Genomic DNA, 56,655 nt, shown 5'->3' with positions numbered 1-56,655 from the left:
CTTCGCTTCCACCCCAGCCAGCAAGCTGGCCGGGGACCCCGCTGCGCTCAGAATGACCGCTTCGACGACGGTGATTTAGCGCATAAGCAGTCGATGCAGCCTAGCGTGGGCGGCGTGACTTCGCAGACAGGTGGTCGTGGACGCCTGCTGTAGATTCGCGGACGATAAGCTCGGGCTCGAAGCTGACCTCTTCCTGGTAAGGAGCTTCGGGCGACTGGATGCGTTTGACGAGGAGCTGCGCGGCGGTAGAACCCATGTTGTAGAGCGGTTGGCGGACCGTGGTGAGGCGCGGGTTCAAGTACTCGGAGACGATGATGTCGTCGAAGCCGATGACGGAGATGTCGCGCGGGCAGTTGAGGCCGGCGTCTTCGATGGCGCGGATGGCGCCGATGGCGGCGGTGTCGTTGAAGCTGAAGATCGCGGTGAAGTCGTGGGTGCGGCTGAGCAGCTCGCGCACGGGCGGATAGCCGAGGTCGGGCGACCAGGAGTTTTTCTCAAGGTGGATGCAGAGTTCGGGGCGCACGGTGATGCCTAGCTCGCGCGCGATCGAGACGATGGCCTGCCAGCGGACTTCAGAGTCGGAGACGAAGTGAGTGCCCTTCATGAAGGCGATGCGGCGATGGCCGAGATCGTAGAGATGACGGAGCGCGATGCGGGCGGCACGGTTGTGGTCGAGTACGACGTTGGTGACGCCGGGAAGCTTACTGTGCGACGAGATGCCGACGACGGGCAGGGAGGTCTTGTGATTGAGCTCGGTGTTGATGGCGAGGAAGCCGTCAACGGCACGGTTGGTGAGCAGCTTGGGATACTCCTCCATCAGGTCGGGACGGCCGAGATGGCTGACGGTGAAGTAGAGGAAGCCTTCCTGGAGCAGATGCTGCTCGACGCCGAGCATGACCTTGGTGAAGTAGCCTTCGCTGACCTCGGGCACGATGATGCCGACGGTGTTGGTGAGCCGCGTGCGCAACATGCGCGCGTGCAGGTTGGGCCGGTAGTCGAGCTTTTTTGCGGCGGCGATGACGCGCTGACGCGTGGCCTGCGATATGGACTTCGCCACGGGAGAGTTGTTGAGTACGATGGAGACGGTTGCTGGGGAGAGGTCAAGGTACTCGGCGAGAATTTTGAGCGTTATCGGCTTGCCGGCTTCGGGCAGGTTCTTTTTCTTTCCAGTCATCGTTCCCCGTTGTTTCGTCCGCGGATATATTGCAACAGTTGTACACCTTTTGGAGAGGATACGGGAATTGGAGCGAGGTTGGCGATGGGGGCGGAAATGATTTCTCTGCGGGACTACAGGGAAGACGACCTGGAGGAGATGACCAGGGTGGACGACCTGTGTTTTGCAGCCGACTTCCGGTTCGATCAGGTGTCGATGAGTGCGTTTGCAGAGGCCCGTAATGCCGAGGCTGTAGTAGCGGAGACGGCTGAAAAAGAGATGGCTGGGTTTGTGATTGCTCACCTAGGGCAGAGGGATGGTGTTCGAAGAGGGTATCTGGTCACTCTGGATGTGTTGCCGCAGTACAGGCGCGGTGGGCTTGGGGCAAGACTGATTGGGGAGATGGAGCAGAGGATGTTGGCTCGGGGCGCGCAGTGGATGGACCTGCATGTGTTCACCGGGAACGATGGAGCGGTGAGGTTCTACGAGCAGCTGGGGTATGAGCGGGTGGGTAGGGAAGAACGGTTCTATGGGGATGTGGGGCTGGATGCGTTTGTGTATCGCAAGAAGCTCAGTGTGAGCCAATGAGCTTCTTGCGAGGGTGAACTACTTTTTGCCGAAGACGTCGCCCATGCGGCGGATTTGTGCGCCTACGCCGCGGAGCTTTTCTTCGAAGTGCTCGTAGCCGCGGTCGAGGTGGTAGACGCGGTCGAGGATGGTTTCGCCGTCGGCTACGAGCGCGGCGAGGACGAGTGACGCCGATGCGCGGAGATCGGAGCACATCACTGCTGCTGATTGGAGTGGGCTCTTGCCACGCACGGTTGCAGTGCGGCCGTTGATGGTGATGTTCGCTCCCATGCGGGCCAGCTCCTGCACGTGCATGAAGCGGTTCTCGAAGATGTTTTCGGTGATGATACTGGTGCCTTCGGCTTGCGTGGCGAGCGCCATGTACTGTGCCTGCATGTCGGTGGGGAATCCGGGGTACTCCTCAGTGGAGACGTCGGCGGCTTTGAGATCGCCACCGCTGCGGACGCGGATGTGGTCTTTGCCAACATCGATGCGGACGCCGCATTGCTCGAGCTTGTGGATGAGCGCGCCGAGGTGAGCGGGTTCGCAGGAGTCGACGTTGAGGTCGCCGCCGGTGATGGCCCCGGCGATGAGGAAGGTGCCGGCCTCGATGCGGTCGGGGTTGATGCGGTGACGCGCGCCGTGGAGCTTGCTGACGCCCTGGATGCGGATGGTGCTGGTGCCTGCGCCCTCGATTTTTGCGCCCATGGCGTTGAGTAGCGCGGCGAGGTCGGTGACTTCAGGTTCGCGGGCGCAGTTCTCGAAGATGGATTCACCTTCGGCGAGCGTGGCGGCCATGAGGAGGTCTTCGGTGCCGGTGACGGTGATTTTGTCGAAGAGGATGCGTGCGCCTTTCAGGCGGGCTTCACCGTTGTTAGGGCTGCGGGCTTCGAGGTAGCCGTGCTCCTGGGTGATGGTGGCGCCCATCGCTTCGAGGCCCTTGATGTGCAGGTCGATGGGGCGTCCGCCGATAGCGCAGCCTCCGGGCATGGCGACGCGAGCGATGCCGGTGCGCGCGATGAGCGGGCCGAGCACGAGCGAGCTGGCGCGCATGGTTTTGACGATCTCGTATTTGGCGACAGGGTCGGAGAGGACGGCGCACTTGATGTGCGTGCGGTGCTGGGCGCGGCCGTAGCCGAGCTCGACTTCGGCGCCCATGCTGGTGAGCAGCTTGCGCTCGGTCTCGATGTCGCGGACCTGGGGGATGTTTTCGAGGATGACCTCGTCTTCGGTGAGGATGGCGGCGGCCATGCAGGGGAGGGCGGAGTTTTTGGCTCCGGAGACTTTGATGGTGCCGAGAAGCGGGTTGCCGCCGCGTACAACAAACTTGTCCATGGGTTGATATTACGAGGTGCGGGCGTGGAAATGGGTAGCGGCTATGGTTCGTTCCGGCTCGGGCTATTTAGCCGGGTTACTTCTCCGGGCCGCCGTAGATGCCGAGGACGTTTCCGCCGGGGTCGCGGAAGTGGGCGGTGATCTCGCCGGGGTCGCCGCCGACGGGTTGAGTGATTTCGCCGCCGTTGGCGAGGATGCGGGTGATGGTGTCGGGGACGCTGTCGACCATGATGTAGATGAGCAGGCCCGGTGCGGGGGAGGGCGGACGCTTGAGGGTGAAGGTGCCGCTGACTTCGCCGACGCCGTCATCGAATGCAGTGCTGCCGTCGTTGCGTGTGCGGAGGTTCCAGCCGAAGGCGCGCTGATAGAAGGCGGCGGAACGGGCGATGTCGGTGGTGGGGATTTCGATGTAGCAGATCTTGCCGTTGTTGAAGGTGGGCATGTGCGCTCCGGCGAGAGAATGCTGGTTGCTTCAGCATACCTCTCGCCAGAATGTGTGGGTTAGTTTGTGGACGGGGGAGTTGTCGGAGCTTCGGCGCCAGATGCGGGCGGCTCGTCGGATGGCGCGGGTTTGCGGCGGTGCATCTGGCGCATCTGCTGGAGCTGGTCGGGCGTGAGGATGGTGGAGAGCTGCTGCTGGGTTTGTTTGCGGACCTCGCGGATCTTCTCCTGGGCGACGAGCGGCGAGATGGTGGTGTCGGACTGGATTTGGGCGATCTGCTGGTCGCGGCTGGTGAAGGCGGACTCGACTTTCGAGGTCTGGTCGGAGGTGAGGTTCAACTGACGGCTGAGACGCATGGCCTGACGGTGCGGGTTGGGTGCGCGGCGATGGGCCTGCGGCTGGGGTTGTGCCTGTGCCTGGGAATCGGGTGCGGGTGTTGCGTCCTGCGCGATGGCGAAGGTACCGGTGAGCGCGAGTGCAAGTGTTGCGGCGAGAAGGGTGCGGTTCATGGAATCTCCTTTGTGCGGCCCCGGTTGCCGCTGCAGGAGTTAACACGTTGCAGGATGAATGTTGCGGTGGAAGGGCGAGGCTGTTCGGTTGCTGGATGCCAGGATGTTTATTTGTTTGATAAAAATATTGTCGAGATCTGCGAGAGCTTGGTCTTTTTCTGTGCCAGATTCTTGTTGTTTATTGAAGTGAGTCAAGCATTCGTTGGTTGTATCGATTTAGTTGGAGTGCCGTAAAAAATATGCACAAGTTTGAACTTCCTGTGCTATTTTGGCTTTGCGAATTTAAACCTACAGAGGTGCTTTGTGAGGGAACGGCAGCAGGGCTTTGTGTTTTTTTGTGCGGTGATATTGGTCGTTGCGTTTGGGTGTGAAACGGTTTTTGCTGCGCAGACGAAAGCGATGCAGATTGAAGTGGGGCCTTCGGTGACGGTTTTGCTTGGTGCTGATGAGCCTGGGGCGGTGCGGCTAGCGGTTGAGGATGTGGTTGCGGACTTTGGCAAGGTCATGGGTGCGAAGCCGAAGATTGTGGAGCGCGCGGAAGATGCCGGGCCGGTGACGCTGGTGGTGGGCGAGAGGGAGAAGCTGCCTGCGGATTTGCAGCCTGCGGGATTGAGCGGTGCGGAGTCGTTCTCGATTGCGGTGAAGCAGGCGGAGCTGGGCGGGCGTGAGCGGCGGGCGATCGTGCTTTCGGGCGCGGACATGCGCGGGACGATCTATGCGGTGTATCAGTTTTCGCAGGAGTTTCTGGGTGTGGACCCGATGTATTACTGGACCGATCATGAACCTGCGCGGAGGGCGCGTGTGGAGGTTTCGGCTTCGCTTGACGAGGTGTTTCCTGCGCCGGTGTTCAAGTATCGCGGGTTCTTTTTGAACGATGAGGATTTGCTAACGGGGTGGGCTCCGGGCGAGAAGAAGGACAAGACGGGCATCTCTCTGGCGGTGTGGAACAAGGTGTATGAGACGATTCTGCGGCTGAAGGGCAATATGGTGGTGCCGGGGACGTGGATCTTTCCCGATGACCCGCAGGTAAAGCTGGCGGGTGAGCGTGGGCTGATTCTGAATCAGCATCATGCGATTCCGCTGGGGTTGAATGTGGCGCGGTGGCCGAAGGATGTTCCGTATAACTACTCGACGCATCCGGAGATTCTGGAGCGGGCGTGGAAGAATGCGGTGGCGGAGTATGACCCGCATCAGGAGATTCTGTGGTCGGTGGGGCTGAGGGGGTTGTCGGATGTGAGCTATGCGTCGATGGATCCGAGCGTGAGGGGGAATGATGCGGCGTTGGGACGGCTGATCAGCAAGGCGATTGCGGACCAGATGGGAATTGTGCGCGCGGCGCATCCGAATGCGCAGTTTGTGACGGACCTGTGGCAGGAGGGCGCGCGGCTGATGCATGAGGGATATTTGAAGGTGCCGCCAGAGGTGACGCTGGTGTGGGCCGATGCGGGGTACGGCTACATGCTCGATGGTGGGCAGGTGGCGGCGGGGCAGGGTGCTTACTATCACGTGGCGATGATGAATGGGCGGGCGAACCAGTTGAGCGAGATGGTGCCGCCGGAGCGGATTTACTCGGAGATGGGGCGGTACATCAAGGGCGGGGCGACGGGATATTTTCTGGTGAACACGAGCGACATTCGTCCGGTGACGATGACGACGCGGGCGGTGATGGACATTGCGTGGCGCGGCGAAGCGATGAAGGGTGAGGCGGACGCCGATGCGTATCGGCGCACGTGGGCTGCGGAGGAGTTTGGCGCGAAGGCTGCTCCGGCTGTGGCTGCGATGTACAAGAACTACTTTCAGGCCCCGGCGCAGTATGGTACGCCGCCGCTGGAGTATGGAGACAATCTTTACCACACCGAGGCGCGGCGGATGATGCTGGCCTACATGATCGACTTTCCGCTCTACAGCATTGCCGGGCAGGCACCGAAGTGGGAGGTGCCGCGGGCCGCTGGCTTCGGGCCGCATGGGGCGACTGCGGCGGAGTGGTTGAAGACAGAGACAGCTCGCGAGATTCAGCAGTGTGGCGACGCGCAGCCGAGATGGGATGCGGTGTGGCAGAAGGCTCTGGCTGCGGAGACTTTGGTTGAGCCTTCGCGTCGCGAATTTTATCAGGGCGCGGTGCTGACGATGATTCAGATCAATCGCGAGAGCAACCGGATGCTGGTGGAGGTGTCGCGGGCGATTGAAGACGCGAGCAAGGGCGACATGGCTGCGGCGAAGAAGGACCAGGCCGCGGCCGAGAGCGCATTGGCTGTGGTTCGCGAGGCGCAGGCGAAGGCCGAGTATGGCAAGTGGAAGAACTGGTACAGGGGAGATGGACTGACGGGCGTGTACTTCACCCAGCAGGTGTCGGATGCGTTCGGCAGGTATTTGGACGATCCGCAGGTGCATCTGCCTGCGCCGGTTTTCTCAAGCGAGTGGGACGCGTACTACCACATCATGCACTATGAGGGAGACCGGTCGGCGGATGTGAAGTGAGGCAGTTGCGACACAGGATTGGTCATCGAGCGTGGTATGCTGCCGCATTGTGAAGCCTATGGGGACGACGAACCACTTCACGCGGTTTGCGGTTGTGATTGGATTGGTCGTCTGTCTTTGTCCAAGCCATGTCACGGCTCAGGTGAGAGCGGTCACGAGCGCACGCATTGGTAAGGATGGGTTGATACACATCCTGCGCAGCGATGGCACGGAGTTTGTTGCGCCGCGTGAGGTGAGCCCGATTCAACTATCAGACAAGATGGACATGCAGGTTTCGGTACGGGAGCCGGTTATCGCAAAGGATGGCCGTACCGTTGGATGGCTCGCTGAGTTTCCGAATTGCTGCACTTCCTACCCGATCCCGCTTGTGCTGGTTCTCTACAGAGATGGCACGATACTGCGTCGTATCGTGCCCAAAACCGGGTTGCCGTTGTGGAGATGGGCGTTTCTTGAGGATGGGAATGAGGTGGAGTATTACGCGGATACCGTACATAGCAACCTTAATCCAACATGCGAACTCCGAGACGTCATGAGCGGGGAGCTGCTGGATGAATGGCATCGCGGCAAAAGCAAAACTCTGCCCGGGTGGGCAGAGCCATTTGCAAAGGACGTAGGTGATCTGGAAGGGCCATCCAATTGAATAACCCTACAGTTCGAGGCGCGAATCTTCGATGGCGAGGCGGACGTTGCCGTCGGATTTGGAGAGGCGGCGGACGGCTTCCATCTTGTCGACGTTGGCTTTGAGCATGACCACGGCGATGGGGATGGATTTGCCCGCGGCTTTGATGGTGCGGATGGCGGTCTCGCGGTCGATGTTGCAGACCTTCATCAGGACGCGGATGCCGCGCTCGACCAGCTTGGAGTTCTTCATGTGCACGTTGACCATGAGGTTGTCGTACACATAGCCCAGGCGGGTCATGGCGCCGGTGGTGATCATGTTGAGGATCATCTTCTGCGCGGAGGCAGACTTCATGCGCGTAGAGCCGGAGATGACCTCGGGGCCGACCTCAGCGACGATGGTGGTGTCGGAGACTTCGGCGAGAGCGGTGTTGTAGTTGCAGGTGACGGCTGCGGTTTTGGCGCCGCGGGCGCGCGCGTATTCGACTGCGCCGACGACGTAGGGCGTGCGGCCGCTGGCTGAGACGCCGATGACGATATCTTTGCGCGTGGGACGGCGGCGGGCGATGTCACGCTGGCCGATCTCGGGTGAGTCTTCGTTGACGTCGGATGCGGAGGCGAGAGCTTTGGGTCCTCCAGCCATGATGTACTGCACCTGAGCGGGCTGGGTGGAGTAGGTGGGTGGGCACTCGGAGGCGTCGAGTGCGGCGATGCGGCCCGAGGAGCCTGCGCCGACGTAGATGAGGCGGCCTCCGTCGCGGAGGGCGCGGGCGACGGTATCGATGACGACGGCGATCTCGGGCAGGGCCTTTTTGACGGCTGCGGCGACTTTGGCGTCTTCGTGGCTGATGATGCGGGCAATCTCGAGTGCGGACTTGGTGTCCAGGCCCTCCGAGGCTGCGTTGACGGTCTCGGTGGTGAGATTAATCAGGTCCGCCGGGCCTCGGTTTTCATTCTTAGTGATGGGCGACGGTTCGAGCATGGTAATGGTGGCCATAAAAGTTCTGCTTTGCGTCTTTTTATGCGGCCGTGTTCCGCCGCTAAGACGATTCTAGTCCTATCTGCGCCGGGAAGCGATATTAAAGCTTGTCATTCGATGGTTTGGAGTGCACGCAAAAGGGCATTTTTTCATGGCCGAACTGGGTGTGCTGTGGTAAGGCACTGAATCGCGCTGCGCGGTTGGCCAGAACAAAAGCATGGCTGCAACTTGCCTACTCCCTGTAAGATGCCGCGTATGAAAAAGAGTTATCCCGGTGTGGTGATGGGCGCGCTTGCGGTTGTGCTGGCGAGCGGGGGTCTTTGGGCGCAGCAGGTGACGGGCACGGATGAGGCATTGCAGACGCAGGTGGCTGCGATCGCTGCGCAGCACCATGGCAAGGTGGCGATGTTTGCCGAGCAGTTGAATACGGGCAAGACGGTGGGGCTCGATGCGGACCGGCCGGTGCAGACGGCTTCGGTGATTAAGCTGACGATTCTGTTTGAGGCGATGGAAGAGGTGCGAGCGGGCAAGGCCAGGTGGGACGAGCCGATTGTGTTGAAGCCGGGCGATGCGGTGACGGGGTCGGGTGTGTTGATGTTTATGGATGCGCCGATGACGCTGACGCTGAAGGACGCGCTGACCCTGATGGTGATTATGAGCGACAACACGGCGACGAACCTGATGATTGATCGCTTTGGCATCGATGCGGTGAATCAGCGTATTGCATGGATGGGGTTGAAGGACACGCATTTGTACAAAAAGATCATGAAGCCGGCGACGGAGCCGCTGCCGGCTGACTACCCGAAGTTTGGACTGGGTAAGACGACTCCGCGGGAGATGGCGAAGGTGATGGAGCGAATTGGCCGCTGCGAGCTTGCTGGGCCGGGTGAGCCTGCGTTGCCGGGGGATGCAGCGATTTGCAGCGTCGCACTGCATATGCTGCGGAACCAGTTTTATCGCGACACGATTCCGCGCTATCTGGAGACGCTGGATTCGACCGAGGAGGGTTCGGGAATTGCCAGCAAGACGGGCAGCCTGAATGCGGTGCGGAACGATGTGGCGATTGTGGCGGGTAAGTCTGGGCCGATGATTTTGTCGATTTTTACCTACGACAATCAGGACCACGGCTGGTCGGTGGATAATGAAGGTGAGGTAACGATTGCCAAACTGGCGAAGGCGATTGTGGAGCGGTGGTCGCCAACGGGGATCGATGGCAAGACGCTGGTGCCCGGGTTGGGGCTTGCTCCTGTAGCCGAAGGCTCGCAGGCAGCGTCTAAGTAGATGGAGGACTGGGAAATATCGTGGACGAACAGGCTGCGAGGCAAGATGGGCCGGAGGTAACACGCAACGGAATGCGTTCTTGGGTGCGGGACCTGGTGATTTCCGTGGCGGTGTCGGCGTTCATCATTGTGTTTCTGTACCAGCCGGTGCGGGTGGAAGGCACGAGCATGCTGCCTCAGTTGAGGGACCAGGACAGGCTGTTTATTAACAAGATGGCGTATGAGGTGGGGAATATCCATCGCGGCGACGTGGTGGTGTTTTTGTATCCGGAGGACCACTCGAAGAGCTACATCAAGCGCGTGATTGCGTTGCCGGGTGATGATCTGCGGATCGATCATGGGCAGGTGTATGTCAACGGCAAGAAATTGGCGGAGAAGTATGTGCCGTTGCGGTTTGAAGACGATCGCTCGCTGCCTGAGGAAGTGATTCCTCCGCATGAGTATTTTGTGATGGGCGACCATCGCTCGATCTCGAGCGATAGCCGCGACTTTGGCCCGGTGGAACAGGACCTGATCTACGGCAAGGCTGCGTTTGTCTATTGGCCGATGGACCAGGCTGGGGTGGTGCATTAGTTTTTATCGAGCATAGTAGCCGGTACGGGCGCGGACAATGAGTCCGGGCTGCGTCGTGTGGATGACTACCTTGCGGTAGGTGCCGTCACGCTCGTGGTTGGTGGATTGATAGGCGATCTCGTAGAGTGAGCGCAAGTCGTCGGCTATCTGGGCGAAGGCCTGGCTGAGATTGCTCTGCGCATCGAAGGCGTGGCCTCCGGTTTGTTCGGTGAGGTGGTTGAGCGCGCGGACGCCGTAGCGGTCACGGGCGTTCATCTGGCCGTGAGTGAGTTCGGTGTAGCGGATGGCGTAGATGAGCACGTCATTGTTCTGCGCGGCTTCGATGGCGTCGAGCAGGTCGTGTTCGCTGGAGTTCTCCTCGCCGTCGCTGAAGACGACGATGACTTTGCGCCGCTGGTGGATGTTGCTGAACTTTTCGGTTACAGAGTAGAAGACGGCGTCGTAGAGCGCGGTGCCGAGGTCGCGGTCTTCCTTCGGGCCGATTTGTGGAAAGTTGCGCTCGCCTTTGTTGAAGCGGTGGATGCCGGAGGTGATCTTCTCGGGCGATGAGGTGGAGTCGCTGACCATGCGGAGATAGTTGCCGAAGCAGATGGCGAAGGCCTGGTCGTTGGGCTCGAGGATCTGATGGAGGAAGGCTTCGATGTCTTTCTCGTGGGCCTTGACGAACTTGTCCTGGCTGCCGCTTGAGTCGATGACGAGGCCGATGCTCAGGGGGAGATCGGTGTCGCGGAAGAAGAAGCGGATGGTCTGGGGGACGCCGTCTTCGGTGATGGTGAAGTCGTTTTGGGTGAGGCCGTGGACGAGTTGGCCGTTGGTGTCGCGGACGCTGAAGGTGGTGTCGATGAGGCGGGTGTCGACGTGGATGGTGGGGAAGTTCTGCGCGTGAAGTGCGGGGCAGAGGATTGCGAACGATGCGGCTGCTAGAAGCAGGCGCGAGAAGATTGTGCGCACGGCGGCTCCTGGGTGCTTCCCATGATACGGAGTTGCGAGCTGCGTGGTTCGATGCAGATGAAGCTGGCTACTCGTGGCTACGTATGATCGACGACAACCGTGCGACTTCTTGACAATAACCGGGTTTGTACCCCGGTGGTTGACATTCTTTCTCCAGGTATAGGCGCTGTGTAGAATCGGCTGGTCACGCCCGTGACGAAGGATCGTCATTCCAGAACCAAATTCAAGGAGATCATTGATGAAACTCAATCGAATTGTGCTAAGCGGAATTGCAGGTGCGACCCTAATTGCCAGTGGAGTAATGATTGCGCAGCAGCGTCCTGAGGAGAATGTGAGCGGTCGTCGGCATCCGAATATTGCGGCGGCGCAGCGGTTAACGGAACAGGCGTATCAGAAGATCACGGCTGCTCAGCAGGCCAATGAGTGGGATATGGATGGTCATGCTGCCAAGGCCAAAGACCTGCTTGACCAGGCAAACCGTGAATTGAGAGCGGCGGCGACGGACGCGAACCGGAACCATAAGTAGCTTAGCGAAGTCTATCGGCAAAGGAAATGGCCCTTGCAGGCTGGTGTCTGCAAGGGCCTTTGTGTTTTTGGCCGGAGGCTAGGCGCAGCCGTTTTGGATGATGTCGTTGAAGGATTTGGGATCGAGGCTGGCTCCGCCGACGAGTGCGCCGTCGATGTCTTCGAGCGCGCACAAGGCTGCGGCGTTGTCGGGCTTGACGGAGCCGCCGTAGAGGATGCGGGTGCTGGCGGCGAGTTCGGAGCCGAGGGCCTTGGCGACTTCGGCGCGGATGAACTTGTGCGCGTCGGCTGCCATCTCGGGCGTGGCGGTGAGGCCGGTGCCGATGGCCCAGACGGGCTCATACGCGATGACGAGCGGCTTTGCGGCTGCGCGGTCGATGCCTTCGAGCGCGATTCTGATCTGGAGTTCGAGGACTTCGTTGGTCTTGCCCGACTCGCGCTCTTCGCGGTGCTCGCCGACGCAGACGATGGGGACGAGGCCGTGGGCGAGGGCTGCCTTGAGCTTCAGGTTGACGGTGGTGTCGGTCTCGTTGAAATACTGGCGGCGCTCGGAGTGGCCGAGGATGACGTGCGTGGCTGCGATGGCTTTGAGCATCACGGGCGAAGTCTCGCCGGTGTAGGCGCCGTTGTCGTGGTAGTCCATGGTCTGGGCTCCGACGTGGACGTGTGTGCCCTTCGCGGCGGCGATGACGGTGCCGAGCGAGGTCATCGAGGGGCAGAGGACGATCTCGGCGCTCTTGTGACCGGCGACGAGAGGGAAGAAGGCTTCGGTAAAGGCCGTTGCCTCCGCAGGGGTCTTGAACATCTTCCAGTTAGCGGCGAATAGTTTTTTGCGCATTGTGTTTTCGATTCCTTTGTTCGTTCGTGGCGATTCGAGCGAAATGCGGGGGTTCTTCGCTTCGCTCAGAATGACCAGTGCTTATTGCTATTTATCTGTGAGTGCAGCTACGCCCGGGAGGATTTTGCCTTCGAGGTATTCGAGCGAGGCTCCGCCGCCGGTGGAGATGTGCGTGATGCGATCGGAGACTCCGGACTGCTTGATCGCTGCGACTGAGTCTCCACCGCCGATGATCGTGATGGCGTCGCCGTTGCGTGCGACACAGTGGGCGATGGCGTGGGTGCCCTTGGCGAAGGCCGGCATCTCGAAGACGCCCATGGGGCCGTTCCAGATGACGGTGCGGGCCTCGGAGATTTCTTCTTCAAAGAGCTTGATGGACTTGGGGCCGATGTCGAGCGCCATCATCTCGGCGTGGAACGGGCCTTCGCCTTCGTGAAGCTGCGTCTTCGCGTCGTGCGCGAACTTGTCGGCGAGAACGTGGTCGATGGGCAGCAGGAAGCGCACGCCTTTGGCCTTCGCCTTTTCGAGTGCGGCTTTGGCAATGTCGATCTTGTCGAGTTCGACGAGCGACTTGCCGGTGGTCTGGCCCTGCGCGTTCAGGAAGGTGTAGGCCATGCCGCCGCCGATGATGATGGCGTCGGCGATGTCGAGCAGGTTGTCGATGACCTGGATCTTGTCGGAGACTTTGGCGCCGCCGATGATGGCGACGAAGGGCTTATCGGGCTCGCTGAGCGCCTTGCCGAGATAGTTCAGCTCTTTTTCCATGAGCAGGCCAGCGGCCGAGACCTTGACAAAGTGCGTGATGCCTTCGGTGGAGGCGTGGGCGCGGTGGGCGCTGCCGAAGGCGTCGTTGATGTAGATGTCGCAGAGCGAGGCGAGTTTTTTGGCGAAGGCCGGGTCGTTTGCCTCTTCTTCGGGGTGGAAGCGGAGGTTTTCGAGCAGCAGCGGCTGGCCGGACTCGAGGTTGGCGGCCATCTCGGTGGCGATTTCGCCGACGCAGTTGGGCGAGAAGGCCACGTTTTCGTCTTCGCCCATGACGTGATCGAGCAGCTTGCGCAGGCGATCGACGATGGGGCGGAGGCTCATGGTCGGCACGGGCTTGCCCTTGGGGCGGCCGAGGTGCGAACAGAGGATGACCTTCGCCTTGCGGCGCAGGGCGTACTCGATGGTCGGGATGGTCTCGCGGATGCGGGTGTCGTCGGTGATGGTCAGGCCGTCTTTGGTGAGCGGCACGTTGAAGTCGACGCGGATGAGCACGCGCTTGTCGGTGAGGTCGAGATCACGAATAGACAGCTTCGGCATTCTGATTCCTTGGATTTGTTTTATAGAGCCATGATAGCGGGTCTGGGCGTGGTTTGACAGATTTCGTGGTGCGTTGCCGCAACGGAAACTATTCGGGGATGTAGGCGTCGGCCTCGATCTCGACGTGCCATTTGGGGCTGAGCAGCGGAGCCACGACCATGGTGCAGGCGGGGCGGATGGCGCCGAAGACTTCGCCGTGGGCGCGGCCAATCTCTTCCCAGTTTTGGGCGCTGGCGAGGAAGATGCGGGTGCGGTAGACGTGCTCGATGCGGGCGCCGGCCTTTTCGAGCGCGGCCTGGATAATGGCGATGGAGACGCGGGTCTGCTCGGCGGGTGAGGCGTCGTCGGCGCCGACCGGACCGGAGCCCGAGACGTGGACGTGGTTGCCGATACGGACGGCGCGAGAGAAACCGATGATCGGCTCGTAGGGAGAGGTGCCTGGGATGTTGGTGCGGGTCATGGGTTGATTGTAAAGGCTGCAGTGCGTAGCGAATATTCGTGGAAGTTCGCGCCAGCAAGTCAGGTATCATCTGCTTACTTCTGGGGGTGTGCGGATGTGCTTTTCAGCGACAGCAAACTTTGTGGGGAGCGGGGTGCTTGGTGCGGTGGGGGTCGTCACCTTGACTAAGGTGAAGCACAAGCGCGAACTGCTATTCGCGTCGCTGCCTACGTTGTTTGCTGTACATCAGTTTATGGAGGGATTTGTGTGGCTTGGGCTGGATGGGATTCTTTCACCTGCCGTGACGCACAACATGGGCGCGGCATTTGTGCTGTATGCGCAGGGGCTCTTGCCGTTTGTGATTCCGTTGGCTGTGCTGCTGTTTGAGCCTAACGCGAAGAGCCGTAAGCGAATGCTGCCGTTTCTTGCAATCGGAACGGCAACGACACTTTATATGCTCTGGGCACTGATCGCGTATCCGCTTCACATTTTCGTGAGAGGCAACAGCATCGTTTACATCAATGATGGAACGAACAATACAGTGCTTGGGGTGTTGTATGTGATTGCCACGTGCGGTTCGTTGTTCTTCTCGAAGGTGCGGGATATGGTGATTTTTGGCGCGGCGAATCTGACAATTCTGTTGGTGGTAATGGCGGTGAAGCGGTATGCATTCACTTCAGTGTGGTGTGCGTATGCGGCAGCGGCGAGCGTGATTATCCTGGTCTACTTCTGGAAGAGCCAGCTTACAAGGCCGTTCAAGTATGCAGAAGCAATTTGGGGATGAGTCGGTGAAGGGCTCTATGCTTCGGCATTGAGCGAGGAAGCCTACCCGGCTGGACCAAGCTTTGTTAGGGCAGAGAATCTTAAATGAGGAAGCGAAGAACCTTGTCGCAGGTACAAATGCGGGATTCTTCGCTTCGCTCAGGATGGCAGGCGCTTTTGGATATGCGCCTGGATTGATTACAGGCCCTTCTTCACGAGGAAGAGGATCAGGTCGCGGACACGGTTGGAGTAGCCCCACTCGTTGTCGTACCAGCTGATGACCTTGCCGGTGTTGCCGATGACCTTGGTCAGCTTCGAGTCGAAGATGGAGCTGAGCGGGTTGCCCTTGAAGTCTGACGAGACGAGCTCTTCATCGGTATAACCGAGGATGCCCTTGAGCGCGCCTTCGGAGGCTGCCTTGACCGCGGCGTTGACGCTCTTCACGTCGATGGGCTTCTCGGTGGTGAAGGTGAGGTCGACGACGGAGACGTTCGGAGTCGGGACGCGGATGGCGAAGCCGTCGAGCTTGCCGTCCATCTCGGGGATGACGAGCTTGAGGGCTTTGGCGGCGCCGGTGCTCGAAGGAATCATCGAGAGAGCGGCGGCGCGGGCGCGGCGCAGGTCCTTGTGCGGCGTGTCGAGGATGACCTGATCGTTGGTGTAGCTGTGGATCGTGGTCATGATGCCGTTGGCGATACCGAAGGTATCGTTCAGCACCTTGACGACCGGTGCGAGGCAGTTCGTCGTGCAGCTCGCGTTGGAGATGACATTGTGCTTCGCGGCATCGTACTTGGAGTCGTTGACGCCGAGGACTACCGTGATGTCCTCGTTGGTGGCCGGAGCGGAGATGATGACCTTCTTGACGGTTGAGCCGAGGTGCGCCTTGGCCTTCGTCGCGTCAGTGAAGAAGCCGGTCGATTCGACAACGATCTGTGCGCCAACCGAGGCCCAGTCGAGCTTGGCCGGATCGCGCTCGGCGAAGACTTTGACCTTCTTGCCGTTGACGGAGATGAAGTCGTCGCCGTGCTGGATGTCTTCTTTGAGGTTGCCAAGGATGGAATCGTACTTGAGCAGGTGGGCCAGGGTGGCCGGGGTGGTCAGGTCGTTGACGGCCACGAACTCGATGTCGGGGTTACCCAGTGCGCTGCGGAAGACGTTGCGTCCGATACGGCCAAAGCCGTTGATGCCTACCTTAACTGCCATGTTTTAGCGTGCTCCTATGATGGTGGTGCGCCTGTGCGCGTTAACAAAGATGTCTGATCGTGCGTTTCTTCCAGAAATAGAGCGCGGCAGAATCAGACGCACCCCATTAAAAAAGAATGCTACAACCATCGTCTACAAGAATCAAACGCTCGACTGGAGGTTGACGGGACGGGTGCGGGTAATTTGCGGGCGGCTTCCGCCGTGTGTTACAAGCGAAACATGCGCGAGCTGCGCGATTGGATAAGCGAAAAAATGAGAAGACGCCCGAGACGTGGCCCGAATAATTCGGAGTCCACTGGGAAGAGTGGACAGGAACTGCCGGCCAACCAGCCTGCTCCGCTGAGACCGGCCTACCCGGATGAATTGCCCTCGAAGGCGGCAGCATCTGAGGCTGAGCCAGATACTGTTCAGCCTGTTGAGACGGCTGTTGAGCAGCATGGTCAGCACGAGCATCATGATGCCGTGGAAACGCCTGTCTCTGAGCCAAAGATTGAGATTGAGACTCAGCCGGAGTCGTTGGCTACGCCGCCAGTTGAACCGGTGGCTGCGAAATCGCCGAAGGGCTATGTGGTTCTGGCGATTGGGCTTCCTGGATCGGGCAAGACGACCTGGTACAAGCGGCGCGGGGTAACCCCGTTGTCGAGTGACCTGCTTCGGACGCTGCTGTTCGATGACATCTCGGAGCAGCGATATCAAGGCCTGGTATTTTCCACGCTACGGAGTCTGCTGCGGGCGAGGCTGATTGCCAAGATGCCGTGGAACTATGTCGATGCCACGAATCTTTCGCCGCACGAGCGGAGGCAGTGGATCAAGATGGCCAAGAGTTTTGGCTATGAGGTCCATGCTGTGTTCTTCGACGTGCCTTTGGCGGTTTGCCTCGAGCGGAATGCGAAGCGCGAGCGGCAGGTTTCAGACGAAGTGATGCATCGTATGGCTGAACGGCTTAAGCCGCCAACCTTCAAGGAAGGGTTTCAGAAAATTACTGTTGTCCGCGTGAAGGGGCAGCCTGGAAGTTTGCCGGTTGCAACCACGGGGGAAGCGGCTGGAGCAGTAGAGCAAAGTTAGCGATTTCCACAGGAAACCCAGAGTAGAGAAGATGCCCACGGTTGGCGTTGAGTTCGCGAAGGTGAGCTACACGTTGCCCGATGGGCATGTTCTTTTGCGCGATATTTTGTTGCGGCTGGAGGCTGGGACGACGACCGCCATTCTGGGGAGAAGCGGGTCGGGGAAGACGACTCTACTTCGGATGGTGAACGGGTTGGCGCGGCCAACTTTTGGTGAAGTTTCGGTTGCAGATAAAGCTGTAAATTACTCTGAAATAAATGCGATTCGTCGAGATATTGGTTATGTAATTCAGGATGTGGGGCTGTTTCCGCATATGACGGTGGAGCGGAATGCAGGGCTCGCGATGGAGGTTGCAGGACGCTCGAAGGAGGAGATTGCGGCGCGGGTGCGTGAGGTGTTGGGGCTTGTCGGATTGGATTATGACGAGTTCAGGAAGCGATATCCGTGGCAGCTCTCGGGTGGGCAGAGGCAGCGAGTGGGGGTAGCGCGGGCGCTGGCGATGGATCCGGAGGTTCTGCTGATGGACGAGCCGTTCGGTGCGCTCGACCCGCTGACTCGGGCGGAGATGCAGACGATGCTCAAGGGGCTGCTGGAGCGCGTGCATAAGACGGTGCTTCTGGTGACGCATGATCTGGATGAGGCGCTGTTTCTTGCCTCGCGCGTGGTGTTTCTTGAAACTGGCGTGATCGTGGCGGACCTGTCTGTTGGGGATGTTCTGGGTTCTGATAATCCTCATGTAAAAGATTATGTTTCTGCTGTACATCGTGTGGTGTCAGCATGATGCATTTTCTATCGGAGCATGGGTGGGAGATTGCACGGCTGACGTTTGAGCATCTCTGGCTGACTGTGTTTGCGATGCTGATTGCTGTGGGGATTGGATTGCCGGTTGGGGTTTTGCTGACTCGGCGGAAGCGATGGGCTGGACCTGTGATTGGTCTTGCGAATGTCATTCAGACGATTCCTAGTCTGGCGCTGTTTGGACTGTTGTTGCCGGTTCCGTTTCTCGGAGAGAATGCGGCGCGGCTGGCGATTCTTGCTTTGACTGGATATGCGTTGCTGCCCATTCTGCGGAATACGTATGCGGGGATTGAAGGGATTGATGCTTCGCTCATTGATGTTTCGTGTGCGATTGGAATGAGTAATATGCAGCTGCTATTTAAGGTTGAACTTCCACTTGCGTCGAGTGTGATCCTGGCTGGAATCAGGACGGCGACTGTGACTTGCGTGGGGGTGGCGACGATTGCGGCGGCGATTGGTGCGGGAGGGTTGGGTGAGTTGATCTTTCGTGGGGTGGCGAGTGTGGATAATGGGCTGGTTCTGGCTGGAGCGATTCCGGCGGCTCTGCTGGCGCTGTTGGCGGATGCGGGATTGGGATGGGTGGAGCGGCGGCTTCGGGTGAGGCGCGCGTGAGGTACTCCCCCTGCCCGTACTTAAGTACCAAAGTCTTCAGAGGAAAGGCTTTAATGAGGGGGGTACCTGGGTACTTCTGCTGCCGGGACGAGACTCGACACGGCCAGAGGGGTGCTTCTGCAGGACAGATTTGTCAAGTGCGGCGAGCTGGTTTTGGGAGGGCTGTGTGGGCTTTTGCGATGGGGGCTTTGCTGATGGTGGGGTGTGCTCCGCCGCGGGCTTCGCGGATGGTGATTGGGGCGAAGAATTTTACGGAGCAGGTGGTGCTGGGGGAGTTGCTGGCGCAGGAGATTGAGGCGACGACGGGTGAGAAGGTGGACCGGCGGTTTTACCTGGCGGGGAGCTATATCTGTCATCAGGCGCTGGTGAGCGGGAGGATCGATGGGTATGTGGAGTACACGGGTACGGCGCTGACGGCGATCTTGAAGCAGCCGCTGCCTCCGGTGGGCGAGCGTGACGAAGCTACGGTCTGGCGGCAGGTGAGGGATTTGTATGCGTCGCGGTATGGGGTGCGGGTCGGACGGGGGCTTGGGTTCGAGGACACGTTTGCGATGGTGGTCCGGGGGGATGATGCGCGGCGGCTGGGGTTGAAGACGATCTCGGATGCGGTAAAGGTTGCGCCCGACTGGCGGCTGGGGGTGGGGTATGAGTTTGAGGAGCGGCCGGATGGGTTGCGTGGTTTGGAGGCTGCGTATGGGCTGCATTTTAAGGAGGCTCCCCGGGTGATGGATCTGGGGCTGTTGTATCGGGCGCTGGAGGTGGGGCAGGTGGATATGGTTGCGGGCAACTCGACGGATTCGCCGATTCGGACGCTGGGGCTGGTGGTGCTGGAGGATGACCGGCACTACTTTCCTCCGTATGAGGCGGTACCGCTGGTAAGGGAGGATTCGATTCGGCGGCATCCGGGGATTGGGGTGGCGATGGAGCGGCTGGCGGGGAAGGTGTCGGCTGAAGATGTGCGCGAGATGAACTACGCTGTGGATACGGAGCATCGGGATGTTGGGGATGTGGTGCGGGAGTTTCGGCAGAGGAAGGGGCTTTGAGGTTTGGAGTATGTCTCCCTGCCCTTCGCACAAAAACCGTGAAGAATGGAGTGCCCGCAGGGCGGCCATTACCAATGAGACAAGTCAGTCTGTAGGGGGCCTGTCAACTGTTGTCTTGCACCTGACACGTTCAAAGTAATACCCCAAGGAGAAGTACGGGACAAAAGCAAGTGCAATATACGGTAATGGGCGCTTTTCATAGCGGATTACCATGTACAACATCCAAAAAGTGCCGAGAGGAGAAACGGCAAAGACTAAGGCCAGGATCAAAAGGGGCAATGGGTGGGGAGGGGGTGTCGCGGTACTGGTAACAATCCAAAACGCCAATCCAGCCACCACTAAGCCGAGAACTGCCCACAAACTCATCTTCTTCACTATTGCACTCCGTAGACCTCTTACTTTGTACTCTATCTGAGCCAGGCACCCGAGCGTTTGTGGCAGCAGAGAACAGCAGATTCCTCCGCTGCGCTACGGAATGGAAATGCAAAAACGGATAGGCAACGATAAAAGCAGGTCCTCCGCCTTCGGCGAAGGATGACAATTGAGAGTGAGAGGATTTGGGACATGGTTGAGCCGTGGTTGCGTGGGACGCTGACAGAGGTGGATGCGGTGAGGCGGCAGGTGCTTCATGCGCTCGAACTCGCGGGTGAGGATGTGGAGAAGTGGTGTGCTGGGTTGAGCGACGCGGAGGTGAATGCACGGCCGTTTGAGATTGCTTCGGTGGCGTTTCATCTGCGGCATATTGTGCGGAGCCTGGATCGGCTGCTGACGTATGCCGAGGGGAATCAGTTGAGCGATGCGCAGTTGGCGAGCTTGCGTAGTGAGCTGGATGGTGGGGCTTCGGCTGCAGCAGTGTTGACGGAGTTTCGTAAGGGGCTGGCGGCGGCGATGCGGCGGGTGAGGGCGATTTCTCCTGGGAGCTATGAGACTCCGCGTGGAGTGGGGCGCAAGATGTTGCCGACGACTGTGGGCGGGTTGATGGTTCATTGTGCCGACCACACGCAGCGGCATGTTGGGCAGGCGGTGACTACGGTGAAGGTGGTGAAGGGAGTGCAGGTGTAAGGTTTTTGCAGATTAAAAAGAGAAAAGCAGATTCCTCCGCTGCGCTGCGGAATGGAAATGCCAAAGCCGGCAGGTTGGGCTGTGTTCATTCCCACCCATCGCATAAAACGCGATGGATGGGGCACCCGAGCATTTTTGGCATGGATGAGAGGAAAACATGAAGGCTTTGTTGCTGTCGGAGTACAAGCGTTTGGATGTGGCGGATGTGCCGGCGCCGGTTGTGGGGCCGAAAGATGTGCTCGTTCGTGTGGCGGCGTGTGGGATATGCGGGAGCGATGTGCATGGGTACGACGGATCTTCGGGGCGACGGATTCCTCCGATTGTGATGGGGCATGAGGCTGCAGGTGTGGTCGCGGGCGTGGGTGCAGAGGTGCGTGGGTTTCGCGTGGGCGACAGGGTGACGTTTGATTCGACGGTGTTTTGTGGAGAGTGTGAGTTTTGTCGGCGGGGTGAGGCGAATCTTTGCAACGACCGGCAGGTGATTGGCGTGTCGTGTGGGGAGTATCGGCGGGCGGGGGCGTTTGCGGAGTTTGTGACGGTGCCGGAGCGGGTGGTGTATCGGCTGCCGGATGGGCTGGGGTTTGCCGAGGCGGCGATGCTGGAGGCGGTGTCGGTGGCGCTTCATGCGGTGCGGGTGTCGGAGCTGAAGGGTGGCGAGACAGCGCTGGTGATTGGCGCGGGGATGATTGGGCTGCTGGTGTTGCAGGCGGCGCGGGCTGCGGGTTGTTCGCGCGTGTTGATTGCGGATGTGGATGAGACGCGGCTGAAGCTGGCGAAGGATTTGGGCGCGGATGCGACTCTGCTTGCTTCGGGTGAGGCTTTGGTGGCTGAGGTGATGAGGCTGACATCGGGGCGTGGTGTGGATGTGGCGCTGGAGGCGGTTGGGCGGGATGAGACGGTGACGGCGGCGATTGAGTGTGTGCGCAAGGGTGGGACGGTGACGCTGGTGGGCAATATTGCGCCGAAGGTGACGCTGCCGCTGCAGCGGGTGGTGACGCGGCAGATACGGTTGCAGGGGTCGTGTGCGTCGGCGGGGGAGTATGGCGAGGCGATGCGGTTGATGTCGGCGGGGAAGATTAAGGTGGGGCCGCTGATTACGGCGGTTGCTCCGTTGCGTGATGGGCCGGAGTGGTTTGCGCGGCTTTATGCGCGGGAGCCGAATTTGATGAAGGTGGTACTGGACCCGCGGGAGGGTTAGGGTCTCAGTTGTTCTTTGTCGGGAATCAGCCGGGGAGTACACTTCTCCCACTCCCCTACAGAAGCCTCCAGGAGACCTCATGAATCGTCGCCGTTTTGTGCAGTCTGCAGGAATCGCCGCGGCTTTTCCGTTCGTGTTAGAGCAACCTGCCGCACAAGCCGAGTCGTCTACAGCCACGTCCGCCAAAGAGGGGCGTGTGCTTCCGGCCGGTCAGGATATCTTCGGCGCAACGCGCTCGCTGGGATTCAGCCATATCGCTTTCAAGGTCTCAAGCAAAGAGACCAACGGCAATCTTTTTGTCTTTCAGCACACCGACATGACCCCCGGCGGACCTCACCTGCACTTGCACTTCGCGCAGGAGGAATGGTTCCACGTCGAAGAAGGCGAGGTCCTGTTTCAGATAGGCGAAAAGCAGATGACGTTGAAGTCGGGCGACACCGTTCTGGTGCCGCGCAACACGCCACACACCTTCAGCGCTATGCCAGGGCGGCTGGCCAAAATGACTATCGCATTCTCTCCTGCCGGAAACATGGAGCAGTTCTTCATTGACAGAGCGCGCCCGAATCCAATCAACCGCGACGCAGGGTTCTACGGCGGGAAAGTGCTGGGGCCGCCACTTAAAACGACGTGATCGTGTGAAAAAGCGCGATGCCGAAACGGATGGGCGAGAAAGATGACAATAACGAATGTGGATCGTGTTGGGATGGTTGGATGGCGAGTGAGAGATTGTTTGATCTGACGGGGCAGGTGGCTTTGGTGACTGGCGCGAGCCGGGGGCTGGGGCAGTACTTTGCGCGGGCTTTGGCGACCGCTGGGGCGAATTTGATTTTGACGAGTCGGCGGCGTGAGGATACGGCTGCGTTTGCCGCGGAGATGGAGGCGCTGGGGCGCAGGGTGGTGACGCTCGATCTGGATGTGCGCGATCAGGCGAGCATCGAGCGGATGGTTGCTGCGGCGGAGGCGGCGTGTGGGCAGATTCATATTCTGGTGAACAATGCCGGGTGCAATGTGCGCAAGCCTGCGCTGGATGTGACGTGGGATGACTGGAATCTGGTGCTCGATACGAATCTGCGGGGGAGTTTTTTTGTTGCTCAGGCGATGGCGCGCGGGATGGTGAAGCATGGGTATGGGCGCATCATCAATATCGGGTCGGTGACGAGCGTTGCCGGGTATGCGGGGCTTGGTCCGTATGGCGCGAGCAGGGGCGGGATTAAGCAGTTGACGATGAGCCTAGCGGATGATTGGGGTAGGTATGGGATTACGGTGAATTGTCTGGCTCCGGGGTGGTTCAAGACGGCGCAGAATCAGGTGATGTATGAGGATCCGGAGTGGGTGGAGTATCTGGTGGATCGGATTCCGATGAAGAGGCCTGGGGAGCCGCGCGATCTGGATGGGGCTGTGGTGTTTCTGGCTTCGGAGGAGAGCAGGTATGTGACCGGGCAGACGCTGCTGGTGGATGGCGGGATTTCGACCGGGGCTACGCGGGCTACGGTGCGGAAGAAGACTTGATGGGCATGGGTTCGATTTTGCCGAGCAGGAAGATGTATCCGGCGATGCCGATGAGCAGGTAGATGCCGGGGACGCTGAAGGCTCGGGCGAAGGATTGGTGGCCGGCTACGAGATAGCCGGTGATGATGGGGGCGGCGATGCCGGAGAGCTGGTTGGAGAAGTTGATGATGCCTCCGACTGCTCCGACGCTGTTGCGTGGTGAGATGAGCGTGAGGATCGACCAACCGACGGGTGCGGCTGCGGAGAGGCCGCCGATGGAGAGGCTGATCCAGAAGAGGGCGTCTGCTGCGGTTTTTGCGTGCGCTGCGCCGACGATGCCGAGGCCGCAGGCGGTGCCGCCGATGAGGACGATCTTGCGGACGAGATTGCCGTTCGAGCCGCGCCGGACGAGGGCGTCGACGAGCAGGCCGCCGATGAAGAGGTCGGTGAAGGTGGCGAAGAGCCAGGGGATTCCGGTGTAGAGGAACGAGTGGAGCAGGTCGATGTGCAGGGCTTCGGAGAGATAGCTGGGTAGCCAGGTGAGCAGCAGGTAGAAGACGTAGTTGTAAGCGCCGAAGCCGAGCGCCATGCCGATGACCTTCGGTTGACGGAGCAGGGTGGAGAGCGGCTCGCATTGTTCGTGGGAGAGCTCGGCGTCTTCGTGATGGATATATTGCCGCTCGGTGGCGGTGAGGCCGGGGTCTTCGGTGGGGTCGCGGTAGATGCGCCAGAAGAGCAGGAAGTAGAGGAAGCTGATGACGCCGGTGGCGGCGAAGCTCATGCGCCAGCCAATGCGGAGGAGAAGGATTCCGATGAGCGGGACGCCGATGGCGGAGGCGAACTTGGCGGCGGAGTCGAAGAGCGATGTGGCGAAGCTGCGTTCGTTGGGCGGGAACCAGTAACCGATGGCTTTGGCGTTGGCGGGGAAGGTGGGAGATTCGCCGATGCCGAGTGCGAAGCGCGCGCCGAAGAGGCCTCCGAGCGTGGGTGTGAGGGCGGCGGCGAAGGAGGCCATGCTCCAGAGGAAGGTGCTGACGCGGCCGACGCGGCGGATGCCGAAGCGGTCGAGCACGACGCCGATGGGGAGTTGGCAGGCGGCGTAGGTCCAGTTGTATGCGCCGGAGAGATAGCCGAAGGTGATGGCGGAGATGCCGAAGGTGGTGTGCAGCGCGGCTTGCGAGACGGAGAGATTGACGCGGTCGAAGTAGTTGACGAGGACGCCGAGGCCGAGCAGCCAGGCGATGCGCCAGCGGCGGCGGGGGATGTGGTTTTCGGTCAGCGCCGCGGTTGCCATCAGAGAAGTGCCCGTCTCATGGTGTGGGTCGATGAACTTACACTAGCTCTTTTTGCGAGCTGTGTCTTCTATTTGTGCTTGCCGAATAAACCACCGAGTGCGTTGGAGAGCGGGCTGTTTGTTGTGGAGGGTTTGGTGAGGCTTTGAATTGCGTTGCCTGCTCCATTGCGCAGGAGGTTGTTCATATTGGGCGAGAAGGTGGGATTGGAGGTGGTGCCGCCGATGGCTACCGGGACGCCATTTTTTAGAGCGTTGCCTGCGACTCCGCCGATTCCACCGACATTTGCTGCGCCGAGGAGTTGTCCTGCTATGCCTCCGCCTGATGCTGGCTGGCTGCTGCCGGAGAAGAGTGTGGGTTTGACTACGATGTTGTAGTTGAGTGCGCCGGTGGCGCTGACGGTTCCGGCTCCGCTAGCAGTGCCGAGCGAGGGGACGTCGAGGGTGAGGTTGTCGGTGCGGATGTTGCCGCCTTCGACGTGAATGTTGGTGCTGAAGGAACGGATGGAGGTGGCTGAGCCGGATTTGGCTCCGGTGAGTTTGGTGATGGGGCCGAGTTTGGAGTTGAGGTCGAAGCCGGCGAGGCTGGTGTTGTCGACGCGGACGGGGCCGTTGAGGAAGGGAGCTGCGGTGGAACCGGTGACGGCGAGGGTTGTGGTGAGGGTTCCGCCCTGGAGATGAGAGCCGCTGGGTAGATGGACTCCGACGGAGGGCAGGAAGGCCTGGAGTTCGTCGATGGGCATGGACTGGCCGTTGATTTGAATGTTGAGTGCGGTGGTGGAGCCGCTGGTTTGATACGTGCCAGCGATGTTGACGACGGCTTTGCCGATGGTGATGGTGCCTTTCTGAATCTGGCCGGTGAGCGCTCGAACGTTTTGCGCGACGGTGAGCTGTACGTTGACCGGCTTAGGCGATGGCGATCCGTTTTTGGCGAGTTGCAGGTTCTGCGCGGTTGCGGTGACATCGGCGTTGAGGATCTGGCCGTTGGAGTTGGCTTTGAGGTCGACATCGGCGAGGCCGCTGATGCCGGTGTCGGGTGGTACGACTCCGCTGGAGGCGAGGTCGATGTGTTTGAGCGTGCCCTGGACGGTGAAGGGTGTGACTGAAGCGTCACGCGGGTCGACGGGACCGGCGTTGCCGTTGAGCGAGATGTTGCCATCGCCGGGAACGTGCGCGGAGGCGGTGAAGGGGAAAGATTTGTCGAAGGCGAAGTTTGTGACCTTGAGATTGAGCTGGTCGTAGGTGTGGGGCGGGATGGCAGGTGCGCCTGGAGAAGACTGCGTGTCCACGGTCATCTTGCCGTTGGTGATAGCGATGTGGCCGACGGTGAGGTTGGGGATGAGCGAGCTGGATTGCTGATTGGCGCTGGTGCTTTGTTGTGCTCCGCCGATGGTGGAGTAGTTCCAGGTGCCGTTGGCGGCGCGGATGAGAGTGATGCCAGGCGAGTCGAGGTCGAAGCCTTCGATGTGAAGCTGATGGTGGAAGACAAGCGGGATAACATCGACGTTGATCTTGAGGCTTGAGGCGTGGAGGAATGGCTGCGAGCTGAAGGCTGGGTCGTCGGCGATGGTGGCGTCCTGCGCTTCGAGGCTGCCTGAGAGGATGGACAGGTTGAGCTTGCCGAGAGTGACTTTGCGGCCGAGTGAGTTGGTGAGAGCCGTTTCGATGCGGGCGCGGAAGCTGTCGGCGTTGAGGAAGAGCGGGACCGAGAGGATGGCGAGGATGATGAGGACGATAATGCTTCCGATGGCGATGAGGATGGGGCGGCGAGGGAGTGCCATTCGAGACGCCTTTCATTCGGATTGACGGTATCTCATCTGATGTGCGCGATGGAGATAGAAGTTTACCCCCGTGCGATGACTTATGGATGAAGAGGGGTTGTTTGAAGGGCTAGCGTTGTAGACTGGGGCGTTTGATGAGGGAGGTTTGGATGCGCCTGGAAATTTTATGGAGTGGTGTGGCCGCGGTTGGGCTGGTTTGTGGCGTGGCTGTGGGACAGACTGGCGTGACGAAGGATTCGAGCGTGATTGCCGCGGATGGGACGGCGCATGTGACGCGCGTTGTGCCGGTGCCGGAGACGATCAGCGCGGAGGCGCAGCGGTTTATTGGGCGGCAGGAGTCGGATGAGTTGAAGAAGCCGACCGTCGCGCAGCAGCGTGCAGGGACCGATGCGTGGCAGGCGGCGGCGGGGAAGGCGTTTGAGGCGATGTATCCGGTGCATGTGGGAGCGGACACGATTGCTGGCGTGCCGGTGCGGGTGGTGACTCCGCTGACGATGCCGGAGGCGAACCGTGGGCGGGTGCTGATTAATCTGCATGGCGGCGGATTTGTGGTGGATTCGGGATCGCTGACCGAGAGTGTGCCGATTGCGAACCTGACGCAGACGAAGGTGATCTCGGTGCTGTACAGGATGGCTCCGGAGCATCCTTTTCCGGCTGACGTGGATGACGCGGTTGCGGTGTACAAGGAAGTGCTGAAGACATACAAGCCGGAGCGGATTGCGATCTATGGGACATCGGCGGGCGCGATTTTGACGGGCGAGGTTGCGGTGAAGCTGAAGCAGCTTGGGTTGCCGCTGCCGGGGGCGCTGGGGATTTTTTCAGGGATGGGTGACTTCAGCCGGGTCGGAGATTCGCAGGCATTGTTCGCTCTGAATGGGCTCTCGGGGCATCTTGATCCGCCGGCAAAGCCACCGATTCTGCCGGAGTATGTCGGAACGACCGACGCGCGCGATCCGGTGTTATCGCCGGTGTTTGCGGATGTGCATGGGTTTCCGCCGACGTTGTTTATTACCAGCGAGCGGGACCTGCTGCTGAGCGGGACGACGATTCTGCATCGCAAGTTTTTAGCGGATGGCGTGGATGCGCGACTGGTGGTGTTCGAGGCGTTGCCTCATGCGTTCTGGAATAATCCTGAGCTGCCGGAGTCGAAGGATGCGGTGAGGATGATGGCAAACTTCTTTGATCGGGAGCTGGGGAAGTGAGAGCGCTGTAGGAATATTTATCCGACGAGGTGGCCCATCTTTTCGCGCTTGGTCTTGAGGTAGCGCTCGTTGGTTGGCTCGGTGGGGACCTCGGCGGAGATGCGCTCGGTGACTTTGATTCCGGCCTGTTCGAGGGCTTCGACTTTGGCGGGGTTGTTGGTGATGAGGCGGACGCTGGTCACGCCTAGCTGCCTGAGGATGGCGGCGGGCAGCTCGAACTCGCGGCAGTCGGCTTTGTAGCCGAGCTCGAGATTGGCTTCGATGGTGTCGAGGCCCTGGTCTTGTAGTTCGTAGGCGCGGAGCTTAGCCATGAGGCCGATGCCGCGGCCCTCCTGCTGCTCGTAGAGGAGGATGCCGGTGCCTGCTTCGGCGATGGTCGAGAGGGCAAGCTCAAGCTGCTGGCGGCAGTCGCAGCGCAGGGAGTGGAAGACGTCGCCGGTGAGACATTGGGAGTGGATGCGGACGATCGGCGGGGCGGAATGGATTTCGCCCATGACGAGCGCAACGGCGTCTTCGGTGCGTGTCGGCGTGGATGGCGCGGAGTCGTTGCAGGGGGAGGAGTTGTCGAATATGCCCTGGAAGCCGAGGATGCGGAAGTGTCCCCAGCGGGTGGGGAAGTCGGCGTCGGCGACCTTTTTTACGCTCGTAAAGGGCATGGCCTGATTATACGTTTCGGCTGACATGGACATTGGATTCGCGGGCGGTGCGGTTTGATGCAACCGCCGTGGCGCGGCGATTTTTCCGATGGCGGATGTTTGCTATTCTCGCGGTACGTTCTACGAAGAGGCTGGAGAAGATGCTGCTGGAGTTGCGCGCGGAAAACTATGCGGTGATCGACCGGGCTTCGGCTGCGTTTGGCGCGGGGCTGAACCTGCTGACAGGCGAGACGGGCGCGGGGAAGTCGATCCTGATCGATGCGCTGGTGCTGCTGCTGGGTGGGAAGGCTTCGGCTGACGTGGTGCGGCATGGCGAAGAGAAGGCTGTGGTGGGATGCGTCTTCGAGATGACGCCGGGCGCGGCGGCGATTTTGGAAGAGAACGGCATCGACGCTGAGGGTGATGAGGTGCTGCTGCGGCGGGAGATTCTGGCGAACGGCAAGGGTCGCGTGTTTGTGAATAATCAGCCTGCGACGGTGGGGGTTTTGCGGCAGCTTGCGCCTGAGCTGGCGCTGGTGCACTCGCAGGGCGAGACGATGACTTCGTTTGACCAGGCGCAGCAACGGCTGTTGCTGGACCGGTTTGGCGGGATTGCGACTGAGGGCGTGGCTGCGACGTTTGTTGCGTGGAAGGCTACGCGGGCGAAGCTGGAAGAACTGCTCTCGGATGAGCAGGACCGGTTGCGCATGGCTGACTTGTGGAGGTTTCAGAGCAAGGAGATTGAGCAGGCCGGGTTGAGCGCTGAGGATGAGGATGCGCAGCTTGAGGCGGAGAAGCGCGTGTTGAGCAACTCTGAGCGGCTGTATACGGCGGCGATGAGTGCGCATGAGGTTTTGTATGAGTCGGAGAACTCGGCTGAGAGCGCGCTGGGGGCTGCTCTGAAGCATGTGGAGGAGTTGGCGAAGTTTGATGCGCGGTTTGTGGGGCCGGCGCAGCAACTGGCTTCGGCGAAGGCGGCGGTGGAGGATGTCGACGCCGAGGTGCGGGAGTTTGCTGAGAACATCAACGCTGCTCCGGGGCGTTTGGAGGAGATTGAGGATCGTTTGGCCGCGCTCGATCGGCTGAAGCGGAAATATGGGCAGACACTGGCTGAGGTGATTGCGTTTGGTGCGGAGGCTTCGCGCAGGCTGGCTGAGGTGGAGAACCGCGATGCGCTGATCGAGGAGTTGAGGGCGAAGGAGAAGAAGGAGGCTGCGGCATATGAGGCTGCGGCAGGGCAGTTGTCTGGCGTGCGTGCAGAGGCGGCGAGGCGGCTGGAGAAGTTAGCGGTTGGGCAGATCAATGATTTGGCGATGAGTACGCGGTTCAGCGTGAAGGTCGCTCCGCTGAAGACGCAGGAGCACTGGACTTCGAACGGGTGGGATGACGTGGAGTGCTTGATTGCGACGAATGCGGGTGAGCCATTGAAGCCTCTGCATGAGATTGCTTCGGGTGGTGAGATGTCGCGTGTGATGCTGGCGCTGAAGGTGACGGTTGAGGAGGCTGTGTCTGGTTCTTCGGGTGGCAAGAAGAAGACGGTTTTGCCGCGCACGCTGGTCTTTGACGAGATTGATATTGGTATTGGCGGGCGTGCGGCGGAGGCGGTGGGACGCAAGCTGAAAACGCTGGCGCGGGGGCAGCAAGTGTTGTGTATTACGCACCTGCCGCAGATTGCGGCGTTTGGTGACCAACACTTTTTGATTGAGAAGACGGAAAAGAAAGGGCGGACGCAGACGGGGATTCGCTTGATGGATGATGCGGAGCGGACCGAGGAGATTGCTCGGATGTTGAGCGGGGCGAAGCTCACCGAGACGAGTCTGAAGCATGCGGAGCATCTGCTGGCGAGCAGCCGGTAGAGGCACATTCGCCTTGACTGGGACGATGAAACTGGGACGATAATTTGAGCCAATCAAAACCTCCAGGGCAGATCGCTGTGCTGTCCACTTTGCCTGTGGCATCCGATGATGGAAGCGTGATTACCGCGTGGGAGGAAGTCGGATGACTGAGAATACAGGGACGAAAAAGTGCGCGATGGAAGGTTGTCTTTGTCAGGTGAAGGACGGAGAGAAATATTGTTCAAGCTATTGTGAGAATGCAAAAGGCTCGACGACGCTGGAATGCGACTGTGGGCATCCGGCTTGTGCGAGGCAGAAGCTTTGAGTTGCAGCCGCTTCTGCGATGCAGCTAAGTAAAAGAAGTTGCAAATCTGGCGCGATTTGAGTGCATTTCGCGGTGTCGTCGAAGGTGCACGAAATGCACTGAGAGGGGTTCAATTTTGCGCTATTTGTTTGCCGAAATTGGTATACTCAGAGGGTGACTACGACCATCCTTGACCATGCTGCTGTTGCGGAAGACGGCAACGCGACCAAGACCAAACGTGTACTTCTCCTGAAGCCCCGTGGCTTCTGTGCGGGTGTAGTGCGGGCCATCGACGTGGTGCGGATTGCACTGGAGACGTTTGGCGCACCGATCTATGTTCGCAAGGAGATCGTTCATAACAGCTATGTTGTGAACGACTTGGCCAAGAAGGGCGCAATCTTCGTCAATGAACTGGACGAGGTGCCTGAGGGCGCACGAGTGATCTATTCGGCGCACGGGGTTTCGCCTGCGGTGCGTGAGCGCGCCAAGGAGCGGGGGTTGAAGGTGATCGATGCGACCTGTCCGCTGGTGACGAAGGTTCATGTTGAGGCAATCAAGTTTGCCAAGCAGGGCTATTCGCTGGTGCTGGTGGGACATCGCGACCACGAGGAAGTGGAAGGTACGCAAGGGGAAGCGCCAGAGGTGACGCAGGTGGTTTCGACTGTGGCCGAGGTGGAGGCGCTGGTGGTACCTGACCCGAACAAGGTCGCCTATCTGACGCAGACGACGCTCTCGCTCGACGAGGCGCGGTACATGATTGAGGCGCTGAAGCGGAAGTTCCCCAATATTGTGGGCCCGCATGCGCAGGACATCTGCTACGCAACGGAGAACCGCCAGACGGCGGTGAAGAATGTGGCGCATGGCGCGGACCTGGTGCTGGTTGTGGGTTCGCGGAACAGTTCAAACTCGAACCGTCTGGTTGAGGTTTCGAAAAACCTGGATACGAACTCGTATCTGATTGATTCGGCGGACGCGATCAAGCCGGAGTGGCTGGATGGCGTCGACACGGTAGCCGTGACGGCCGGGGCTTCGGCTCCGGAGGTCCTGGTGCAGCATGTTGTCGAATATCTGCTGGAGCGGGGCTACGGCTCTGTGGACGAAGTGGAAGTAATGCCGGAGAATGTCCGGTTCGGCCTGCCGCCGGAGATTGTGCAGGCGATTGCGTCCGCTCCGCCAGCCGCTCAGTAGAGAAGCGCAGATAGAGAGTTTGGTGTCAATGGATACATCTTCACGTAATCCGGTGGTCGGAAACCAACCGGCACAGCCTCGCTTTGGGCGTATGGACCTGGGGCTTGAGCATGTGCTGGAGGGCATTCGGAAGTCGAAGGACTGGCTGCTTGGTCAGCAGCACGAGGACGGCTACTGGTGCGGGGAACTCGAAGCAGACAGCATGCTCGAGTCCGATTACATCTTCATGCATACTCTGTTGGGCACGGGCGACCGCGGCAAGATGGAGCGTGCGGTTAATGAGATTGTTCGGCACCAGAATGATGACGGTGGCTGGAGTCTGTATCCGGGCGGGCCATCGAATATCAGCTATGGGGTGAAGTGCTACTTTGCGCTGAAGCTGATGGGATGGTCAGCGGACCATCCTCGGATGGTGAAGGCGCGGGAGTGGGTGTTGGCTCACGGAGGCGTCACTGCGTGCAACACCTTCACGAAGATATATCTCTGCGCGCTGGGACAGTACGATTACGATGCCGTGCCTGCGATTCCGCCGGAGATTGTGCTGTTTCCGAACTGGTTCTACTTCAATCTCTACGAGATCTCGTCGTGGTCGCGCGGCATTCTGGTGCCGCTGTCGATCATCTATGCGAAGAAGCCTTTCAAAAAAATTCCGCCGGAACAGGGAATTGAAGAGCTTTTTGTTGGCGGACGGAAAAACTCTAACCTGCACCTCAAGTGGGACAAGAAGAGCCCGATCAGTTGGCGCAACTTCTTCCTCTTTACGGATCGGATGATTCACTGGTTTGAACGAGTGCATATTCGTCCGTTGCGGACTATTGCGATTCGCAAGGCTGAGAAGTGGATGCTGGAGCGGTTTGAGAAGTCCGATGGCCTGGGCGCGATTTATCCGGCTATGCTGAACGCAATTGTGGCTTTGCGGTGCTTGGATTACTCGCTCGACGATCCGCAGATGATTCGCGCGATAGATGAGTTTGAGAAGCTCGGGATCGATTGCCCGGACGGCGAGCCAGGCTATCCGACGCCGACGTTCCGGATGCAGCCGTGCTTTCCCCCTGTGTGGGATACGGCACAGGCGATGTATGCACTGGGCGAGGCTGGTGTTTCGCGCAGCGATTCGCGCATGTTGAAGGCTGCCGACTGGATTCTGTCGAAAGAAGTCCGGATGAAGGGCGACTGGGCCGAGAAGGTCAAAAACTGCGAGCCCGGTGGCTGGTACTTCGAATTCAACAATGAGTTTTATCCGGACGTGGATGATACCGGCCAGGTGTTGATGGCGTTGAACTGCGTGGACAATCCGCGCGAGCGCTACCAGTACGAGGTCTGTCAGCGGGCGATTAACTGGGTATGGGCGATGCAGTGCAAGAACGGCGGATGGGCCAGCTTCGATAAAGACAACACGAAGATGATCTTTCAGTACATTCCGTTTGCCGACCATAACGCGATGCTCGATCCGCCGACGGTGGATATTACGGGCCGGATGCTGGAGATGCTGGCGCTCTATGGCTATACGCGCAAGGACCCGCGCGTTGAAAAGGCCGTGCAGTTCATTCTGAAAGAGCAGGAGCCGGACGGAAGCTGGTTTGGCCGCTGGGGCGTGAACTATTTGTACGGCACGTTCCTGGTGCTGCGTGGCCTCGAAGCGATGGGCATGTGGAACCACGAACCTGCGATTCAGCAGGCGGCGGAGTGGATTCGCATGGTGCAGAACGCCGATGGTGGATGGGGTGAGACCTGCGGAACCTACGATGATCCATCGCAACGCGGTGTTGGCCCGAGCACGCCTTCGCAGACGGCTTGGGCCGTGCTGGGGCTGCTTGCTGCAGGAGATACGCGTTCGGATTCTGTGGCTAAGGGCGTGCGATGGCTGATTCAGCACCAGCACGAGGATGGAAGCTGGGACGAGCTGGCCGCTGGACGCAACGGCGAAAGTTATTACACCGGGACGGGGTTCCCGCGCGTCTTTTATCTGGGGTATCACTTGTATAAGCAGTACTTCCCACTGCTTGCGCTGACGACCTACCGTCGCGCGATGGAGAGGGAAGCGGAAGAGGCAGCATAAAAGATTTTGCCGCGCACGCCTGGTTGGTTGCGCGAAGGATTTGAAGGAGACAACGGATGGCAGTGCCAGTCTCGCAAGCCTGGACGGTTGCATCGTATGTTTTGACGCAGAAGCTGAAGGGACGCAAGCGGTATCCGCTGGTGCTGATGCTGGAGCCCTTGTTCCGCTGCAACCTGGCGTGTGCAGGTTGCGGAAAGATTCAGTACCCCGCGCACATCCTGAAGCAGGAGCTGACGCCGGAGGAGTGCTTCCGCGCGGCGGAGGAATGTGGCGCGCCGATGGTCTCGATTCCGGGTGGTGAGCCTCTGCTGCATCCGCAGATGCCGGAGATTGTCGCTGGGTTGGTGGCTCGCAAGAAGTATGTCTACATGTGCACGAACGCGCTGCTGCTCAAGGAGAAACTGCACCTGTTCAAGCCGAGCAAGTATCTGTCGTTCTCGGTGCACGTGGACGGGCAGCGTGAGCACCATGACTTCTCCGTGTGTCGCGAGGGTGGATACGATATCGCGATGGAGGGGATTCGTGCAGCCGTCGCTGCTGGCTTCCGTGTGACGACGAACACGACGCTGTTTGATGGAGCGGACCCGAACTCAGTGCGCGCGCACTTCGATGATCTGATGGCTGCTGGTGTTGAGAGCATGATGGTGTCGCCGGGTTACACGTACGACAAGGCGCCTGACCAGAATCACTTTCTCGGTAAGGCGAAGTCGCGGCGTCTGTTCCGCGCGATTCTTTCGAACCGTAAGAAGTCGTGGCAGTTCAACACGCACCCGCTGTTCTCTGAGTTCTTGATGGGCAAGCAGAACTTTGAGTGCACGCCGTGGGGCATGCCGACGTTCTCGATCTTCGGCTGGCAGAAGCCTTGCTATCTGCTGCAGGATGGCTACGCGGACACCTTCAAGGAGTTGATGGAGGAGACCGCGTGGGAGAACTACGGCGCGAAGAGCGGCAATCCGCAGTGCGCCAACTGCATGGTGCATTCGGGGCATGAGGCTTCGGCGGTCGATTACAACTTCAGCTCGCTCAAAGGATTTCTGGTCACGGCGAGGAAGTATATGTTTCCCTCGGCCTATCCCGATCCAGATGCGCAGAAGCTGCTGAATGAGTGGCGGCCCGAGCACTCTGGTCCGCTCGTGCAGATTCAGTCGAACAATGCAGTGAACGATGAGCTTCAGGAAGTTTCAGGAGATTAGGCAGCATGGCGACAGAGCAGCAGGAACACCTGAAGATTGAGCAACTGCGACAACACAATGCTGACGAGATTGAGACTATCGCTGGACGCGAGAAGGAGAATCTCGAAGGTTGGATTCCCACGCTTGCCAGTGACGCTGAGGTGCGTGATGCGCTTGAAAAGGCATTCGACTATCGCGGCGACGTGACGATTACGCGCAAAGACGGCTCGCAGGTGACGGGGTATCTCTTCGACCGCCGCACTGGTTCTTCACTAACGGATTCATTCGTGCGTGTCATTCCAACCAATGAGCGCGTTAAAGTGAACGTGGTTTATGCAGAGATTGCTGCGCTTGCCTTTACTGGTCGCGACAACGCTGCGGGCAAGAGCTTCGAGGCCTGGGTAAAGAAATACTGGGAGAAGAAGGTTGCGGGAGAAAAGAATATTCGGATCGATCCGGAAAAACTGGATTGAAACAGAGCTTTGGTATGAACTAAGCCGTGGGTCTTAATCGGGCCCACGGCTTCTTCTTCGAAGATCAGGATTAGGGACGAAGCGTGCGCGTATTTATTACGGGAGCGACAGGGTTTGTCGGTGGCCATGTGGCTCGGCACTATGCAGCCGAGGGTGCTGAACTGCGCCTGCTGACGCGGCAGACCAGCCGCCTCGACTCGCTTGCTGGATTGAATGCAGAGACTGTAGTGGGTGATCTGCGCGAACCGGAGAAACTACGCTCGGCACTCAACGGTTGCGATGCGTTGGTGCATGTGGCTGCGGACTATCGCCTGTGGGTGCGTGACCCGAAAGAGATGTATGCCGCAAACGTCGATGGCACGCGCGAGTTGCTGCGCCTGGCCCGTGAGTGTGGAGTCGAGCGCGTCGTCTACACATCGAGCGTGGCGACGATGGGCTTCAAGGCCGATGGCACGATTGTGAATGAGGATACGCCGGTTTCGCTTGCCGATATGATTGGGCACTATAAGCGATCGAAATTTCTCGCGGAACAGGAAGCGATTCGCGCCGCGCAGACTGGCCAACATGTGATGATTCTGAATCCGACGACACCGATTGGTCCCGGTGATGTGAAGCCGACGCCTACGGGCCGGATCATCGTTGACTTTCTCAATAAGAAGTTTCCTGCTTACGTGGATACAGGGCTGAATCTGGTCGATGTCGATGAAGTGGCGCGCATGCATGTCGTTGCTCTCGATCGTGGAACTCCCGGCGAGCGCTACATTCTGGGCGGAGAAAACCTGACGCTGAAGCAGATTCTTGATCGCATGTCGTCGATTACGGGTTTGCCTTCGCCGAAGATGAAGGTGCCTCATGCAGTAGCGATGGCCTTCGCGTTCTTCGATGAGACCATCACCGGCAAACTGCGCGGCAAAGAGCCGCGTGCGACTGTGGAAGCCGTTCGCATGGGGAAGAAGATGATGTTTGCTTCGTCGGCGAAGGCAGAGCGTGATCTTGGTTTCAAAGTGCTGCCGATCTATCAGGCGCTGCGTGGAGCGATTGATTGGTTTGTTGCGCATGGATACGCGCCGGCGCCAGAAAAGCAGCCGCTATGAGCGAATGTGTGGGAATCATCGCTGCTCTGCCTCGTGAGATCAAGCCGCTGGTGCGTGGCTGGCGCGAGGAGCGACTGGCGGGTCGAGTCCGCGTTTATACGAAGGGCTCGGCCGTTGTTGCATGTGCAGGGATGGGGGCTGCGCGTGCGACCCTGGCTGTTGAAGCTGCGATGGCGACCAAGCCGATCACTCAGTTGCTGTCGGTCGGGCTCGCTGGAGCGTGCGACCCGGCGCTGCGGGTTGGTGAGATGGTGCGTGCCGGCGTTGTGATCGATGCGAAGTCGGGGGAGCGATACAACGATTCGCGTTACAGCCAGGTGCTTGTCACAGCGCAGGTAGTTGCTGGTGTAAAGGAGAAGCGGAGGCTCTACGAATCCTACGGCGCGGCCGCGGTAGACATGGAGGCCGCGACAGTTGCGCGGCTTGCTTCAGCACGCGGTGTTTCGTTTAGGGCGGTGAAGGCGATCTCCGACGAGGCGGACTTCGAGATGCAGGATCTCGCGCGATTCGCCACGAACGACGGGCAGTTTCGGGATGTGGCTTTTGCCGCTTACGCTGTGGTGCGTCCGAGGCTCTGGGGGAAGGTGGCTGTGCTTGCGCGCAACAGTAGCCGCGCGGTGGAGGCGCTGACGCGCGAGCTTCAGGCGATACTGGATTTGTATCAGGTAAGAGGATGAGATTTTGAAGATGGATAACATTCCGAAGACAATGCGAGCCGCAGTGTATCGCGGCGTGAATGATGTGCGCGTGGAGACGGTGCCGGTGCCGGAGATTACTGCTGGCGAGGTGCTGGTGAAGATTGACACGTGCGGCATCTGCGGCACAGACCTCAAGAAGATTCATACTGGTTCGCACAGCGCGCCTCGTATCTTCGGGCACGAGATGGCTGGCACCATAGTCCAAGCTGGCGAGGGCGTGAGTGGCTTCGCTGTGGGCGACCGTGTGATGGCGTATCACCATATTCCCTGCGGCGAATGCTATTACTGTCGCAAGAAGACCTTCGCGCAGTGTGAGACCTACAAGAAGGTTGGCTGCACCGCTGGTTTTGCGCCTTCGGGTGGAGGCTTTGCCGAATACATCCGCGTGATGGACTGGATAGTGCGGCGTGGTCTGGTGAAGGTTCCAGATGAGATTCCGTTGGAGCAGGCGGCGTTTCTTGAGCCGGTGAACACATGCTACAAGGCGATTGAGTTGCTTGGGCTTCAGCGTGATGAGACTGTGCTTGTCATTGGACAGGGGCCGATTGGGATTCTGCTCGCTGCGCTTGCGAATCGAACAGGAGCGACCGTTCTAACAAGCGATCTTTATGCCGAGCGTCATGCCGTTGCGGCAAAGTTTGGATTGAAGCATCCGTTGGATGCGCGCAGAGATGTGGTGACTGCTGCGAAGGCTGCAACGGAGGAGCGCGGCGCAGATGTCGTTCTGCTCGCAGTCGGTGGCAATGCGCTGATCCAACTTGCGATGGATGCTGTGCGCCCTGGCGGGCGTGTGATGCTGTTTGCCGCGACACAGCATGGTGAGGCACCGTTTGATCCGGCTGCGGTCTGCATGGATGAGAAGACGCTGATGGGTTCGTACAGCGCGTCCGTTGCGATTCAGGACGACGTGACGCGACTGGTCTTCGAGGGTTATACGAATGGCTTCGACCTGACGCCGCTCATCTCGCACCGCTTTTCGCTAGAGAACGCAGTTGAGGCGATCAATCTGGCATCGCACCCGCAGGCGGACTCGCTGAAGATTGTGATTCAGCCTGGACGCTAGGCTGGCTCACTTGGTCGACGTGAACCCTCAGATATTCCGCTCAACATTGCGGATGGGAAGTGCTTGGCGAGAAACACAAGCTCAAGATGAGTCAGAGTAAGAAGCCAGGTGAGTCTCTGAACAACATTGACATCGAGCGATTCATGGAGACGTTCAAAGGTGTCCAGAAACTCTAATCGCAATGCGCCATAATTCCACGATAAGTGCTGATCGAAAGACCACTTCTCGTCTTCTGTCTCGATAAATCCACACACCTGAGCAAGAGAGAAGAACTGATCCATGCCTGACCTTACGGTGTCAGAAACATAAACGATCTCGTCTGTGGGAGGATTCTCTCCAAATTTTTCGAGAAAACTATTGAAATCCCGAGCGATGCGAATTGTTACGTGCAGATCTTCAACGTCAAACTTGTCAAAAAAGCCGCAGGATCCATCTAAAATCATCTTCTCGATGTGGTCTACGATATCCATCGTCCAGCTTCCTCGCTTCGTGCAAGAGAATGCCAGCTAGAGCCTGGGCGCTAGTCGCCTTTGCGCTTTTTGATCTCGACGTTCAGGCGCTTGATCTTCTGGTTGAGGGTGGAGAGCGGGATCTTGAAGTATTCGGCGGCTTCGGTCTGGTTCCAGTGACAGCGTTCCAGGCGGTCGGCGATGATGCGGCGTTCGATCTCTTCCATGACATCGAAGAGAGAAGCGTTTGGCTCGTGATCGAGAATGCTGGCCGTGTAGGTGCTGCCTGTCAGTTGCGCGGGCAGCAGGTCTGGTGTGATGGTCTGCGAGGTTGCCAGCACGACGCCGCGCTCCATTGCGTTTTCAAGCTCGCGGACGTTGCCAGGCCACTCGTACTCCATCATGACGCGAAGGGCTTCGGGTGAGAGAGTTGGCTCTGGTGTACCGTTTTCGCGTGCGTACAGTTTTAGGAAGTGCGAGGCGAGCAGCGGGACATCTTCGCGGCGTGAGCGCAGCGAAGGCAGTTCGAGACAGATGACGTTCAGCCGGTAGAAGAGATCTTCGCGGAAGCGACCTTCGCGCACGGCGTCCTGCAGGTTGACGTTGGTTGCGGCGATGATGCGGACGTCGACCTGAATCTCCTGCGTGCCGCCCAGGTGCATGAAGCGGCGGTCCTGGAGGACGCGCAGGATTTTGGCCTGCATGTCGAGGCTCATCGTGCCTATCTCATCGAGAAAGAGAGTGCCTCCGTTGGCTACTTCGAAGAGGCCCTTCTTAGCCGTGACGGCGGAAGTGAACGCGCCTTTGACGTGGCCGAAGAGGGTCGATTCGAGAAGATCTGACGGGACAGCGCCCGTGTTGACTGGCACAAATGGCCGGTCGCGGCGCGGTGAATTAGCGTGCAGCGCTTTGGCGATTAATTCTTTGCCGGTGCCGCTCTCGCCCTGAATCAGTACGGTAGAGCGGCTGGGCGCGACCTGCGCGATCAGGTCGAAGAGTCTCAGCATCGGGTCGCTTTTTCCGACGATGTTCGAGAAGTTGTATCGCTGCTTGAGCGTGCGCTTCAGCTGGACAACTTCTTCTTCTGCGCGGTGGCGTGCGATGGCGGCGCGAATGTCGGCGAGCAGCTTTTCGTTGTCCCAGGGCTTCTGGACGAAGTTCTCTGCGCCTGCTCGAATAGCGTCGACTACATTGTTGACCGTGCCGAACGCGGTAATCATGATGATCGGCAGGTTTGGCTGCATCTCTTTGATACGCGGCAGCAGGTCGATGCCGCTTTCACCGGGCAGGGCGAGGTCGAGCAGAAGCAGGTCGTACTCGTTGCGGGCGAGCAGGTCCATGCCTGTCGGGCCGTCTGCAGCCGCGTTGATGACGAAGCCTTCGAGCGTGAGCAGCGTGTCGAGCGATTCGCGGATGGCCGCTTCGTCGTCGATGATGAGGATGCGCGGATCGCCCACGATGCGGGCCCCCGGCTTTGCTGCTTGCTCGGAGGCGACTTCGGTGGTTTCAGGCATGAATTGTTCCTTTGTCGGCGTCCTGCAGACGGATGGAGGACGGTGCGGCTGTGGTCAGCGGGCGCGTGGCGGAGGCAGGGAACTCAAGCTGAAACGCAGTGCCCACACCTACTTCGCTTTCGACGTGAATCTTGCCGGCGTGTTCCTGGATGATACCGTAGCTTACCGCGAGGCCGAGACCTGTGCCTTTGTGCGCGCCGTCCTGCGGCTTGGTCTTGGTGGTGAAGAAGGGATCGTAGATGCGGTTGAGGTGCTCGCGCTCGATGCCGGCGCCCGTGTCTTGAATGCGGACGAAGACGCGTCCGGGGCCGTTGAATGTGGCTACGCGCAGCATTGCGTTATTCATGCCGAACATCGCGTCTTTCGCGTTGAGCATTAGGTTCAGGATGACTTGCTGGAGCTTGCCAGGGTTGCCGTGGATGCGCGCGAGTTGCGGGTCCAAGTTCGTTTCGACGCGGATCTGCGCGGTCCTGAACTGGTGATCGAGCAGGATAATCGTGTCGCGCAGCAGCTCGTTCAGGTCGACCGTGGTGAACTCCGAGCCGCTGGTGCGCGAGAAATTCAACAGGCCATTGACGATCTCAGAGGCCCGGAAGGTTTGCTGCGTGATCTTTTCTAGTACCGGCGCGAGACGGTCGTCATCACGCATGTGCTTGGTGAGCATCTGCGTGTAGCTGGAGATGACTGCCAACGGAGTATTGACTTCATGTGCGACGCCTGCGGCAAGAAGGCCGATGGAGGAGAGCTTTTCCGATTGCGTCAACTGCGCTTCGAGCTGAATGCGATCGGTGATGTCGTCCACCAGGACGATGCGTCCAACGGCAACGAAGTTCCGCGTGACCAGCGGTGCGATGGCGATATTGGCAACGCGCGTTTCGCCGTTTGGCAGGGCAAGGCGGAACTTGTAGAGCGTGTGTGTGCCCTGCTCTTCACGCACAGCGTTGAAGCGCGCGACGAAGTCCGCGGAGAAGACGTCGGAGACAGGCTGGTGCAGCACTGCGGAGCGGGTCTTCGCGTACATCGTCTCCATTTCGGTGTTCCAGCTTTCGATGCGGCCATCGAGATCGACCGCGAAGACGCCGACGTTGATCGACTCGACGATGTTCTCGTGGAACTCCTTAAGGCTCTCGAACTCGGTAATCTTCTGCTCCAGGCGCTGGTAGAGCCGCGCGTTCTGGATGGCGATGCCGATGTATCCGGCGAGCGTTTCGAGCAGCTCCATGTCTTCGCTGGACAGAAAGTCTCCGTCGTCGGTACGACCGAGTCCAATGATGGCAACTGTGCGTGTTCCACCGCCTTCACGATTGGCGACACGGCAGGGCAGGTAGTAGTTCAGGTCGAGCCGTCCGGCAGTGGCGCGCTGCGGCTCTGGCAGGCGAAGCACCTGCTGCGGATTCTCCAGGAAGATGTGATTGTGCGCGCCGGGACGGTCAAAGTCGAGGAAGCGTACATCGAGCGCGTCGAGGTCCGCTTCTTGCAGGTTCGTCAGGCCGTGCGAGGCAGCAAGATCGAAGTGCCGCGTGGCAGATTCGTCTGAGGCGAGAAAGACCGCGACGCGTGTGACCAGGAGCGTCTGCGGCAACTGCTCGACGATCGAGTCCAGCAGCGTCCGGAGGTCCGTCTGTGAGTTCAGGCTGCGGCCAAACTCGACCAGAGTCTCGCGGTAGTCCAGGCGCTTCTGGTCGAAGACGCGGTCTACCCGAGCTTGAATGGCTCGCTTGAGCGGCTCGAATGCAATCCCGGCGATGATGATGGCGACCAGCAGGCCCCAGACGCCGAGGTTCGAGAGACGGTTGTGTACCATCTCGCCGGTCAGCGCGACGATGCCGAAGTAGACTCCTACAAGCGCGGCTGTGGCCAGCGTATAGGTCACGCCGCGTTTGAAGATCAGGTCAACGTCCATCAGGCGATAGCGGACGATGGCCCAGCTGAACGTCAGCGGCAGAAACACCAGGCAGAGTCCGGCGATCTTGGTTTGCAGATCGGGGACGTTCCAGTCCGCCATGTAGGGAATCGCGTACAACAGCGTGAAGGGCGTGACGGCGAGCAGCGTTCCGCGCGTGAGCCACTTGAGCTGCTGGCGCTCGAGCGCAGTGTCGGCGCGGCGATAGCGGAAGCGGAAGACGACTGCGGCGATAACGTAATAGAGCGCCAGATAACCGACCGCAATCTGGTCCAAGCGGTGGTGCAGCAGCTCGGTGGCAGACCAGTAGCGAATCGCCGCATACTGGAGCACGATCAGGAAGATGCCGGGAATGTAGAGTAGCGAGCTGAAGATCTTGCGGCGCAGGCGCGCATGTTTGACCGCTGGGTGGTCGCCCGCGAAGCTGAAGGCAAAGTGCAGGAAGAGCGCAGGCTGCAAGGCTCCGGCAGCGATGTTACACCAGTAGATGATCTGGTCGAAGGTGTCGAGTTCTCCTGTGTACTTAAAGGCGTAAAGGACGAACGAGACCAGACAGAAGACGTAGAAATGCGTCGATTTGGGCGCGGTCCAGCGTCGAAAGAGAACGTAGATTCCGATGCAGAGGTAGACCAGCGCGATGAAGCGAAGGCCCTGATTGATGGAGCGATCTTTGGGCTCCAGGATGACCTGAATTGTCAGGGGCGTTGCGTTTTTCAGGCTGTCGGAGTTCGAAGGTGGACGCAGAATCGAGTAGGTTGCATGTGCCCAGGCTCCGCTGCGGAACATCTCGCGGACGAGCACGGCAAGCCGTGTGGTCTGGTGATCGTCGATGCTGATGAGAATGTCGCCGGTGCGGATGCCGGCGCGGTGCCCAGGCGAGGGCTTCGGGACACGCTGGGCCTGGAGACCTCCTGCGACCTCGGTCCACCAGATGCCGTCGGTGGGAACCTCGTAGCCGCGCTCCTGCTCAAAGTTGATCGCTGCCAGGACGCAGGCTGCCAAGGTCGCCAGTGCAAGCGCGATAGCGAGGATACGGGTTTGGGAGGAGGTGTTCATGCTAAACCCGGACGACTTTAACTACTCCCTGAGCACACCGGTTGCCAAACAGGAATATGCAAAGAAGGTGCATTTAGTTGGCACTTGTCCCGATTCGGCTACAGAAAATCATAACCCATCCCGAAATATATAGATGGGAATTTACTGGAATGAAACGAGAAACTGGTGCGTCTGCTCCTGCTGGATCCAACAAGAGCAGATTTGCGCTTAGCCGCGAACCAGGTCCTGGGCCAATTGTGCATACATTTCCACAGCTTCGAGCAGTTCTTTCTTGCTGATCTTCTCGTTCGGCGTGTGCGCCACGTGGATGGAGCCGGGGCCGAGCAGGAACGGTTCGCCCCAGGCGGTCAGCGAGGGGATATCGGTGGTGAACTTGGCGACCATTGTCGGCAGGTTGGCGACCTTTCTCATGCGGACGAAGGGAAGCTCCAGGCTGAAGGTGACGTCGGCGCGGTTGCCGACGGTTTTGATGATGGCCTGCTTGGTCTCTTCGGCGGGACTGACAAGACGGATGAGCAGGTGCGCTTCGGCTTTGTCGGCGATGACGTTGGGTGCGCGTCCGCCTTCGATGAGACCGATGTTCAGGGTCGAGGGGCCGATCTCCGGCTCGACAGGTAGAGGCAGCGCCTGGACATCGCGCAGGGCTTCGAGCAGTTTGTCGATGGCCGACTCACCGAGTTCGGGATAGGCGGAGTGCGCCATCTTGCCTTTCGCGCGGAGTTCGACGCGCAGTGCGCCCTTCGATGCGAGGGCGAGGCGGTTGTCGGTTGGCTCACCGTTGATGAGGAAGCGCGAACCCTTGGGCGACTTGTTGGCGACCTTTGCGCCCGCCGAGTCGCGCTCTTCGCCGACGACGAAGAGCAGGCCGACCTTCACGCCGGAGTCGCGGAGCCTGTCGGCAGCGGCGATCTGCGCGGCGATGATGCCTTTGGCGTCGCAGGTGCCGCGCCCGTAGAGGTACTCGTCGTCTTCGCGGCAGCCGAAGTAGGGTGGGACCGTGTCCATGTGGGTGGAGAGGACGACGTCGGGCGTGACGCCGGGCATGGCGGCGTAGACGTTGAAGCGTTCGCCGGTGCCTCCGCCGGGCGTGAGAGCGAGTTCGGGCTGGGACACTGGCATGCGCTCGACTGCGTAGCGCTGACTGGCCAGGAATTCGTGCAGGAAGGCGCCGGCGCGGCCTTCGTGATAGGTCGTGGACTCGATATCGACGAGCTGTCTCGTCAACTGAATTGGGTCGATTGGCATAGGTTCTTCCAGAATACGATACGGGTTGCGTGTTCCGGCTGCGTGCGGCGATAAACTTGGAACGATGAGTTCGATTGTTCCTGCTGCTTCCATTCAATCCATCGAAGATCTTCGCGGTCCGGCGGGGCGGCTGGAGGCGTTATTGAATACCGGGCATGTGGACGCTCGGTTTGCCGCGCTGGTGTGCCATCCGCATCCGGCGGGTGGCGGGACGATGCACAACAAGGTGGTGTACCACGCGATGAAGGCGCTGGCGTCGGTTGGGCTGCCGGTGCTGCGGTTTAATTTTCGCGGTGTGGGGTTGAGTGAAGGTGTCCACGACGAGGGGCGCGGCGAGCAGGACGATGTTCGTGCGGCGCTCGATTGGCTGGATGGACGGTTTGGTTTGCCGATGCTCTTCTGCGGGTTTTCGTTTGGGTCGTCGGTGGGGTTGCGGGCGTGTTGTCCGGATGGGCGGGTGAAGGGGTTGATTGGGTTAGGGGTTCCGGTCCACGCGGAGGGGCGGGATTACCACTACCGGTTTCTGCCGCAGTGCGGGCAGCCGAAGTTGTTTGTGAGCGGCGACCATGACCAGTACGGGCCGCGGGAGGTGATGGAGCGGATCTTCGCGACGGCCCCGGAGCCGAAGCGGCTGCGGTGGATTGCCGGGGCCGACCACTTCTTCCAGGGGACGGCGGAGTCGCCGGGCGCGAAGCTGGGGTTGATGCAGGAGGAGATGCGCGGGTGGCTGGCGGATACCTTCGGGTTGGTACCCCCTCCCCGTACTTAGGTACCAAAGTCTTCATTTCAAAAGGGTAAGCCCCTGGGGATATCCCTCAGGGGCTTGCTTGTCTCTACTGTTTTAAGTTTAGCAGGTTTGAGAAACTAAACCGCCAAGTGGAAGTGGTTTGGAATGAGTTGGAAGGGGTTGACAATGTGGTGAGCAATGCTTCATGGGGAAGGGGTTCGAGGCTATGGGGGAGTTGGGCGGCATCGGGGTCCTTCGACTCCGCTCCCTGTGGTCGCTTCGCTCAGGATGACGGCTTTTATTTGATACGGGAAAACGAGTGAAAAGCAGATTCTTCCCATTCGACTTCGCTCAGGGCAGGCTGCTGCGCTCAGAATGACAGGTAGGAGTGGCGGGTCCGGCGCAGTTTTTATGCACCGGTGGAGATGCGGAAGGGCAGGTTTTCGGCGTTGTCTTCGGGGAGGACGATGTTGGTGTCCGGGCTGGTGGGGTCGTAGCGGACTTTGACCGTTGGCGCTCCTTTGGCGAGGGTTTCGGATTGGTGGACTCCCATGGCTACGCTGCGGAAGTAGCCGCCGTAGTACTCGCCGTTGACGCTGAAGTGGAAGCGGGCTTCGATCTGGTTGGGGGTTGCTCCGGTGAGCTCGCTCTCGTCGGCGGCTGTGACTTGCCAGTGATTGACTTCGCCGGTGGCGGTGGGCCAGGCGTGAGCCTGCTCAATCAGCTTGTGGACGGTGTGACGGTGGAGCTGGGTGCGGATGAAGCCGAGAGGATTGCTCATGGTGCGTTTGGGCTCCTGGCTTTAGCTTTTAGCGCAAACGTGGATTGGATGCAATCGGTGTTCGGAGAGCCCACGTCTCAAAAGCGAGACGTGGCACCCGTACCGTGGTCGAGAAAACGGTTCGCGCCTTGCGCGAATGAGCCCAGGTCTCAAAATCGAGACCTGGGGCACCCGGCTACGCTCCTCCAAGGCTGCGATTGAATCAGAGCTTCCTTACTCTCCGCTGCTCTTTGGGGAGTGGAAGACCGGCTTCTTCATGATCCAGACGAAGGGGATGGTGAGGAACATGACGATGGCCATGACACGGAAGCCGTCAAGGTAGCTGAGCGCGGCGGCGTGTTCGAGCAGGCGTTGATAGAGCATGGCTGTTGCTCCGTGCGCTGCTCCTGAGGTGCTTCCGGTGTGATGGCTCAGATAGGTCCCGAGCTGCTGGACCATGCGGGCGGGCAGGCCTTGCTCTTCGGTCATCGTGGAGGACAGGCGGAGCTGGTGGAGTTGTTCGCGCCGCGCCTCGAATGCCGCGAAGACGGAGATGCCGATGCCGGCACCGAGGTTGCGGGCAAGGGCAATGAGGCTGGTTGCGTAGCCCATCTCCTGTTGCGGGATGGGGTCGACCGTGATGGTTGCCAGAGGGACGAACATGAAAGAGAGTCCGGCGCCCATGACTACTTCAGGCCAGAAGAAGCTCCAGGTGCCTGCGTTCATATTCAGGTACGAGAACATGAGCGCGCCGATGGCTGACATGGCGAGGCCGAAGCTCAGGAGGGCGCGCATGTCCCAGCGTCGGCCGATGACCCAGGCGGCGACAGGCATCATGGCGAGGGTGGCGATGCCTCGGGGCGCATTCCATGCGCCTGCGGTGATGGCCGGGAAGCCGAGGAGTTCCTGCATGAAGAGCGGTAGCAGGACGATGCTGCCGTAGAGCGAGAAGAAGAGAACCATCGAAAGGCAGGTTCCGGTGGCGAAGGTGCGGTAGCGGAAGAGGTGGAAGTGCACGACGGCGTCTTTTGTGTGCAGCTCCCAGAGGGTGAAGGCTACGAGCGCGACGACGGCGATGATGCTCATCGTGACGATGAAGTGGGAGCCGAACCAGTCGTCTTCCTGGCCTTTGTCGAAGACGATCTGGAGCGCGGCGATGCCGATGGCGAGCAGGCCGATGCCCCAGTAGTCGATGCGGCTGGTTGCGCGGCGAATGTAGGGCGGGTCGAAGACGTAGGTCCACACGAGAAAGAGGCTGAGCAGGCTGATGGGTATGTTGACGAAGAAGATCCAGCGCCATGAGAAGTCGGTGGTGAGCCAGCCGCCCAGCACAGGTGCGACGATGGGCGCGATGACGATGCCGAATCCCCAGAAGGCCATCGCCTGGCCGCGCTGTTCGCGGGGAAAGGCTTCGAGCATGATGGCGCGGGTGGTGGGCTGGAGCGAGCCTCCTGACGCTCCTTGCAGCACGCGGAAGAAGATGAGCGCGGGCAACGTTGGCGCGAGGCCGCAGAGGATGCTGGATACGGTGAATCCGACGATGCTCATCATGACCAGGCGGCGGCGCCCGAAGTGGTTCGACAGCCAGCCGGAGAGTGGGAGGATGATGGCGTTGGCGACGAGGTACGAGGTCAGCACCCAGGTGGCTTCGTCGACGGATGCGGAGAGGTTGCCGGCGATGTAGGGAAGGCTGACGTTGACGGCGGAGGTGTCGACCAGCTCCATCATGGCGGCGGTCATGACGGCGATGGAGATCATCCATCGGAGCCACTTGTCGGTTTGTATGCCGACCTCGTGTGTGCGGCTTGCCGGAGCGGAGGCTGGCGACTGCACGGCGATGGGCCCGGTGGATGCCACTTCTTCATGGTACGGGAGATAGAGGACAAAACGAGAAAGCGGCTGCCGCCACTCGAGAGCGGCAGGTAATTTCGTACCGCGTTTTCCTCTGCCGTGCGGTTCTACACTGGGGGTTATGGCGGCTGAGTTTACCCATCTTCATCTTCATTCGGATTATTCACTACTCGACGGGGCCTGCGATGTGGACAAGCTGGCGGCGCACGTCAGCAAGATTGGCCAGACGGCGGCGGCCATTACCGACCATGGCAATATCTTTGGCGCGGTGCACTTCTTCGATGCGATGCAGAAGAAGAACCTGAAGCCGATTCTGGGGTGCGAGCTTTACATCTCAAAGACAGCGAACCATCGTGAGCTGGCCGATGGGTATAACCACTTTCTTGTGCTGGCTGAGAGCGAAGAGGGCTATCGCAACCTGGTGCGGCTGACGAGCGAGGCGGCGCTGCATGGGTTTTATCGCAAGCCGAGGGTGTCGAAGGAGTTTCTGGCGAAGCATACGGAGGGGTTGATCGGTTTTTCCGGATGCCTTGCGGGTGAGCTGAATCAGTACCTGATGGCGGGCAAGTACGAAGAGGCGAAGAAGACGGCTGGGTTTTATCAGGACCTGTTTGGCAAGGGGAATTATTTTCTTGAGATTCAGGACCACGGGTTGCAACCGGATAAAGGTGTTTGCGACGCGCTCTTCAAGCTGGAACGCGAACTGGATATTCCGCTGATTGCGACGAACGATAGCCACTATGTGGCGAATGACGACAGCAAGGCGCATGAGATTTTGCTGTGCGTGCAGACGGCCGGGTCGATGAACGATCCGAACCGGTTCAAGTTCGACACGCAGGAGTTTTACATCAAGAGTGCGGAGGAGATGCATCGGACGTTTGCGGAAAACCCTGAGGTCTGCACGCGGACGATGCAGTTTGTTGACCGCTGCAATCTGAAGATGTCGAAGGTGAAGAACTCGTTTCCGGTGTTTGAGGTGCCGGAGGGTTACACGCTTGAAAGCTACTTCGAGCACGTGTGCCGGGAGGGTTTGAAGAAGCGGCTGGAGACGGCTGTGGCGCACCTGGAGTCGCGCGGGCTGCGGCGGAAGTCGGTTGCGGACTACCATGCGCGGCTGGAGCGGGAGCTCGATTGCATTAAGCAGATGAAGTTTCCGGGCTACTTCATGATCGTGTGGGACTTCATCCGGTATGCGAAGGAGCAGGGGATTCCGGTAGGGCCGGGGCGTGGTTCGGCGGCGGGGTCGCTGGTGGCGTACGTGATGGAGATCACGGACATTGACCCGCTGCAGAATGAGCTGCTGTTTGAGCGGTTTCTGAATCCGGAGCGCGTGTCGATGCCGGATATCGATATCGACTTCTGCATGAACCGGCGCGGCGAGGTGATTGATTACGTCAAGCGCAAGTACGGTGAAGACCAAGTGGCGCAGATCATTACGTTCAATACGATGGCGGCGAAGGCTGCGATCAAGGACGTAGGACGCGCGCTGGATATGCCGTACGGCGAGGTGGACCGCATTGCGAAGATGATTCCGACGACGATTGGAATCACGATTGAGCAGGCGATGAAGGATTCGCCGATGCTGGGGCAAGCTTATGACGGCGACGCGAAGGTGAAGGAAGTGATCGATGCCGCGATCAGGCTGGAGGGATTGATTCGCGGGGCGGGCGTTCACGCGGCGGGCGTGGTGATCGCTCCGGAGCCGCTGACGGAGCTGGTGCCGGTGACGCGCACGAAGGACGATGCTGTCGTCACGGCGTATGACATGAAGGCCGTCGAGAAGATGGGCCTGCTGAAGATGGACTTTCTGGGCCTGACGACGCTGACGGTGATCGATGACTGCTTGAAGCTGATTCAGCAGAATCGCGGCGAGGCGCTGGATATGGCTACGGTGCCGCTGGATGACGAGAAGACGTATGAGCAGGTGTTTCATCGCGCGCTGACCTCGGGCGTGTTTCAGTTTGAGTCGGGCGGGATGCGGGATGTGTTGCGGCGGTATAAGCCGACGACGGTGGAAGACCTGACCGCTTTGAATGCGCTGTATCGGCCGGGGCCGATTCAGGGCGGCATGATTGATGACTTCATTGAGCGGAAGTGGGGCCGGCGGGCGGTGGAGTATATGTTTCCGGAGCTGGAGCCGATTCTGCGTGAGACGCTGGGCGTGATTGTGTATCAGGAGCAGGTGATGCAGATCAGCTCGGTGATTGGCGGATATTCGCTGGGCGGCGCGGACTTGTTGCGGCGCGCGATGGGTAAGAAAGACCCTGCGGAGATGGCGAAGCAGCGCGATACGTTTATGGCCGGCGCGGTTGCGAAGGGATTTGCGAAGGACAGGGCCGGGGCGCTGTTTGATTTGATGGAGCAGTTTGCGGGGTACGGGTTTAACAAGTCGCACTCGGCGGCTTATGCGCTGCTGGCGTATCACACGGCCTGGCTGAAGACGCATTATCCGGTGGAGTTTATGGCGGCGCTGCTGACGAGTGAAACCTCGAAGCCGGAGAATGTCGTCAAATATATTTCCGAATGCCGCGAGATGAACATCGCCGTCGTGCCGCCGAATGTACAGGCGTCGTTTGCGAACTTCACGCCGGTGGGTGATGCGATTGGGTTTGGGCTGGCCGCGATCAAGAACGTCGGGCACAACGCGATTGAGTCGATTATTGCGGCGCGTGCGGCGCTGCAGGCGGAGGGGCGGCAGGGGTTCAAGAGCCTGTGGGAGTTCTGCGAGAAGGTCGATCTGCGGCTGATGAACAAGCGCGTGATCGAGTCGCTGATTAAGGCTGGCGCGATGGATAGCTTTGGCGGGCGTGGGCAACTGACCGTGGCTCTCGATAAGGCGATGGAGCGCGCGCAGAAGGCTCAAAAGGACGAGGCCGCGGGGCAGAGCGGGTTGTTTGGGATCTTTGACGATGCAGGTCCGGCGGCGGGCGCGCAGGATGATGCGTTGCCGAGCGTTGCGGACTGGGACGAGCATACGCGGTTGCAGCACGAGAAAGAGGTGCTTGGGTTCTTTGTGTCGGGGCATCCGATGGATAAGTATCGGGAGAAGCTGCGGAATTTGAAGGTGGTCGATACGGCTACGGCGTGCGAGATGAAGCCTGAGCCGCAGACGTTTCGGCGGCGTGGCGAGGAGCCGCAGAATGAGATTCAGATTGCCGGCGTGATTACGGGGCTGAAGGTGGCGAAGTCGAAGCGGTCGGGCGAGCTTTATGCGCAGGCTGGTTTGGAAGATACGACGGGCAAGATTGAGTTGATTGTGTTTCCGCAGAGCTACGAGAAGCTGGCGGAGAAGCTGAAGATCGATGTGCCGGTGCTGGTGCGTGGGGCGTTGCGGGGTGAGGAGGATTCGGCTCCGAAGCTGGCGGTGTCGGCGATTCAGGCGCTGGAGGATGTGAAGATCAAGCTGCCGGATGCGCTGCGGATCAAGGTGCCGCTGCACTCGCCGGATACGGCGCTGCTGGAGAAGCTGCATGCAATTCTGGCGGGGGCTCCGGGTAAGGGGAAGCTGCTGCTGGACCTGGAGGAGCCGGGGGAGTTCTGTGCGGTGCTGGAGCCGCAGGGAGTGACAGTGGCGGCGGACCGGTTGTTTATTGATCGCGTGGAGGAGCTGGTGGGGCGAGGGAGTGTGCGGGTGATGGAGTGATGGACGATGGGTGAGCGAGTGTTTGCTTTCCCACCCATCGCATGAAGCCGCGATGGATGGGGCACCCGTACGTTTGTGGCGGGTGAAGGAACAGCAGATTCCTCCGCTTCGCTGTGCAAAAGCAAAAGTGTCTACGAAATGGAGATGCAAAGCAGGTCCTCCGGCTGCGGCGAAGGATGACAGCTTTCATCGGAGCGGATGCCGATGCTTTTGAGTGGAAGCGTCTGACCTCAATCGGGAAATGCCGGTACAATCGTAGGTGCACGAACGACTCTATACGATAATTATGGCTGAACACGAAGCAGGCAGACATACTCATTCCCAGCACGTCGAGGAACCGCCTCCCGAGGCGTGGGTCAAGACGGAGCTGGCGCGGCACCCGCAGCGCCCTTATCCGATGGACTTTATCGAGGCACTGTTTACCGACTTCAGCGAGATCCACGGCGACCGCGCGTTTGGCGACGACGCGGCCATGAGCTGCGGCATGGCGTATTTTCATGGCGAGCCGGTGATGGTGGTCGGCAACCTGAAGGGCCGCACGCTGAAGGAGCGTGTGGCGCGCAAGTTTGGCAGCCCCGATCCCGAGGGCTATCGCAAGGCGATGCGTGCGATGAAGATTGCTGAGAAGTTTGGGCGGCCGATCTTTACGTTCATTGATCTTGCGGGCGCGAACCCGGGGATTGGCGCAGAGGAGCGCGGGCAGGGCGAGGCGATTGCGCGGAACCTGCTAGAGATGTCGCGGCTGCGAGTGCCGACGATTGCGACGATTACGGGCGAGGGCGGCTCGGGCGGCGCTCTGGCGTTGGCCGTGGCGGACAAGGTGTTGATGCTCGAGAACGCGATCTATTCGGTGATCTCGCCGGAGGGATGCGCGTCGATTATGTGGAAGGACGCGGGGAAGAAGCAGCATGCCGCGTCGGCCCTGAAGTACACGGCGGACAGCGTGCGGCAGCTCGGCTGCGTGGACGACGTGTTGCCTGAGCCTGAGGGCGGCTCGCACAACGATCCGGCAGCGGCGATGGCGATTGTGGATGAGAAGCTGCGCTATCACATGGGCGAGCTGCGGGCGCTTTCGCTCGATGAGCTGCTGGAGCGGCGGTACAGGAAGTTCCGCAATATAGCGCAGTTTTATAACGTCGTTTAGTTGTTGCAGGGGGCAGGATGGTTGCGGCTCCGAGCAAAATGCGGGGGTTCTTCGCTTCGCGTTGCTCACGGTCAGAATGACAGACCGAGATATTGCGGGCGATGCGGGAGTGGACAAAATAAAGCGGCGCACTCGAAGCGATAAGACACAATGCTTCGTGCGCTGTCCTGGAGCGGCGATACTTGCAGGCGTTTGATTCGACACCACGGGAGCGTACGGGGCGCGTGTTTCAGTTTGCGCTGTTCATCACGTCGGTGGCGTGGGTGCTGGCGGCGCAGGGGCTGGCGGCGCGCGCGGCCAGCGGCATCTCGATGGCATTCGACATGGGAGCGGAGCGATATCTGCTGAGTGCGCTCTTCTTCGTGTTTTTGCTGTGGGTGGGATTTTCGTTGCTGCAGGCGATTTCACTTGGCTCCGCGACTGCGCGAGAGGTGCTGGGGTTGCCGCGGCGTGCGACTTCGCGCAGGGAGTGGGCCGTTGGCGCTGCGATTGGCTGGGGAGCGGTCGCAGTGGCGGTGCTGCCGATGGCGCTGGCTGGAGCGTTGCATGTGCGGTTCTGGACGGGGTTTCGTTCGTATGAGCTGGCGATCATCAACCTGTTGACGCTGGCCGCCGCGGCGCTGGCCGAAGAGGTTGCGTTTCGAGGATTTCCTTTCAGGCGTTTGATTGAAGCGATCGGGCCGGTGAAGGCGACGATCGTCATGGCGTTTCTGTTTGGCGCGATGCATCTGCTGAACCCCGATGCTACGTGGATCAGCACGCTGATTACGATGCTGGCGGGCGTGCTGCTTTCGATTGCGTGGCTGCGGACGCGTGGGTTGTGGCTGCCGTGGGGGCTGCATTTTGGGTGGAACGCGAGCATGGGAGTGCTGTTCGGGCTTCCGGTGAGCGGGCTGGTGACGTTTTCGACCGTGGTGCAGACGCGGGCGATTGGGCGTGAGTGGCTGACGGGCGGCGATTACGGGCCGGAGGCTGCGTTGCTGACGGGGGTGGTGCTGGTGGTCGCGATGGCGGTGCTGGTGCGGGCGACGCGTGACTATGCGTGGCACTACACGTATGAGGCTCCGGTGCCGGGCGGGTATCCGATGGAGGCGAAGCCTCCTGCGGTGCATGCGGCGATGGAAGAGCAGGCGAGGCCGGGTGGGCTGGTGCAGATTCTGCCTGCGCCAAGTGGGCCTCCGCCGACGGATGAGACGAAGTAGACCCTACCCCCGCCGCTGCGTCTTGAGGCACCCGGGAAATATGAGAGCGAACGCATGGCATGAAACTTAATTGACTGAGTGTGGCTGGCGGGCACTTGTCAAAAGAGAAGAGAAGGCGCAAGCTGTTGGTATCCGTGAGGTGCTTGTATGGCACTGCGCACATGGTCTCTGGTGGTTGTGGTGCTGGCTCTCAGCGCAACTGCGGCGAGGGCTCAGGTGTTTGTTGTGGGCGAAGCGTCCGCTACGGATGGAATCAAGACGAGCTTTACTCCCACGCATGTTCCTCTCTCGAAAGACAAGCTGACGGAGCTTGGACGGAGAGAGCTGGTTCGCAATCTGGAAGATGAGCAGGGCTTCGCGCATATAGCGCTGCCGGTGACGGCGGCGATGAAGCTGGATGCGAATGGGCCGTTGTCGCCGGGGCCGACTGAGTACAGGCAACTGCTCTACACGAAGGGGCAGGCGGTTGAGTTGGGCGGCCGCGTGATGATTACCAGCATGGAGTTCAAGGGTGACCGCATCATTCTGGACCTGAACGGCGGGCCTTATGTGAAGCACCGTTTTCTGCGGCACGTTCAACTGAACGACAGCAATGTAGTGGGACAGACGATCATGGACCAGGCGACGGGGTCGCGGATTACGCTGGTCTTTCCGGGATATATTCCTGCGATTTCGGCTCCAGAGGTGAAGTCGTTGCTGGCGCCGGTGATTGATTTTGGGGTGAAGAACTCGGCGGAGGCATACGCGGATACGCTGCCGCCGCTGGTGAAGACTTCGATTGAAGAGCACAAGGTGTTGGTGGGGATGAACCAGCGCATGGTGCTGGCGGCGCTGGGCGAGCCGGAGAACAAAGTCCGCGAACATGAGAATGGCGATCCGAATGCTCCGATACATGAGGATTGGATATACGGGCATGTGCCGCAGACGGTGCGCTTCATCCGGTTTCAGGGAGATCGTGTGACGCGCGTGGAGATTGCGGCGCTGGGCAAGCCGCTTGAGGTTCACGATCAGGATGAGATGGGCGGATACAATCCTGGACCGCCGACGCGGGAGATTTCGCTGGGCGATCAGCAGCCGGGCTCAGGGCGGCAGGCCCCGCCCACGTTGCGCAAGCCGGGTGAGCCGATTCCGGCTGGCGGCGAGGGCAAGGTGCAGTTCCCGAACAGCACGGACAAGCAGCCTACAGCACAGCCGATTCCTGCGCCGCCAAGTGCACCGGATGTGGACCTGCCGGCGTCGCAGACGGGGCCGACGATGGGGCCGCCGCAGCAGGGTAATCCGCAGAGCAATCCGCAGATAGGCGCGCCGCCGGTTGCGCCGGGGCAGCGGATGCAGCAGCCATCGTAGGGTGTGATCTCTGCGTTGCACCTCTTTACCTAAAATCCTGCATCTGAATGGAACGGGGATTTCATTGCCGCCTTCGTGCGCCTCTTATACTGGTTTGGAGATGATTGAGAGCATTCGATTTTTGTGGAACGCGACGCGGGGCGATCGACTGCGGCCGTGGCGGAGCAAGTACCTGCGCTGGCGGCTGGAGACTTACTCGGGGAAGTGGGCTGAGTCGGTGGAGCTGAAGGATTTCTGGGAGATGTTCTGGAAAGAGAAGCGGCAGGTGATGCGGTTTCTGCGTTGGACCGGCGAGATGAAGCAGTATGCGGAGCCGGAGCGGAGGGAGTAGTCCCAGGGGCTAAAGCCCCTGTTTTTTTTTGGCTGGTGTGCCCGGACTGAAGTCCGGGCCTATCTCAGGAATAATGACAACGACAACAGCAACGGCAAAGGCAAAGACAACGGCAAGGCAACGACAACAGCAAAGACAACGGCAACGGCGTTGGTTGGGCAGTAGAGATGGAGACTAGCAAAGAGAGGATGGAACGATGAGCGAGCGGGTGAAGTTAACGGCTGTGGATGGGCATGAGCTGGAGGCGTACGTTGCGCATCCTGCGGGCGCGCCGAGGGGTGCGGTGGTGCTGGTGCAGGAGATCTTCGGGATCAATTCGCATATTCGCGGTGTGGCGGATGGGTATGCGAAGGATGGGTATCTGGTGGTCGCTCCGGCGTTGTTTGACCGGTTTGAGCGTGGGTTGGAGTTGCAGTATACGGGCGAGGATTCGAAGAAGGCGTATGAGCTTTATGGGAAGCTCAATCCTGAGGTGCAGATGAAGGACGTTGCGGCGGCGTTTGAGTTTGCCAGGAAGACGGTTGGTAATGCGATTGGCGTGATTGGGTATTGCTATGGCGGGTTGATGAGCTGGGTGACGGCGACGCGCGGCGAGACGCTGAAGGTGCAGCCGGCCTGCTGCGTGTGCTACTACCCCGGCGGAATTGGGAAGTATGCGTCGGAGGAGCCGAGCTGCCCGGTGATGATTCATATTGGCGCCGATGACTCGCATATTGGGCCGGAGCAGGTGGAGCCGGTGAAGAAGGCGCATCCTGAGGTGGAGGTGTTTATTTACAAGGGCGCGGACCATGCGTTCAACCGCGCCGCGGACCCGGCGAAGTATCGTGAGGCGGCGGCGAAGCTGGCGCGGGAGCGGACGCTTGAGTTTTTGCGGACGAATGTGGGGTGAAGAGTCAGCGAGTTAGCAAGTTAGCGAAAGAGCTGACTGTCAGCTCGTTCTGCGGCTTCGCACAGGATGGCAATTCAAGGTGAGATGGTATGCCTGCGGTGTTCAACGATGAGGCGCAAATGTTTGATTGTGCTGGAAATGTTTGCGTCTGGATTTATTGCCGTGTGCGCGGAAGCGATGCTATTCTAGTTAGAACACGAGAGTGATTAGAAGAGATCAGGAGTAGGAACCGCTGTGCTAGCACCCGCCAAGAAGACCGACATTATTGAAAAATTTCGCACGCATGATTCGGACACGGGAAGTCCGGAGGTGCAGATCGCCATTTTGAGCGAGCGCATCGGACAGTTGACCGAGCACTTCAAGGAACACAAGAAGGACCACGGATCGCGCCGCGGCTTGCTGATGCTGGTGAGCAAGCGTCGCCGTCTGCTCGACTACCTGAAGCGGAATGACGCTGACCGGTATCGTGAGGTCATCGGCAAACTGGGAATCCGCAAGTAACCCCGAGCATCCTGTCCGGAGCACCGTTACAGCATGGAAGCACACATGGCCCGACCTTATCTGGCGGCGAACTTCGTG

51 protein-coding genes are annotated in these 56,655 nt (G+C 59.8%); 32 read left to right on the top strand and 19 right to left on the bottom strand.

The annotated features are described in order from the left end of the window. Window positions 1-100 precede the first annotated feature (100 nt). Window positions 101-1,174, bottom strand: coding sequence for a LacI family DNA-binding transcriptional regulator (locus IEX36_RS05865; protein ID WP_188758336.1), 1,074 nt, complete (start codon window positions 1,172-1,174; stop codon window positions 101-103). 84 nt (window positions 1,175-1,258) lie between these two features. On the opposite strand from IEX36_RS05865, the gene IEX36_RS05860 reads away from it, so the two are divergent. Beyond that, window positions 1,259-1,741, top strand: coding sequence for a GNAT family N-acetyltransferase (locus IEX36_RS05860; RefSeq protein WP_229668742.1), 483 nt, complete (start codon window positions 1,259-1,261; stop codon window positions 1,739-1,741). An 18-nt stretch (window positions 1,742-1,759) separates the two neighbouring features. Here the strand turns inward: IEX36_RS05860 and murA are convergent, their stop codons facing one another. The 3 genes from murA to IEX36_RS05845 form a co-directional block, all read right to left on the bottom strand. Further along, window positions 1,760-3,055, bottom strand: coding sequence for a UDP-N-acetylglucosamine 1-carboxyvinyltransferase (gene murA / locus IEX36_RS05855; protein WP_188758334.1), 1,296 nt, complete (start codon window positions 3,053-3,055; stop codon window positions 1,760-1,762). Window positions 3,056-3,131: 76 nt separating this feature from the next. Continuing rightward, a complete protein-coding gene (locus IEX36_RS05850) occupies window positions 3,132-3,497 on the bottom strand; it encodes a VOC family protein (RefSeq protein ID WP_188758333.1) in 366 nt (121 codons plus the stop codon). A gap of 59 nt (window positions 3,498-3,556) precedes the next feature. Next, the gene (locus tag IEX36_RS05845) at window positions 3,557-4,006 is read right to left on the bottom strand and encodes a hypothetical protein (RefSeq protein WP_188758332.1); all 450 of its coding nucleotides are present in this window, start codon (window positions 4,004-4,006) and stop codon (window positions 3,557-3,559) included. A gap of 399 nt (window positions 4,007-4,405) precedes the next feature. Here IEX36_RS05845 and IEX36_RS05840 point away from each other — a divergent pair, with 399 nt between their 5' ends. Together IEX36_RS05840 and IEX36_RS05835 are read left to right on the top strand one after the other, a co-directional pair. After that, window positions 4,406-6,484 (top strand): glycosyl hydrolase 115 family protein, encoded by a 2,079-nt coding sequence (locus IEX36_RS05840; protein WP_188758331.1) that lies wholly within the window; start codon window positions 4,406-4,408, stop codon window positions 6,482-6,484. A 58-nt stretch (window positions 6,485-6,542) separates the two neighbouring features. Beyond that, entirely contained in the window at window positions 6,543-7,124 is a 582-nt protein-coding gene (locus IEX36_RS05835; protein ID WP_188758330.1) for a hypothetical protein, read from the top strand. 6 nt (window positions 7,125-7,130) lie between these two features. Here the strand turns inward: IEX36_RS05835 and murQ are convergent, their stop codons facing one another. Beyond that, window positions 7,131-8,099, bottom strand: a complete 969-nt coding sequence (murQ, locus tag IEX36_RS05830; RefSeq protein ID WP_188758329.1) for an N-acetylmuramic acid 6-phosphate etherase — start codon at window positions 8,097-8,099, stop codon at window positions 7,131-7,133. A gap of 237 nt (window positions 8,100-8,336) precedes the next feature. On the opposite strand from murQ, the gene IEX36_RS05825 reads away from it, so the two are divergent. Next, window positions 8,337-9,362: a serine hydrolase gene (locus IEX36_RS05825; RefSeq protein ID WP_188758328.1), complete on the top strand. Its 1,026-nt coding sequence runs from the start codon at window positions 8,337-8,339 to the stop codon at window positions 9,360-9,362. Between the two features lie 71 nt (window positions 9,363-9,433). Beyond that, window positions 9,434-9,934, top strand: coding sequence for a signal peptidase I (gene lepB / locus IEX36_RS05820; RefSeq protein ID WP_188758327.1), 501 nt, complete (start codon window positions 9,434-9,436; stop codon window positions 9,932-9,934). A 3-nt stretch (window positions 9,935-9,937) separates the two neighbouring features. On the opposite strand, the gene IEX36_RS05815 is transcribed toward lepB, so the two are convergent. Then, entirely contained in the window at window positions 9,938-10,885 is a 948-nt protein-coding gene (locus IEX36_RS05815; protein ID WP_229668741.1) for a VWA domain-containing protein, read from the bottom strand. Window positions 10,886-11,123: 238 nt separating this feature from the next. Between IEX36_RS05815 and IEX36_RS05810 the strand changes: the two genes are divergently transcribed. Further along, window positions 11,124-11,411, top strand: a complete 288-nt coding sequence (locus IEX36_RS05810) for a hypothetical protein (RefSeq protein ID WP_188758325.1) — start codon at window positions 11,124-11,126, stop codon at window positions 11,409-11,411. Window positions 11,412-11,489: 78 nt separating this feature from the next. Here IEX36_RS05810 and tpiA read toward each other — a convergent pair whose 3' ends face one another. The 3 genes from tpiA to IEX36_RS05795 form a co-directional block, all read right to left on the bottom strand. Next, entirely contained in the window at window positions 11,490-12,248 is a 759-nt protein-coding gene (gene tpiA, locus IEX36_RS05805) for a triose-phosphate isomerase (RefSeq protein ID WP_188758324.1), read from the bottom strand. An 87-nt stretch (window positions 12,249-12,335) separates the two neighbouring features. Beyond that, window positions 12,336-13,550 (bottom strand): phosphoglycerate kinase, encoded by a 1,215-nt coding sequence (locus tag IEX36_RS05800; protein ID WP_188758323.1) that lies wholly within the window; start codon window positions 13,548-13,550, stop codon window positions 12,336-12,338. An 88-nt stretch (window positions 13,551-13,638) separates the two neighbouring features. After that, entirely contained in the window at window positions 13,639-14,010 is a 372-nt protein-coding gene (locus IEX36_RS05795; protein ID WP_188758322.1) for a RidA family protein, read from the bottom strand. A 94-nt stretch (window positions 14,011-14,104) separates the two neighbouring features. On the opposite strand from IEX36_RS05795, the gene IEX36_RS05790 reads away from it, so the two are divergent. Next, entirely contained in the window at window positions 14,105-14,773 is a 669-nt protein-coding gene (locus IEX36_RS05790; protein WP_188758321.1) for a DUF6629 family protein, read from the top strand. A gap of 176 nt (window positions 14,774-14,949) precedes the next feature. Here IEX36_RS05790 and gap read toward each other — a convergent pair whose 3' ends face one another. Next, complete coding sequence (gene gap / locus IEX36_RS05785; RefSeq protein WP_188758320.1) at window positions 14,950-15,954, bottom strand: type I glyceraldehyde-3-phosphate dehydrogenase; 1,005 nt, start codon at window positions 15,952-15,954, stop codon at window positions 14,950-14,952. 252 nt (window positions 15,955-16,206) lie between these two features. On the opposite strand from gap, the gene IEX36_RS05780 reads away from it, so the two are divergent. The 8 genes from IEX36_RS05780 (at window position 16,207) to IEX36_RS05745 (ending at window position 23,241) form a co-directional block, all read left to right on the top strand. Further along, window positions 16,207-17,019 carry an ATP-binding protein gene (locus IEX36_RS05780; protein WP_188758319.1) on the top strand — a complete coding sequence of 271 codons (813 nt, stop codon included), beginning with the start codon at window positions 16,207-16,209 and terminating at the stop codon, window positions 17,017-17,019. 31 nt (window positions 17,020-17,050) lie between these two features. Continuing rightward, complete coding sequence (locus IEX36_RS05775) at window positions 17,051-17,800, top strand: ATP-binding cassette domain-containing protein (RefSeq protein WP_188758318.1); 750 nt, start codon at window positions 17,051-17,053, stop codon at window positions 17,798-17,800. Continuing rightward, window positions 17,797-18,429: an ABC transporter permease gene (locus IEX36_RS05770; protein ID WP_188758317.1), complete on the top strand. Its 633-nt coding sequence runs from the start codon at window positions 17,797-17,799 to the stop codon at window positions 18,427-18,429. The genes IEX36_RS05775 and IEX36_RS05770 overlap by 4 nt, the downstream gene beginning before the upstream one ends. A 179-nt stretch (window positions 18,430-18,608) precedes the next feature. Beyond that, window positions 18,609-19,472 carry a glycine betaine ABC transporter substrate-binding protein gene (locus IEX36_RS05765; protein ID WP_188759852.1) on the top strand — a complete coding sequence of 288 codons (864 nt, stop codon included), beginning with the start codon at window positions 18,609-18,611 and terminating at the stop codon, window positions 19,470-19,472. 564 nt (window positions 19,473-20,036) lie between these two features. After that, window positions 20,037-20,534, top strand: a complete 498-nt coding sequence (locus IEX36_RS05760; RefSeq protein ID WP_188758316.1) for a DinB family protein — start codon at window positions 20,037-20,039, stop codon at window positions 20,532-20,534. A gap of 157 nt (window positions 20,535-20,691) precedes the next feature. After that, on the top strand, window positions 20,692-21,732 hold the full coding sequence (locus tag IEX36_RS05755) for a galactitol-1-phosphate 5-dehydrogenase (protein WP_188758315.1): 1,041 nt from the start codon (window positions 20,692-20,694) through the stop codon (window positions 21,730-21,732). 79 nt (window positions 21,733-21,811) lie between these two features. Continuing rightward, a complete protein-coding gene (locus tag IEX36_RS05750; protein ID WP_188758314.1) occupies window positions 21,812-22,363 on the top strand; it encodes a cupin domain-containing protein in 552 nt (183 codons plus the stop codon). An 80-nt stretch (window positions 22,364-22,443) separates the two neighbouring features. Continuing rightward, window positions 22,444-23,241: an SDR family NAD(P)-dependent oxidoreductase gene (locus IEX36_RS05745; protein WP_188758313.1), complete on the top strand. Its 798-nt coding sequence runs from the start codon at window positions 22,444-22,446 to the stop codon at window positions 23,239-23,241. Here IEX36_RS05745 and IEX36_RS05740 read toward each other — a convergent pair. Continuing rightward, window positions 23,219-24,514 (bottom strand): MFS transporter, encoded by a 1,296-nt coding sequence (locus IEX36_RS05740; protein ID WP_188758312.1) that lies wholly within the window; start codon window positions 24,512-24,514, stop codon window positions 23,219-23,221. The two genes, IEX36_RS05745 and IEX36_RS05740, sit on opposite strands and share 23 nt — an antisense overlap. Window positions 24,515-24,582: 68 nt before the next feature. Further along, window positions 24,583-26,292 (bottom strand): AsmA family protein, encoded by a 1,710-nt coding sequence (locus IEX36_RS05735; RefSeq protein WP_188758311.1) that lies wholly within the window; start codon window positions 26,290-26,292, stop codon window positions 24,583-24,585. Between the two features lie 149 nt (window positions 26,293-26,441). On the opposite strand from IEX36_RS05735, the gene IEX36_RS05730 reads away from it, so the two are divergent. Next, window positions 26,442-27,494: a GTSAG motif subfamily hormone-sensitive lipase gene (locus IEX36_RS05730; RefSeq protein ID WP_188758310.1), complete on the top strand. Its 1,053-nt coding sequence runs from the start codon at window positions 26,442-26,444 to the stop codon at window positions 27,492-27,494. Between the two features lie 17 nt (window positions 27,495-27,511). Here the strand turns inward: IEX36_RS05730 and ribA are convergent, their stop codons facing one another. Beyond that, window positions 27,512-28,150: a GTP cyclohydrolase II gene (gene ribA / locus IEX36_RS05725; RefSeq protein ID WP_188759851.1), complete on the bottom strand. Its 639-nt coding sequence runs from the start codon at window positions 28,148-28,150 to the stop codon at window positions 27,512-27,514. A gap of 140 nt (window positions 28,151-28,290) precedes the next feature. On the opposite strand from ribA, the gene recN reads away from it, so the two are divergent. The 8 genes from recN to IEX36_RS05685 all read left to right on the top strand — a co-directional run bounded on the left by recN (window position 28,291) and on the right by IEX36_RS05685 (window position 38,015). Next, window positions 28,291-29,985 carry a DNA repair protein RecN gene (recN, locus tag IEX36_RS05720; protein WP_188759850.1) on the top strand — a complete coding sequence of 565 codons (1,695 nt, stop codon included), beginning with the start codon at window positions 28,291-28,293 and terminating at the stop codon, window positions 29,983-29,985. A 457-nt stretch (window positions 29,986-30,442) separates the two neighbouring features. Further along, window positions 30,443-31,456: a 4-hydroxy-3-methylbut-2-enyl diphosphate reductase gene (locus tag IEX36_RS05715; protein WP_188758309.1), complete on the top strand. Its 1,014-nt coding sequence runs from the start codon at window positions 30,443-30,445 to the stop codon at window positions 31,454-31,456. A gap of 28 nt (window positions 31,457-31,484) precedes the next feature. Further along, window positions 31,485-33,515, top strand: a complete 2,031-nt coding sequence (gene shc / locus IEX36_RS05710) for a squalene--hopene cyclase (RefSeq protein ID WP_188758308.1) — start codon at window positions 31,485-31,487, stop codon at window positions 33,513-33,515. Between the two features lie 56 nt (window positions 33,516-33,571). Next, the gene (gene hpnH / locus IEX36_RS05705) at window positions 33,572-34,708 is read left to right on the top strand and encodes an adenosyl-hopene transferase HpnH (RefSeq protein ID WP_188758307.1); all 1,137 of its coding nucleotides are present in this window, start codon (window positions 33,572-33,574) and stop codon (window positions 34,706-34,708) included. A 5-nt stretch (window positions 34,709-34,713) separates the two neighbouring features. Next, window positions 34,714-35,160: a hypothetical protein gene (locus IEX36_RS05700; RefSeq protein ID WP_188758306.1), complete on the top strand. Its 447-nt coding sequence runs from the start codon at window positions 34,714-34,716 to the stop codon at window positions 35,158-35,160. Window positions 35,161-35,243: 83 nt separating this feature from the next. Further along, window positions 35,244-36,254 carry a hopanoid-associated sugar epimerase gene (gene hpnA / locus IEX36_RS05695; RefSeq protein WP_188758305.1) on the top strand — a complete coding sequence of 337 codons (1,011 nt, stop codon included), beginning with the start codon at window positions 35,244-35,246 and terminating at the stop codon, window positions 36,252-36,254. Further along, window positions 36,251-36,931, top strand: coding sequence for a phosphorylase family protein (locus tag IEX36_RS05690; RefSeq protein WP_188758304.1), 681 nt, complete (start codon window positions 36,251-36,253; stop codon window positions 36,929-36,931). The genes hpnA and IEX36_RS05690 overlap by 4 nt, the downstream gene beginning before the upstream one ends. Before the next feature lie 10 nt (window positions 36,932-36,941). Next, window positions 36,942-38,015, top strand: a complete 1,074-nt coding sequence (locus IEX36_RS05685; protein ID WP_188758303.1) for a zinc-dependent dehydrogenase — start codon at window positions 36,942-36,944, stop codon at window positions 38,013-38,015. On the opposite strand, the gene IEX36_RS05680 is transcribed toward IEX36_RS05685, so the two are convergent. The 4 genes from IEX36_RS05680 to IEX36_RS05665 all read right to left on the bottom strand — a co-directional run bounded on the left by IEX36_RS05680 (window position 38,012) and on the right by IEX36_RS05665 (window position 44,182). Continuing rightward, complete coding sequence (locus IEX36_RS05680; protein ID WP_188758302.1) at window positions 38,012-38,485, bottom strand: hypothetical protein; 474 nt, start codon at window positions 38,483-38,485, stop codon at window positions 38,012-38,014. The two genes, IEX36_RS05685 and IEX36_RS05680, sit on opposite strands and share 4 nt — an antisense overlap. Window positions 38,486-38,535: 50 nt before the next feature. Beyond that, window positions 38,536-39,978, bottom strand: coding sequence for a sigma-54-dependent transcriptional regulator (locus tag IEX36_RS05675; RefSeq protein ID WP_188758301.1), 1,443 nt, complete (start codon window positions 39,976-39,978; stop codon window positions 38,536-38,538). After that, a complete protein-coding gene (locus IEX36_RS05670; RefSeq protein ID WP_188758300.1) occupies window positions 39,971-42,937 on the bottom strand; it encodes an ATP-binding protein in 2,967 nt (988 codons plus the stop codon). The genes IEX36_RS05675 and IEX36_RS05670 overlap by 8 nt, the downstream gene beginning before the upstream one ends. A gap of 207 nt (window positions 42,938-43,144) precedes the next feature. Continuing rightward, window positions 43,145-44,182: a M20/M25/M40 family metallo-hydrolase gene (locus tag IEX36_RS05665; RefSeq protein ID WP_188758299.1), complete on the bottom strand. Its 1,038-nt coding sequence runs from the start codon at window positions 44,180-44,182 to the stop codon at window positions 43,145-43,147. 64 nt (window positions 44,183-44,246) lie between these two features. On the opposite strand from IEX36_RS05665, the gene IEX36_RS05660 reads away from it, so the two are divergent. Further along, entirely contained in the window at window positions 44,247-44,951 is a 705-nt protein-coding gene (locus IEX36_RS05660; RefSeq protein WP_188758298.1) for an alpha/beta hydrolase, read from the top strand. A 367-nt stretch (window positions 44,952-45,318) separates the two neighbouring features. On the opposite strand, the gene IEX36_RS05655 is transcribed toward IEX36_RS05660, so the two are convergent. Together IEX36_RS05655 and IEX36_RS05650 are read right to left on the bottom strand one after the other, a co-directional pair. Continuing rightward, window positions 45,319-45,690, bottom strand: a complete 372-nt coding sequence (locus IEX36_RS05655) for a DUF3592 domain-containing protein (protein ID WP_188758297.1) — start codon at window positions 45,688-45,690, stop codon at window positions 45,319-45,321. A 213-nt stretch (window positions 45,691-45,903) separates the two neighbouring features. Further along, window positions 45,904-47,526, bottom strand: coding sequence for a DHA2 family efflux MFS transporter permease subunit (locus tag IEX36_RS05650; RefSeq protein ID WP_229668740.1), 1,623 nt, complete (start codon window positions 47,524-47,526; stop codon window positions 45,904-45,906). Between the two features lie 115 nt (window positions 47,527-47,641). Between IEX36_RS05650 and dnaE the strand changes: the two genes are divergently transcribed. The 7 genes from dnaE (at window position 47,642) to rpsO (ending at window position 56,577) form a co-directional block, all read left to right on the top strand. Next, the gene (gene dnaE, locus IEX36_RS05645) at window positions 47,642-51,163 is read left to right on the top strand and encodes a DNA polymerase III subunit alpha (protein WP_188758296.1); all 3,522 of its coding nucleotides are present in this window, start codon (window positions 47,642-47,644) and stop codon (window positions 51,161-51,163) included. 286 nt (window positions 51,164-51,449) lie between these two features. Then, window positions 51,450-52,307 (top strand): acetyl-CoA carboxylase carboxyltransferase subunit alpha, encoded by an 858-nt coding sequence (locus IEX36_RS05640; RefSeq protein WP_188758295.1) that lies wholly within the window; start codon window positions 51,450-51,452, stop codon window positions 52,305-52,307. A 182-nt stretch (window positions 52,308-52,489) separates the two neighbouring features. Continuing rightward, window positions 52,490-53,509 carry a CPBP family intramembrane glutamic endopeptidase gene (locus IEX36_RS05635; protein WP_188758294.1) on the top strand — a complete coding sequence of 340 codons (1,020 nt, stop codon included), beginning with the start codon at window positions 52,490-52,492 and terminating at the stop codon, window positions 53,507-53,509. A 147-nt stretch (window positions 53,510-53,656) separates the two neighbouring features. Further along, window positions 53,657-54,856, top strand: coding sequence for a hypothetical protein (locus IEX36_RS05630; RefSeq protein ID WP_188758293.1), 1,200 nt, complete (start codon window positions 53,657-53,659; stop codon window positions 54,854-54,856). 100 nt (window positions 54,857-54,956) lie between these two features. Then, window positions 54,957-55,187 carry a hypothetical protein gene (locus IEX36_RS05625; protein WP_188758292.1) on the top strand — a complete coding sequence of 77 codons (231 nt, stop codon included), beginning with the start codon at window positions 54,957-54,959 and terminating at the stop codon, window positions 55,185-55,187. Window positions 55,188-55,383: 196 nt separating this feature from the next. Further along, window positions 55,384-56,076 carry a dienelactone hydrolase family protein gene (locus IEX36_RS05620; RefSeq protein ID WP_188758291.1) on the top strand — a complete coding sequence of 231 codons (693 nt, stop codon included), beginning with the start codon at window positions 55,384-55,386 and terminating at the stop codon, window positions 56,074-56,076. A gap of 234 nt (window positions 56,077-56,310) precedes the next feature. Further along, window positions 56,311-56,577, top strand: a complete 267-nt coding sequence (gene rpsO / locus IEX36_RS05615) for a 30S ribosomal protein S15 (protein ID WP_188758290.1) — start codon at window positions 56,311-56,313, stop codon at window positions 56,575-56,577. Window positions 56,578-56,655: the final 78 nt, after the last annotated feature.

Source organism: Edaphobacter acidisoli, from assembly GCF_014642855.1.
Lineage (GTDB): Bacteria > Acidobacteriota > Terriglobia > Terriglobales > Acidobacteriaceae > Edaphobacter > Edaphobacter acidisoli.
The sequence above is the reverse complement of the archived record's forward strand: the minus strand, read 5'-3'. Positions and strand labels throughout refer to the sequence as shown.

Excerpts from the sequence above, each read along its gene's own strand:
- IEX36_RS05790 (WP_188758321.1), top strand. The coding sequence starts at position 14,105 with ATGTGCTTTTCAGCGACAGCAAACTTTGTGGGGAGCGGGGTGCTTGGT.
- IEX36_RS05655 (WP_188758297.1), bottom strand. The coding sequence starts at position 45,690 with ATGAGCAATCCTCTCGGCTTCATCCGCACCCAGCTCCACCGTCACACC.
- IEX36_RS05665 (WP_188758299.1), bottom strand. The coding sequence starts at position 44,182 with ATGCCAATCGACCCAATTCAGTTGACGAGACAGCTCGTCGATATCGAG.
- ribA (WP_188759851.1), bottom strand. The coding sequence starts at position 28,150 with ATGCCCTTTACGAGCGTAAAAAAGGTCGCCGACGCCGACTTCCCCACC.
- IEX36_RS05685 (WP_188758303.1), top strand. The coding sequence starts at position 36,942 with ATGGATAACATTCCGAAGACAATGCGAGCCGCAGTGTATCGCGGCGTG.
- IEX36_RS05760 (WP_188758316.1), top strand. The coding sequence starts at position 20,037 with ATGGTTGAGCCGTGGTTGCGTGGGACGCTGACAGAGGTGGATGCGGTG.
- IEX36_RS05850 (WP_188758333.1), bottom strand. The coding sequence starts at position 3,497 with ATGCCCACCTTCAACAACGGCAAGATCTGCTACATCGAAATCCCCACC.
- IEX36_RS05640 (WP_188758295.1), top strand. The coding sequence starts at position 51,450 with ATGGCTGAACACGAAGCAGGCAGACATACTCATTCCCAGCACGTCGAG.
- shc (WP_188758308.1), top strand. The coding sequence starts at position 31,485 with ATGGATACATCTTCACGTAATCCGGTGGTCGGAAACCAACCGGCACAG.
- IEX36_RS05660 (WP_188758298.1), top strand. The coding sequence starts at position 44,247 with ATGAGTTCGATTGTTCCTGCTGCTTCCATTCAATCCATCGAAGATCTT.
- IEX36_RS05620 (WP_188758291.1), top strand. The coding sequence starts at position 55,384 with ATGAGCGAGCGGGTGAAGTTAACGGCTGTGGATGGGCATGAGCTGGAG.
- IEX36_RS05690 (WP_188758304.1), top strand. The coding sequence starts at position 36,251 with ATGAGCGAATGTGTGGGAATCATCGCTGCTCTGCCTCGTGAGATCAAG.
- IEX36_RS05835 (WP_188758330.1), top strand. The coding sequence starts at position 6,543 with ATGGGGACGACGAACCACTTCACGCGGTTTGCGGTTGTGATTGGATTG.
- lepB (WP_188758327.1), top strand. The coding sequence starts at position 9,434 with ATGCGTTCTTGGGTGCGGGACCTGGTGATTTCCGTGGCGGTGTCGGCG.
- IEX36_RS05845 (WP_188758332.1), bottom strand. The coding sequence starts at position 4,006 with ATGAACCGCACCCTTCTCGCCGCAACACTTGCACTCGCGCTCACCGGT.
- IEX36_RS05795 (WP_188758322.1), bottom strand. The coding sequence starts at position 14,010 with ATGACCCGCACCAACATCCCAGGCACCTCTCCCTACGAGCCGATCATC.
- IEX36_RS05740 (WP_188758312.1), bottom strand. The coding sequence starts at position 24,514 with ATGGCAACCGCGGCGCTGACCGAAAACCACATCCCCCGCCGCCGCTGG.
- IEX36_RS05810 (WP_188758325.1), top strand. The coding sequence starts at position 11,124 with ATGAAACTCAATCGAATTGTGCTAAGCGGAATTGCAGGTGCGACCCTA.
- IEX36_RS05840 (WP_188758331.1), top strand. The coding sequence starts at position 4,406 with ATGCAGATTGAAGTGGGGCCTTCGGTGACGGTTTTGCTTGGTGCTGAT.
- IEX36_RS05730 (WP_188758310.1), top strand. The coding sequence starts at position 26,442 with ATGCGCCTGGAAATTTTATGGAGTGGTGTGGCCGCGGTTGGGCTGGTT.
- IEX36_RS05860 (WP_229668742.1), top strand. The coding sequence starts at position 1,259 with ATGGGGGCGGAAATGATTTCTCTGCGGGACTACAGGGAAGACGACCTG.
- IEX36_RS05775 (WP_188758318.1), top strand. The coding sequence starts at position 17,051 with ATGCCCACGGTTGGCGTTGAGTTCGCGAAGGTGAGCTACACGTTGCCC.
- IEX36_RS05865 (WP_188758336.1), bottom strand. The coding sequence starts at position 1,174 with ATGACTGGAAAGAAAAAGAACCTGCCCGAAGCCGGCAAGCCGATAACG.
- IEX36_RS05755 (WP_188758315.1), top strand. The coding sequence starts at position 20,692 with ATGAAGGCTTTGTTGCTGTCGGAGTACAAGCGTTTGGATGTGGCGGAT.
- IEX36_RS05700 (WP_188758306.1), top strand. The coding sequence starts at position 34,714 with ATGGCGACAGAGCAGCAGGAACACCTGAAGATTGAGCAACTGCGACAA.
- IEX36_RS05770 (WP_188758317.1), top strand. The coding sequence starts at position 17,797 with ATGATGCATTTTCTATCGGAGCATGGGTGGGAGATTGCACGGCTGACG.
- IEX36_RS05680 (WP_188758302.1), bottom strand. The coding sequence starts at position 38,485 with ATGGATATCGTAGACCACATCGAGAAGATGATTTTAGATGGATCCTGC.
- IEX36_RS05750 (WP_188758314.1), top strand. The coding sequence starts at position 21,812 with ATGAATCGTCGCCGTTTTGTGCAGTCTGCAGGAATCGCCGCGGCTTTT.
- IEX36_RS05670 (WP_188758300.1), bottom strand. The coding sequence starts at position 42,937 with ATGAACACCTCCTCCCAAACCCGTATCCTCGCTATCGCGCTTGCACTG.
- tpiA (WP_188758324.1), bottom strand. The coding sequence starts at position 12,248 with ATGCGCAAAAAACTATTCGCCGCTAACTGGAAGATGTTCAAGACCCCT.
- hpnH (WP_188758307.1), top strand. The coding sequence starts at position 33,572 with ATGGCAGTGCCAGTCTCGCAAGCCTGGACGGTTGCATCGTATGTTTTG.
- IEX36_RS05825 (WP_188758328.1), top strand. The coding sequence starts at position 8,337 with ATGAAAAAGAGTTATCCCGGTGTGGTGATGGGCGCGCTTGCGGTTGTG.
- IEX36_RS05625 (WP_188758292.1), top strand. The coding sequence starts at position 54,957 with ATGATTGAGAGCATTCGATTTTTGTGGAACGCGACGCGGGGCGATCGA.
- IEX36_RS05780 (WP_188758319.1), top strand. The coding sequence starts at position 16,207 with ATGAGAAGACGCCCGAGACGTGGCCCGAATAATTCGGAGTCCACTGGG.
- dnaE (WP_188758296.1), top strand. The coding sequence starts at position 47,642 with ATGGCGGCTGAGTTTACCCATCTTCATCTTCATTCGGATTATTCACTA.
- recN (WP_188759850.1), top strand. The coding sequence starts at position 28,291 with ATGCTGCTGGAGTTGCGCGCGGAAAACTATGCGGTGATCGACCGGGCT.
- gap (WP_188758320.1), bottom strand. The coding sequence starts at position 15,954 with ATGGCAGTTAAGGTAGGCATCAACGGCTTTGGCCGTATCGGACGCAAC.
- IEX36_RS05765 (WP_188759852.1), top strand. The coding sequence starts at position 18,609 with ATGGGGGCTTTGCTGATGGTGGGGTGTGCTCCGCCGCGGGCTTCGCGG.
- IEX36_RS05800 (WP_188758323.1), bottom strand. The coding sequence starts at position 13,550 with ATGCCGAAGCTGTCTATTCGTGATCTCGACCTCACCGACAAGCGCGTG.
- IEX36_RS05735 (WP_188758311.1), bottom strand. The coding sequence starts at position 26,292 with ATGGCACTCCCTCGCCGCCCCATCCTCATCGCCATCGGAAGCATTATC.
- murA (WP_188758334.1), bottom strand. The coding sequence starts at position 3,055 with ATGGACAAGTTTGTTGTACGCGGCGGCAACCCGCTTCTCGGCACCATC.
- IEX36_RS05675 (WP_188758301.1), bottom strand. The coding sequence starts at position 39,978 with ATGCCTGAAACCACCGAAGTCGCCTCCGAGCAAGCAGCAAAGCCGGGG.
- IEX36_RS05630 (WP_188758293.1), top strand. The coding sequence starts at position 53,657 with ATGGCACTGCGCACATGGTCTCTGGTGGTTGTGGTGCTGGCTCTCAGC.
- IEX36_RS05745 (WP_188758313.1), top strand. The coding sequence starts at position 22,444 with ATGGCGAGTGAGAGATTGTTTGATCTGACGGGGCAGGTGGCTTTGGTG.
- murQ (WP_188758329.1), bottom strand. The coding sequence starts at position 8,099 with ATGGCCACCATTACCATGCTCGAACCGTCGCCCATCACTAAGAATGAA.